The 57,671-nt window shown below is 41.7% G+C and carries 46 protein-coding genes and 1 riboswitch (1 of these 47 running past the window's edge); of the genes, 16 read left to right on the top strand and 30 right to left on the bottom strand.

All coding sequences use genetic code 11. From position 1 onward, the window contains the following. From AAC147_RS06245 to rluE, 8 genes are all read right to left on the bottom strand, one after another. Positions 1 to 209: the 5' end (the start) of a ribosomal protein uL16 3-hydroxylase gene (locus AAC147_RS06245; protein WP_047679604.1), read on the bottom strand. 913 nt of this gene lie to the left of the window's left edge; only the first 209 of its 1,122 coding nucleotides appear in the window; its start codon is at positions 207 to 209; its stop codon lies off the left edge, out of view. Between the two features lie 122 nt (positions 210 to 331). Further along, entirely contained in the window at positions 332 to 1,867 is a 1,536-nt protein-coding gene (gene phoQ / locus AAC147_RS06240) for a two-component system sensor histidine kinase PhoQ (protein WP_047679602.1), read from the bottom strand. Positions 1,868 to 1,871: 4 nt separating this feature from the next. Then, positions 1,872 to 2,543, bottom strand: coding sequence for a two-component system response regulator PhoP (gene phoP, locus AAC147_RS06235; protein ID WP_047679600.1), 672 nt, complete (start codon positions 2,541 to 2,543; stop codon positions 1,872 to 1,874). A gap of 291 nt (positions 2,544 to 2,834) precedes the next feature. Further along, a complete protein-coding gene (gene purB, locus AAC147_RS06230; protein WP_047679598.1) occupies positions 2,835 to 4,205 on the bottom strand; it encodes an adenylosuccinate lyase in 1,371 nt (456 codons plus the stop codon). A gap of 35 nt (positions 4,206 to 4,240) precedes the next feature. Next, positions 4,241 to 4,867 (bottom strand): high frequency lysogenization protein HflD, encoded by a 627-nt coding sequence (gene hflD / locus AAC147_RS06225; RefSeq protein ID WP_047679596.1) that lies wholly within the window; start codon positions 4,865 to 4,867, stop codon positions 4,241 to 4,243. Positions 4,868 to 4,869: 2 nt separating this feature from the next. Beyond that, a complete protein-coding gene (gene mnmA, locus AAC147_RS06220; RefSeq protein ID WP_047679594.1) occupies positions 4,870 to 5,973 on the bottom strand; it encodes a tRNA 2-thiouridine(34) synthase MnmA in 1,104 nt (367 codons plus the stop codon). Positions 5,974 to 6,083: 110 nt separating this feature from the next. Further along, positions 6,084 to 6,536 carry an NUDIX hydrolase gene (locus AAC147_RS06215; protein ID WP_047679736.1) on the bottom strand — a complete coding sequence of 151 codons (453 nt, stop codon included), beginning with the start codon at positions 6,534 to 6,536 and terminating at the stop codon, positions 6,084 to 6,086. Beyond that, on the bottom strand, positions 6,529 to 7,158 hold the full coding sequence (rluE, locus tag AAC147_RS06210) for a 23S rRNA pseudouridine(2457) synthase RluE (RefSeq protein WP_047679592.1): 630 nt from the start codon (positions 7,156 to 7,158) through the stop codon (positions 6,529 to 6,531). Before rluE ends, AAC147_RS06215 begins: the two co-directional genes overlap by 8 nt. A 139-nt stretch (positions 7,159 to 7,297) precedes the next feature. Here rluE and icd point away from each other — a divergent pair, with 139 nt between their 5' ends. Beyond that, a complete protein-coding gene (gene icd, locus AAC147_RS06205; RefSeq protein ID WP_047679590.1) occupies positions 7,298 to 8,551 on the top strand; it encodes an NADP-dependent isocitrate dehydrogenase in 1,254 nt (417 codons plus the stop codon). A 308-nt stretch (positions 8,552 to 8,859) separates the two neighbouring features. Continuing rightward, positions 8,860 to 9,258, top strand: coding sequence for a VOC family protein (locus AAC147_RS06200; protein WP_047679588.1), 399 nt, complete (start codon positions 8,860 to 8,862; stop codon positions 9,256 to 9,258). Between the two features lie 205 nt (positions 9,259 to 9,463). On the opposite strand, the gene AAC147_RS06195 is transcribed toward AAC147_RS06200, so the two are convergent. Together AAC147_RS06195 and AAC147_RS06190 are read right to left on the bottom strand one after the other, a co-directional pair. Then, positions 9,464 to 9,841, bottom strand: a complete 378-nt coding sequence (locus tag AAC147_RS06195) for a hypothetical protein (protein WP_047679586.1) — start codon at positions 9,839 to 9,841, stop codon at positions 9,464 to 9,466. A 113-nt stretch (positions 9,842 to 9,954) separates the two neighbouring features. Further along, entirely contained in the window at positions 9,955 to 10,434 is a 480-nt protein-coding gene (locus AAC147_RS06190; RefSeq protein WP_156115327.1) for a PliI family lysozyme inhibitor of I-type lysozyme, read from the bottom strand. A 51-nt stretch (positions 10,435 to 10,485) separates the two neighbouring features. Here AAC147_RS06190 and AAC147_RS06185 point away from each other — a divergent pair, with 51 nt between their 5' ends. Next, positions 10,486 to 10,674 carry a hypothetical protein gene (locus AAC147_RS06185; RefSeq protein WP_047679582.1) on the top strand — a complete coding sequence of 63 codons (189 nt, stop codon included), beginning with the start codon at positions 10,486 to 10,488 and terminating at the stop codon, positions 10,672 to 10,674. Between the two features lie 167 nt (positions 10,675 to 10,841). Here AAC147_RS06185 and AAC147_RS06180 read toward each other — a convergent pair whose 3' ends face one another. Further along, on the bottom strand, positions 10,842 to 11,033 hold the full coding sequence (locus AAC147_RS06180; protein WP_156115326.1) for a hypothetical protein: 192 nt from the start codon (positions 11,031 to 11,033) through the stop codon (positions 10,842 to 10,844). Between the two features lie 783 nt (positions 11,034 to 11,816). Here AAC147_RS06180 and AAC147_RS06175 point away from each other — a divergent pair. Both AAC147_RS06175 and AAC147_RS06170 read left to right on the top strand, forming a co-directional pair. Next, a complete protein-coding gene (locus AAC147_RS06175) occupies positions 11,817 to 13,289 on the top strand; it encodes an alanine/glycine:cation symporter family protein (protein WP_047679579.1) in 1,473 nt (490 codons plus the stop codon). Positions 13,290 to 13,476: 187 nt separating this feature from the next. Beyond that, positions 13,477 to 14,307, top strand: coding sequence for an N-acetylmuramoyl-L-alanine amidase (locus tag AAC147_RS06170; protein WP_197056358.1), 831 nt, complete (start codon positions 13,477 to 13,479; stop codon positions 14,305 to 14,307). Between the two features lie 107 nt (positions 14,308 to 14,414). Here the strand turns inward: AAC147_RS06170 and AAC147_RS06165 are convergent, their stop codons facing one another. Then, the gene (locus tag AAC147_RS06165; RefSeq protein WP_047679734.1) at positions 14,415 to 14,801 is read right to left on the bottom strand and encodes a helix-turn-helix domain-containing protein; all 387 of its coding nucleotides are present in this window, start codon (positions 14,799 to 14,801) and stop codon (positions 14,415 to 14,417) included. A 475-nt stretch (positions 14,802 to 15,276) separates the two neighbouring features. On the opposite strand from AAC147_RS06165, the gene AAC147_RS06160 reads away from it, so the two are divergent. From AAC147_RS06160 to thiD, 3 genes are all read left to right on the top strand, one after another. Continuing rightward, a complete protein-coding gene (locus AAC147_RS06160; protein ID WP_047679575.1) occupies positions 15,277 to 16,638 on the top strand; it encodes an amino acid permease in 1,362 nt (453 codons plus the stop codon). 780 nt (positions 16,639 to 17,418) lie between these two features. Beyond that, on the top strand, positions 17,419 to 17,628 hold the full coding sequence (cspE, locus tag AAC147_RS06155) for a transcription antiterminator/RNA stability regulator CspE (protein WP_038269841.1): 210 nt from the start codon (positions 17,419 to 17,421) through the stop codon (positions 17,626 to 17,628). Positions 17,629 to 17,762: 134 nt separating this feature from the next. After that, positions 17,763 to 17,855, top strand: a riboswitch (TPP riboswitch). A gap of 40 nt (positions 17,856 to 17,895) precedes the next feature. Beyond that, positions 17,896 to 18,696, top strand: a complete 801-nt coding sequence (gene thiD, locus AAC147_RS06150; RefSeq protein ID WP_197056357.1) for a bifunctional hydroxymethylpyrimidine kinase/phosphomethylpyrimidine kinase — start codon at positions 17,896 to 17,898, stop codon at positions 18,694 to 18,696. 132 nt (positions 18,697 to 18,828) lie between these two features. Here the strand turns inward: thiD and fbaB are convergent, their stop codons facing one another. From fbaB to AAC147_RS06110, 8 genes are all read right to left on the bottom strand, one after another. Beyond that, complete coding sequence (fbaB, locus tag AAC147_RS06145) at positions 18,829 to 19,878, bottom strand: class I fructose-bisphosphate aldolase (RefSeq protein ID WP_047679570.1); 1,050 nt, start codon at positions 19,876 to 19,878, stop codon at positions 18,829 to 18,831. A gap of 619 nt (positions 19,879 to 20,497) precedes the next feature. Further along, positions 20,498 to 21,889, bottom strand: coding sequence for a prephenate-dependent tRNA uridine(34) hydroxylase TrhP (trhP, locus tag AAC147_RS06140; protein WP_047679566.1), 1,392 nt, complete (start codon positions 21,887 to 21,889; stop codon positions 20,498 to 20,500). A 187-nt stretch (positions 21,890 to 22,076) separates the two neighbouring features. Beyond that, positions 22,077 to 22,421, bottom strand: a complete 345-nt coding sequence (locus AAC147_RS06135) for a YegP family protein (protein ID WP_047679564.1) — start codon at positions 22,419 to 22,421, stop codon at positions 22,077 to 22,079. 82 nt (positions 22,422 to 22,503) lie between these two features. Continuing rightward, positions 22,504 to 23,202 carry a two-component system response regulator BaeR gene (gene baeR / locus AAC147_RS06130; RefSeq protein ID WP_047679562.1) on the bottom strand — a complete coding sequence of 233 codons (699 nt, stop codon included), beginning with the start codon at positions 23,200 to 23,202 and terminating at the stop codon, positions 22,504 to 22,506. Between the two features lie 11 nt (positions 23,203 to 23,213). Beyond that, positions 23,214 to 24,620, bottom strand: coding sequence for a two-component system sensor histidine kinase BaeS (baeS, locus tag AAC147_RS06125; protein WP_047679560.1), 1,407 nt, complete (start codon positions 24,618 to 24,620; stop codon positions 23,214 to 23,216). Between the two features lie 8 nt (positions 24,621 to 24,628). After that, positions 24,629 to 27,724 (bottom strand): multidrug efflux RND transporter permease subunit MdtC, encoded by a 3,096-nt coding sequence (mdtC, locus tag AAC147_RS06120; RefSeq protein ID WP_047679558.1) that lies wholly within the window; start codon positions 27,722 to 27,724, stop codon positions 24,629 to 24,631. Then, positions 27,721 to 30,903 carry an MdtB/MuxB family multidrug efflux RND transporter permease subunit gene (locus tag AAC147_RS06115; protein ID WP_047679556.1) on the bottom strand — a complete coding sequence of 1,061 codons (3,183 nt, stop codon included), beginning with the start codon at positions 30,901 to 30,903 and terminating at the stop codon, positions 27,721 to 27,723. Before AAC147_RS06115 ends, mdtC begins: the two co-directional genes overlap by 4 nt. Next, complete coding sequence (locus AAC147_RS06110) at positions 30,903 to 32,132, bottom strand: MdtA/MuxA family multidrug efflux RND transporter periplasmic adaptor subunit (RefSeq protein ID WP_047679554.1); 1,230 nt, start codon at positions 32,130 to 32,132, stop codon at positions 30,903 to 30,905. Before AAC147_RS06110 ends, AAC147_RS06115 begins: the two co-directional genes overlap by 1 nt. A 739-nt stretch (positions 32,133 to 32,871) precedes the next feature. Between AAC147_RS06110 and AAC147_RS06105 the strand changes: the two genes are divergently transcribed. Then, on the top strand, positions 32,872 to 33,351 hold the full coding sequence (locus AAC147_RS06105; RefSeq protein WP_047679552.1) for an Hcp family type VI secretion system effector: 480 nt from the start codon (positions 32,872 to 32,874) through the stop codon (positions 33,349 to 33,351). Positions 33,352 to 33,424: 73 nt separating this feature from the next. On the opposite strand, the gene mgtE is transcribed toward AAC147_RS06105, so the two are convergent. The 6 genes from mgtE to purM all read right to left on the bottom strand — a co-directional run bounded on the left by mgtE (position 33,425) and on the right by purM (position 41,297). Next, entirely contained in the window at positions 33,425 to 34,888 is a 1,464-nt protein-coding gene (gene mgtE / locus AAC147_RS06100; RefSeq protein WP_047679551.1) for a magnesium transporter, read from the bottom strand. A gap of 73 nt (positions 34,889 to 34,961) precedes the next feature. After that, positions 34,962 to 36,557 carry an exopolyphosphatase gene (gene ppx, locus AAC147_RS06095; protein ID WP_081988961.1) on the bottom strand — a complete coding sequence of 532 codons (1,596 nt, stop codon included), beginning with the start codon at positions 36,555 to 36,557 and terminating at the stop codon, positions 34,962 to 34,964. A 3-nt stretch (positions 36,558 to 36,560) separates the two neighbouring features. Next, positions 36,561 to 38,630 carry a polyphosphate kinase 1 gene (gene ppk1 / locus AAC147_RS06090; protein WP_047679549.1) on the bottom strand — a complete coding sequence of 690 codons (2,070 nt, stop codon included), beginning with the start codon at positions 38,628 to 38,630 and terminating at the stop codon, positions 36,561 to 36,563. A 28-nt stretch (positions 38,631 to 38,658) separates the two neighbouring features. Beyond that, positions 38,659 to 39,222 carry a spermidine N1-acetyltransferase gene (speG, locus tag AAC147_RS06085; RefSeq protein ID WP_047679547.1) on the bottom strand — a complete coding sequence of 188 codons (564 nt, stop codon included), beginning with the start codon at positions 39,220 to 39,222 and terminating at the stop codon, positions 38,659 to 38,661. A gap of 351 nt (positions 39,223 to 39,573) precedes the next feature. Further along, entirely contained in the window at positions 39,574 to 40,212 is a 639-nt protein-coding gene (purN, locus tag AAC147_RS06080) for a phosphoribosylglycinamide formyltransferase (protein ID WP_047679545.1), read from the bottom strand. Positions 40,213 to 40,256: 44 nt separating this feature from the next. Then, entirely contained in the window at positions 40,257 to 41,297 is a 1,041-nt protein-coding gene (gene purM / locus AAC147_RS06075; RefSeq protein ID WP_047679544.1) for a phosphoribosylformylglycinamidine cyclo-ligase, read from the bottom strand. Between the two features lie 231 nt (positions 41,298 to 41,528). On the opposite strand from purM, the gene upp reads away from it, so the two are divergent. The 3 genes from upp to hda all read left to right on the top strand — a co-directional run bounded on the left by upp (position 41,529) and on the right by hda (position 43,922). Next, complete coding sequence (gene upp / locus AAC147_RS06070; RefSeq protein WP_047679542.1) at positions 41,529 to 42,155, top strand: uracil phosphoribosyltransferase; 627 nt, start codon at positions 41,529 to 41,531, stop codon at positions 42,153 to 42,155. Between the two features lie 193 nt (positions 42,156 to 42,348). Then, entirely contained in the window at positions 42,349 to 42,696 is a 348-nt protein-coding gene (locus AAC147_RS06065; protein ID WP_047679541.1) for a hypothetical protein, read from the top strand. Between the two features lie 518 nt (positions 42,697 to 43,214). Continuing rightward, a complete protein-coding gene (hda, locus tag AAC147_RS06060; RefSeq protein ID WP_047679540.1) occupies positions 43,215 to 43,922 on the top strand; it encodes a DnaA inactivator Hda in 708 nt (235 codons plus the stop codon). A 77-nt stretch (positions 43,923 to 43,999) separates the two neighbouring features. On the opposite strand, the gene arsC is transcribed toward hda, so the two are convergent. Both arsC and AAC147_RS06050 read right to left on the bottom strand, forming a co-directional pair. Continuing rightward, a complete protein-coding gene (gene arsC, locus AAC147_RS06055) occupies positions 44,000 to 44,359 on the bottom strand; it encodes an arsenate reductase (glutaredoxin) (RefSeq protein ID WP_047679539.1) in 360 nt (119 codons plus the stop codon). An 11-nt stretch (positions 44,360 to 44,370) separates the two neighbouring features. Next, a complete protein-coding gene (locus AAC147_RS06050) occupies positions 44,371 to 45,837 on the bottom strand; it encodes a beta-barrel assembly-enhancing protease (RefSeq protein WP_047679538.1) in 1,467 nt (488 codons plus the stop codon). Positions 45,838 to 45,995: 158 nt separating this feature from the next. On the opposite strand from AAC147_RS06050, the gene AAC147_RS06045 reads away from it, so the two are divergent. Next, complete coding sequence (locus AAC147_RS06045; protein WP_047679536.1) at positions 45,996 to 47,054, top strand: AI-2E family transporter; 1,059 nt, start codon at positions 45,996 to 45,998, stop codon at positions 47,052 to 47,054. Positions 47,055 to 47,146: 92 nt separating this feature from the next. On the opposite strand, the gene bcp is transcribed toward AAC147_RS06045, so the two are convergent. Both bcp and AAC147_RS06035 read right to left on the bottom strand, forming a co-directional pair. Further along, positions 47,147 to 47,623, bottom strand: a complete 477-nt coding sequence (gene bcp, locus AAC147_RS06040; RefSeq protein ID WP_047679534.1) for a thioredoxin-dependent thiol peroxidase — start codon at positions 47,621 to 47,623, stop codon at positions 47,147 to 47,149. A 390-nt stretch (positions 47,624 to 48,013) separates the two neighbouring features. After that, positions 48,014 to 48,343, bottom strand: coding sequence for a hypothetical protein (locus tag AAC147_RS06035; protein WP_231571337.1), 330 nt, complete (start codon positions 48,341 to 48,343; stop codon positions 48,014 to 48,016). A gap of 180 nt (positions 48,344 to 48,523) precedes the next feature. Between AAC147_RS06035 and AAC147_RS06030 the strand changes: the two genes are divergently transcribed. From AAC147_RS06030 to AAC147_RS06020, 3 genes are all read left to right on the top strand, one after another. Beyond that, on the top strand, positions 48,524 to 55,090 hold the full coding sequence (locus AAC147_RS06030; protein ID WP_231571335.1) for a TcdA/TcdB pore-forming domain-containing protein: 6,567 nt from the start codon (positions 48,524 to 48,526) through the stop codon (positions 55,088 to 55,090). A 91-nt stretch (positions 55,091 to 55,181) separates the two neighbouring features. Then, the gene (locus AAC147_RS06025) at positions 55,182 to 55,337 is read left to right on the top strand and encodes a hypothetical protein (RefSeq protein WP_156115324.1); all 156 of its coding nucleotides are present in this window, start codon (positions 55,182 to 55,184) and stop codon (positions 55,335 to 55,337) included. A 619-nt stretch (positions 55,338 to 55,956) separates the two neighbouring features. Further along, a partial coding sequence (locus tag AAC147_RS06020) for an AMP-binding protein (protein WP_047679530.1) occupies positions 55,957 to 57,671 on the top strand: 1,715 nt, incomplete at its 3' end.

The following is a 57,671-nucleotide window of genomic DNA, read 5'->3' as shown; positions in this document are numbered from 1 at the left end:
CTTTCAAATGGCCCATGAGAAACTTCCCAGTGACTGTTTTTCTGGCTGACTAAACGGCTATCGATTTCGTTTTCCATTGCCAATCCAGCCAGTTCATCGGGAGAAAGTGGGTCGATAAATTGCTGGAACCCCTGTTTGATCAGCAGTGGTCGTTTTTGCCAATGATTCTGCAAGAACGTCTGCCAGTCCAGATTCAGCTGATAATTCATGGTGATATCCTGAGTGACAATAAAATTTCTGGCTATTATAACGGATAGTTAATGGAGTTATCAGATTTGGATGAAATAATTCGAGCCTGCTCCCATTAAACATGAGTTGTTAATGAGAATTGTCAGGGAGCATTGTTCGTTATCCGCTGGTTTCGGAAGGTTACACTCACTCTGGCACCTCCCAAATGGCTATTGCCAATGCTAATATTACCCTCATATTGTTCCACAATTTCTGAGGCGATCGATAACCCCAATCCTTGTCCCGGACGTAATGTATCTGCTCTTAGCCCACGTTCGAAAACGATACTGCGTTTATCGGGAGGAATACCTGGCCCATCATCATCAATAATAATGGTAATGAAATTTTCACCTGTCAGAGCAGTGACTTCGACAAACTCCAGACAATATTTACAGGCATTCTCCAAAATATTCCCAATGATTTCCAAAAAATCATTTTTTTCACCTAACCAAGTCAGTTCAGGGGAAATATCTAAGGTGATGTTGACACCTTTGTGTTGATAAACTTTTGTCAATGCATTGATAAGGCTATCGAGTAAGGTTGGAACTGAAAAAACTTTTTTTAGAATGAGGTTGTGATCGTTGTATATATTGGCTCGATGTAAGTAATAACCAATTTGTTGGGAAATCCGGTCAATTTGTTCAAGCATGATTGGCTCTGCTTGTTCAATGGTCATCTGTTCACTTGAGCGAAGGGAACGGAGTGTGGATTGCAGCACAGCCAGGGGAGTTTTCAGGCTATGTGTCAAATCGGATAAGGTTGTTCGATACTTCGTATAACGCTGGCGTTCATTATCCAATAATGCATTCAAGTTTTTAATCAAACCTTTTAATTCGGATGGAGGGTTTTCATCTAATTCTTCACGTTCACCTTTTTCCAGAGAGCTTATTTGAAGGACTAACGACTTAATCGGACGTAAACTCCAGTCAGCCGCAAGCCAGATCAATGGAGCAACTAAAATCAGGTTGGCAATCAATACATATCCAAACCATTCCCAGATTTTTTCTGACGGCAGTATATTCTGTGGAAGGGTATTGATAACAGCAATGGTCATTGCAGGGAGAGTCTTAGTGGCTGGATAAATATTGATAGCAACAGAATAAGTTAATAGCTCTCTCTCATCTATGTTATCACTATTAGTAATAACCTTGTTGTTATTGTCACTCTTATTTTTTTTGCTGATATTGTTCTTCTTATTGGTGCCAGCATGGTTATTCGTTGTGTGTTTATTGTCTGATTCAGAATATAGTTTAGAATTTATATCTGCATAATAAGCCTCTAATTCATATAGGCCATTCTTTTTCAGCCAGCTAGAGGGGATTTTTTTTTCAAGTTCTGGTGCGTAATGCTGACGCCAGAGGATTTTATTTTTATCGTCATAAATCAGGGTTAATGAGCGATTATCTGTGTGGAAATTTACAGGGAAAAGAATATCCAGCTTATTTTCTTTCCATCTGGCAAGGGAATAAAATAAATTACTCTGGTTACTGAGTATAGCATAAGTATCATTATCTAAACGCATTAAATACCCGACAATGGCGACAATTCCATATGGCAAAGTCAATGCGAGAATAATAACTGTCGTCGCCATGAGAAATCGTGTTCTCAGAGAGACATGCTTTCCCGGTAATTTAAACATTACGCTATTTCACATCAAAACGATAACCTTGACCACGGACAGTAACAATAACCTCATCCGGCCACTCGTTCAGTATTTTTTTTCTTAAACGCCCCATTAATACATCAATTGTATGACTTTCACGTAATTCAGCGTCAGGATACAACTGCCTCATCAATAGTTCCTTACTGACAACTTTACCATTATTACGCATCAAGGTTTCAATAATCGTATATTCGAAGGCGGTCAATTTTATCTTTTTACCATTAACAGAAAACTCCTTACGTGAGAGATCGATTAAAAACGGCGGTAATTCGGCAACTTGAGATGCTAATCCGCTATTACGACGCATCAGGGCTTGTATACGCGCATTAATTTCCTCTAGTTGGAAAGGCTTGGTAACGTAATCATCTGCTCCGGCATTCAGCACAGTCACTTTTTCTTGCCAGCTTTCACGGGCAGTGAGAATGAGAATGGGGATATTAATATGATCGCTACGCCAGCGTTTAATTAAACTCAAACCATCTTCTCCTGGTAATCCCAGATCAATGATTGCGACATCAGGATGGTTTTCTTTCAGGTAATAATCTGCTTCTTTTGTATCTTCGGCAGCATCAACCTGATGGCCAATATCCCGGAGCTGTACTTTTAGGTGATGGCGAAGTAACGCATTATCTTCAACTATTAATATTCGCATAATGATTCCTTATGCTAACCAGTAAAATTTATCAAATAAATCTTAAATAGCCAGATAGTCAAATTAATCAGTGGATTTAAATAGATTATAGATATACTGTTATGATTAAACCAACTATAGTAACTATTCAGTCTATTGTTGGTATGTTAATGAATGAATTGTCAAAAACAATAAGTTGATTCAATAATAGCTTATAACTTTACAACTTATTTATATTTCATATAAGATTTGACTATTTTGCAATACGTGAACGGGAATTTCCCCGTTCACTATTATATAAATAAAAACGTTTTATTTTAATTTATTGACCAGTAATTCAGCATAGCCGATATAATTTGCAGGGGTCATAGATTTAAGACGTATTTTTTCTTTTTCAGGAAGTTCAAGGTTATCAATAAAACTTTTCATTCCCTCAGCATCAACACGTTTACCACGTGTTAATTCTTTTAATTTTTCATAAGGTTTCTCAATACCATAACGACGCATGACAGTCTGAATCGGCTCTGCCAGAACTTCCCAATTTTGATCCAGTTCATCCAACAGGTGTTGCTCGTTGACTTCCAACTTACTCAGACCTTTCATAGTAGATTGATACGCGATTAATGTATATCCCAGACCAACTCCCAGATTACGTAATACCGTAGAATCAGTCAGATCACGTTGCCAACGTGAAACCGGAAGCTTGCTGGCAAGATGACCAAATACTGCATTTGCCAACCCCAGATTTCCTTCAGAATTTTCAAAATCAATTGGATTGACTTTGTGTGGCATGGTGGAGGAGCCAATTTCGCCAGCGACTGTTTTTTGCTTGAAATGGTTAAGGGCAATATAACCCCAGATATCGCGATCGAAATCAATCAGGATGGTATTGAAACGCGCGATACAATCAAATAGTTCGGCAATGTAATCATGTGGTTCGATCTGAGTGGTATATGGATTCCATTGAATACCCAGAGAAGTCACGAATGATTCACTAAACTGGAGCCAATTAACCTCAGGATAGGCTGACAGATGGGCATTATAGTTGCCGACAGCGCCGTTGATTTTACCCAGAATTTCAATTTGACTGAGTTGACGGAACTGACGTTCCAGACGGTAAGCCACATTTGCAAATTCTTTACCAACAGTGGAAGGTGTCGCAGGTTGCCCGTGTGTACGTGACAACAAAGGTAATTCACTGTAATCATGAGCCATGTGCTTAATAGTATCGATCAACTGACGCCATTGTGGTAGCAGTACTTCCTCACGGGCAGTTTTAAGCATCAATGCATATGACAGATTATTGATATCTTCTGAGGTGCAGGCAAAGTGAATAAATTCAGCAACTTGATGTAAAGCAGGCCTGTGAGCTACTTTTTCTTTCAGAAAGTATTCAACGGCTTTAACATCATGGTTAGTGGTTCGTTCAATTTCCTTGATACGTAATGCGTCCTTTTCATTAAAATTTACAACGATTTCATCAAGGTAAGCGTTTGCGTTTGCATCAAAAGCAGGGACTTCTGCGATTTCTGTTGTGGCAGCCAGTTTTTGTAGCCAACGTACTTCAACCTGCACGCGGAATTTCAGTAAGCCGAACTCACTAAAAATAGCGCGCAGTGCGCTAACTTTATCGCCGTAACGGCCATCAATAGGAGAAACAGCGGTCAGTGAGGATAATTCCATTAGTAGAAACTCCCGGATCTTATTTAACGATTTATTTAACAACGAGCAAGAATGTCTTTTGCCTGTCGGATCAGGCGCTGACGTGAAAACATAAATTGCAGACGGCTACCGCCTACTTGTTGCCATAAGACGGCGCTACGAATACCTGCCAGTAATGCAGCACGGACTTTTGCCTGAACTAACGTATTGCGCAAGACATCAGGAGAACCCATAACCTGAATACGTGGCCCCAATGGGCTGATAACATCGACATAAATGCCAGCGAGAGCATTGAGCATTCCTTCGGACATAGGCTCAAAGTACGCCTGTTGGCGTTCTAGCTGAGAAATACGCTTAGTCAGTTCATTGGTTGCTGATGAATTTTTGCTTAGGCGACGTTCCAGTGCCATTATGCTTAAAACGTAGCGGGTAAGCTCAGCGGAAACTCCGCTGTTTGTGCCATTGAGCACTCCCATAACAGCATCAAGGCCAACGCGCAGATTGCAAGTTTCATTGCCAAAGACATCCAATGTGGAAGTCGGACTCATGTTCAGGATACTGTTGAGTGTTATTTCAAAAGCACTGGCATCACATTGCCCTTCGTGGGCCAGTTGCTGTACTAGACGAGTTGACTGGCAGATACCTGCCAGGGCTAATGTAATGTCGTAATAATTTTTAGCCACGATTACTCCTGTATACGTTGTTCGATCACACCACCACCGAGACAAATTTCTCCCTGATAAAACACGGCTGATTGGCCGGGGGTGACAGCCGCAACGGGGCTATCAAAATGAACCTCAATTTTATCTTCACTCAAAGGAATGACGGTACAAGGGATATCCTGCTGGCGATAGCGTGTTTTTACCACGCAGCGGATTTCTGTTTTCAATGGCTGGCGATCAACCCAATGAAGTTGTTGTGCAATTAAGCCGACAGACATCAGACGAGGATGCTCATGCCCCTGAGCAACAATCAGCGTATTATTTTCAACATCTTTATCAACAACATACCAGGGATCTTCATTGCCATTTTTCGTTCCTCCGATACCTAACCCTTTGCGCTGACCAAGTGTATGGTACATCAGGCCAGTATGTTGCCCGATAGTTTGTCCATCAACGGTAACAATCTGGCCAGGTTGGGCTGGCAGATAACGCCCCAGAAAGTCACGGAACTTACGCTCACCAATAAAACAGATACCTGTGGAATCTTTTTTCTTTGCTGTGACCAGCCCTATTTCTTCGGCAATGCGGCGAACTTCAGGTTTTTCAAGTTCCCCGACTGGAAATAAACTTTTTGCAACTTGCTGGTGACTCAGAGTATATAAGAAATAGCTTTGATCTTTATTGCCATCAAGGCCACGAAGTAATTGGCTGATGCCATCCACATCCCGACGCCGGACGTAATGACCCGTTGCAATGTAATCAGCACCTAAGTCTTCTGCGGCAAATTCTAAGAATGCCTTGAACTTAATTTCTTTGTTGCAGAGAATATCTGGGTTTGGAGTTCTGCCTGCTTTGTATTCAGCAAGAAAATGTTCAAATACATTATCCCAATACTCGGCTGCAAAATTGATGGTGTGTAGTTCAATGCCCAGTTTGTCACACACTGCCTGAGCATCGTTCAGGTCAGCGGCGGCTGAGCAATATTCTTCATCGTCATCTTCTTCCCAGTTTTTCATAAACAGGCCAGCTACCTGATAACCCTGCTTTTGCAGTAAGTAAGCGGAAACGGATGAATCAACACCACCGGACATCCCGACGATGACTTTTTTCTGGCTGTTATCTGACATGGATATATCTCACTGCGGAAAAACATAAACGTAATACTGTAGCACGTTGCCAGGCAAGGTGCACCAAACGTCTTTACGCTCTTGTGATTTACTTTCCATTTAATAAGAAACTATTTGGCAAAAGGTGGCCCATAGCTACCCAGTATTGTTAATGGATAAGCCTTATGTTTTAAATAACTCCGTACACTTTCAGCAACCAGTGGTGAACGTAGCTGTGAGCTATTGATGATTTCTTCTGCGCTGAGCCAATGACAGCAATGAATATCACTGTCCTGGGGAGTCGTATTCACGGTTTTTTCCAGTTCAATCAAAAACAAAAAACGAATAAAAGGTGTTCCATCAGGAGCGACCCATTGATGTAATTTCAGTAATGCCTGTGGCTTAGCACGAATACCGGTTTCTTCCCATAATTCACGTTCAGCAGCTTCCTGTAATGTTTCATCAGCTTCAAGATGACCGGCAGGCTGATTCCAGAGAGGTTTACCATTGATAAGCTCTTCAACAACTAAGAATTGATTTTTTGCATGTACTATGCAGGCAACAGTGATATGTGGACTAAACAAAATCAATTTCCCTCCATTCTCCAGGGGACAGCTCCCCCAACTGTAATGAGCCCATACTGAAACGGATAAGACGTAATGTTGGAAAACCAATATGAGCTGTCATTCTACGTACCTGGCGATTACGACCTTCAAAAAGCGTAATTTTCAGCCAGCTCACTGGGATGCTTTTTCTTTCCCGAATTGGTGGTGTGCGTTCCCAAAGCCAGATGGGTTCCTCTACTAATTCCGCTCCAGCAGGGAGTGTTGGACCATCTTTCAGAATAATACCGTTGCGCAGCTTGTTAAGTGCGGCTTCATCGGGTATTCCTTCTACTTGAACATAATAAACTTTGGCCGTTTTTTTTCTGGGCTGCGTTAATTTAGCCTGTAATTTTCCATCATTAGTTAAAATCAACAACCCTTCACTATCACGATCCAGACGACCTGCGGCATAAACGTCATTAGAAGTAATAAAATTTTTTAATGTTGTTCTTCCCGTCTCGTCTGTGAATTGGGGGAGAACATCATAAGGTTTATTAAATATCAACACCCGACGGGGACCAGTAATTCTTTTTGAGGGAGCGCTATTTTTTCTTTGACTGAATCGATTAAGTTTGCGTTTTTTAATAGAGAAATTTGTCATGATAAGTTATTGCTCAAAATGAAGGGGATATTATACCTGAAATCTGCGCCCATTGGCGTTTGCAGAATATTCAAGTAATATTGACACGTCCCTTACAAAAAATTAACAAGGCATTGCGCTTACTTGAAAGGAGAGGTTAATGGAAAGCAAAGTAGTTGTTCCGGCGGAAGGTGAAAAAATTACTTTTGATACCAAAGGTAAATTAAATGTTCCGAATAACCCGGTAATCCCTTATATCGAAGGGGATGGTATTGGTGTTGATGTAACGCCGGTCATGCTGAAAGTTGTTGATGCTGCGGTTCAGAAAGCGTATCGCGGTGAGCGCAAAATTTCCTGGATGGAAATCTATACAGGAGAAAAATCTACCCATGTTTACGGTAAAGATGTTTGGTTACCGGATGAAACTCTGGATCTAATCCGTGAATATCGTGTTGCAATCAAAGGTCCTCTGACAACCCCGGTTGGCGGCGGTATTCGTTCCCTGAATGTTGCATTGCGTCAACAGTTAGATTTGTACGTCTGTCTGCGCCCGGTTCGTTACTATCAGGGTACACCGAGCCCTGTTAAGCATCCTGAATTAACTGACATGGTTATTTTCCGTGAGAATGCGGAAGATATTTATGCTGGTATTGAATGGAAAGCAGGATCTGCGGAAGCTGATAAAGTCATCAAATTCTTGCAGAATGAAATGGGTGTTTCTAAAATCCGCTTCCCTCAGCAATGTGGTATTGGTGTAAAACCATGCTCAGAAGAAGGCACTAAACGTTTGGTGCGTTCTGCAATTGAATATGCAATTGATAATGATCGTGAATCAGTGACTTTGGTTCATAAAGGCAACATCATGAAATTTACCGAAGGTGCTTTTAAGGATTGGGGTTATGAATTAGCGCGTACTGAATTTGGTGGTGAGCTGTTGGATGGTGGCCCGTGGGTGAAGATTAAGAACCCTAAAACCGGTAAAGATATTATTATCAAGGACGTAATTGCAGACGCGTTCTTGCAACAGATCCTGCTGCGTCCTGCTGAATATGACGTTATCGCTTGTATGAACCTGAATGGTGACTATATTTCTGATGCGCTGGCGGCACAAGTAGGTGGTATCGGTATTGCTCCTGGTGCAAATATTGGTGATGAGTGTGCTCTGTTCGAAGCAACACATGGCACAGCACCTAAATATGCAGGCCAGGATAAAGTAAACCCAGGCTCAGTAATTCTCTCTGCTGAGATGATGCTGCGCCATATGGGATGGTTCGAGGCTGCTGACTTAATCATTAAAGGAATGGAAGGTGCGATTGCCGCCAAGACAGTGACTTATGACTTCGAACGCTTGATGGAAGGTTCTAAATTACTGAAATGTAGTGAGTTTGGTGATGCAATTATCTCTCATATGTAATTAATAACTTAGTGAAATAGATAGCGGGGGCTTAATAGTTCCCGTTTTTTATTACTCACTGAAAACTCCGTCCTGTGGGAGCGGCGTTCAGTGAGTAATAAATTGATTGTGAAATGTATGGAAATATGACTTGACCTCAAGTTAACTTAAGGTTCTAGAGTGTGTACATTCGTTAACGAAAATAAGCAGGAAATATATTTCCATTTATTGGTGAGCGGTTTAATTATATATAGTTTCAAAATAAAAATAATCATCAGGTTGAAAATAAAATATATAAATATTTTAAGTCAATTCATAAGGAGAATGTAATGATCCCGAAATCAGCGGTATTAAGAGTTGCCAGGCCTACTGATAACCTTAAAGTTATTACTGATATGTATGTTAATGGTTTAGGTTTTAAATTATTAGATGAATTTCAGGGGCATAATGATTTTGATGGTTCTATAATTGGGCACGAAAAACATAATTATCATTTAGAATTTACTCATCACCATGGAACTACAGTTGGGCGCGCACCAACAAAAGATAATCTGCTGGTTTTTTATTTCAGTGAAAAGAGTGTGTGGGAGCAATGTTGTCAACGTATGATAGAGGCAGGTTTTAAGGAAGTTCTATCGTATAATGATTATTGGGATGTAGTTGGAAAAACTTTTGAAGATATAGATGGTTATAGGATTGTTCTCCAAAACAGTGAATGGGCTGACTAAGAATTTTTTTTTCACTAATGTAATTATTATTGAATTCACCGTTTAATAAATCCATACAAGCTAGTAGCAATTTTCATAACACTTGAAATACGATTCGCAGGCCGTATTTGTAAATATCAATTAACTTCAATATAATTTTTCTCGCGATTGTTATTCCAAAAGTAAATACTCAGAGAGCGACGAATTTTCGTCGCTCCAGAGCTCATTACCGGGAATGCTGAGATAAGGCATGTTTTGTTTGGATCTTACAGCTTTCGACTGATTTAACGAGCGATTCGTCAAAGTGGCGATTAGTCGGGAACGTTTTCTTATTCTTTCTGACTTCAATAACTGTTTGTTTGATTGATGCAACGAATTCATTTTGATTGGAATGAATTTCTTTAAGATTTAATCCTTTTTTGTGTAGCAGATTGAGGCTTTTTTGGGCTATTACATCTGGTGAGTCCTTAGTTTTGAATGCCTCAACAGAAGCCTTACCAAACAAATCACAATAAGTTTCTGCGATCTTGTCTATATTTGCCTGTGCGGCATAAGAGAAGAATGAGAATGGGATCAAAAAAAGTGGTAATAAAAAACGTTTCATAAATTCCCCTTTATCAGCTATACCGTGATAGTAGCGATAACATTAACAATAGTACATTATCCATCGTTTGCCTTACATCTTTATGGTGACAGTGCGTATTGATTCGAGCATGATCAGCGTTTCTGCTCTGTACATCGTTCTTTCTTACAATGGCTGCGGAGTAATTTAATGAGATCATTTTTGCTATCAGTATTGATGCGGGTGAGTAATTTGACATTTTTATCAGTAAACTTGAGTGCATCAACTTCAAGATAGTTTCCTGAACCTGCGGTGAGTTTGGAGACGATTAGCTCTTTGGCTCCATCGCCATCAATGTCTGCAAACATGACTCTTGGTTTACCATTATCTTCGAACAGCGAACCATTACGGGAAAAAACTGCGCCAGTACTAAAATTTGTTAACTCCTGATCTTTGAAAACGGCAATGGAATAACTACCAATTGATGCACTTTCCAAGTCACCGGCTGAGATAACCGCAAATTTTTTATCAGGTAAATTAATCAATGCTCCATCTTTCGCAAAGGTTGTATGTGATAAAAATAGAGTGAGCAGAGTTGAGAGTACGGAAAACTTTATTTTCTTATCTATAAGCATAGTCAATACCTTATTGATTCGTATTTTGCTTAAATGTGCAGATGGCAGAAGTTGAGAGTAGAAATTTATATCGTAGCATGGATTTCAAAAGCTGATAGTGTTGATGAAGAAAGGATAAATCAGGAAGATTATGCTGAAGAAATAGAACCAGAAGGAATGGAATTTAATATTAATTATTATTTTTTCTTATGTTTTAAAAGATATGATTATTGGAATAAACTGGCGGGAAATATTTCATAATATAGGTGAGCTTTACTGTAATTAATAAAATTTATTCTAGTGAAAATAGGTTGTTATTTTATAAATGATTGCCTGAATATAATACTTTTATTATTTTTAATTTGAAAATAGACAAAGTTAACGGGAGTAGAAACTCCCGTCTTATTAATTTTGACATATATCAAGCTCTATGTACTATTTTTTTCAATTTTTTCTACAATTTTGTTGTATTCTTTCCAGATAACAGATAATGGTGAGTTTAAGCAGCAAATAGAGATAGAACCGCCTGTTGCTGGATGATACTCATATTTCGACTTTCCTCTATATACCCGTTTTGGCAGAATATTGTCCGCTGGATTTTTTCTTTTTCTTTCTAACATCAATCATAACCTCACTAGCAGATTATCTGATGGCCAGATAGTGGAATATTAATATCTTACTAACTTGTTGTTTTTGTTTCCAATGTAAAAATAACAATTGAAAATCTTAATATGTAATGGTGGCTTTTTCCAATTATCACAGCATTAAAATTTAATAATCTCATTTGAAGAAAAATATTGCTATATGTTTTCGCAAATTCAGGAGATTTCAATATTAAATTTTGTAATTATTTTAGTGTTTTTAATGAATGTTTTATAGCTACACGGGTAGAATGCAAAGTATGAAGTGAGTTAAGAATAAACAATGAATTGTGCGGCTGAGGGGAGTAAGAAGCATCAATGAAAGCATATTATTATGGGAGTTTTGTATTGTATTACGTTTTAAAAATTTTGTTCTTTTGTTCTTTTGTTTGTTGCTTGTTGTGATTGTGTATACAAATTGTTGATTAATATATGCACATTAAACATCTTTGAGAGTACCGAAATGGGTAGTTTATCAATTGGAAATTGTGCTTAAGGGGCTTAAAATTGGGCTGCGGGAACTCATGTAACTTAATGTAAATATTCATAAATGCTAAAGTAAATGTAAAAAATTCATTAAAAGTTACCCATTGAAATAGATATTGTGTTACATTCTTTCCGTTTTACTGGCTAGTATCTCTGTGTTTCATGCACAGAATTGTGTTACTTGTTAATTATAAAGAATATTAAGCACAATAAATTCTCTATGGATACTACATTTATGGTCAGCTAATGTTTGCTAACTACTAAGGGGAAAATATCTTGATGGATCTGATTAACAGCATTAACAGCATTCTTTGGGACTACGTATTAATATACTTGCTTTTGGGGGTTGGCCTTTACTTCACACTACGCTCTGGCTTCATACAGCTTCGTCATTTTGGTCACATGTTTTCAGTTCTGAAACATAGTAATAAATCAGATAGTTCAGGTATCTCATCTTTTCAGGCTTTATGTACCAGCCTTGCGGCACGTGTAGGAACAGGTAATCTTGCAGGGGTTGCAATTGCAATAACTGCTGGTGGTCCGGGGGCTATTTTTTGGATGTGGGTTGTTGCATTTATTGGTATGGCAACTTCTTTTGTGGAAAGCACGCTTGCCCAGTTGTACAAGACGAAAGACGATCAAGGAAATTATCGTGGTGGCCCGGCCTATTATATGGAGAAAGGGTTGAAGCAGCGATGGATGGGAATATTGTTTTCTGTTTTCCTTATTATCGCGTTTGGTCTTGTATTCAATGCCGTTCAGGCAAATTCAATTGCGGAAGCAGCTTCCTTTGCCTTCGATATTAAACCCTTGTATGTCGGTATTGTATTAGTCATCATTAGTGGCATGATTATTTTCGGCGGATTGCGTTCAATTGCACGAGTTGCTGAATTCGTTGTGCCATTTATGGCGGGGGCTTATTTAATATTGGCATTTTGGGTTGTTGGTCACAATATTGAACGTATTCCTGATGTATTTGCATTAATTATTAAGAGTGCCTTTGGTCTTCAGGAAGCGGTAGCAGGAACGTTGGGATATGGTGTTTCCCAAGCTATGCTGCAAGGGGTTCAAAGGGGATTGTTCTCGAATGAAGCGGGAATGGGTTCTGCACCAAATGCAGCGGCTTCTGCGTCTCCATATCCTCCACATCCTGCTTCTCAGGGATATGTGCAGATGTTGGGGGTATTTATGGATACGATCGCCATCTGTAGTGCTACAGCAATCATTATCCTTTCTTCAGGTATCCTTAATGAAAATGTCACGGCTATTAGTGGGATTGAATTGACTCAACGCGCACTATCATCTGCAGTTGGGCATTGGGGAACAACTTTCGTTGCCATTGCTATTTTCTTTTTTGCCTTTACATCAATTATTGCTAACTACGCTTATGCTGAAAGTAACATGATATTCCTGGAGCGTAACCACACCGCAGGTCTGTTCATTTTACGTCTGGCTGCGTTAGGTATGGTGATGTTTGGTACAATGGCAGATGTGCCATTAGTCTGGAATATGGCGAATATATCCATGGCTTGTATGGCTATTGTGAACTTGGTTGCTATTCTTTTGTTATCAGGCGTTGCGATGAAATTGGCGAAGGATTATAACCAGCAAAGGAGAGCAGGTCGGTTGCCAACCTTCGATATCAATATGTATCCAGAAATTCAAAAGCAAGTTGAAGAAGGTATCTGGGATAACAACTCAGTTCAGAATAACCAGAAGCGAGTTGAGGTTAAGGCAGATATTCATTAATCAGTGTCGTTTACAATAACGAAGATAGTGGATATCGTTAGAAGCAGTAATTTATAAAACTAAGAAAATAAATGTATTAGCCGGATATTCTGTATTCAATTGATATCCGGCTTTTGTTTTTATTGTAATTTCATCTACGCTATGTAGCACATCATTCAATTTTTTCGGTTATTATTGTTTTAATATGATGAGAGAAATTTTAATAGGTGTATTCCTTACACTATTGATTGGTTGCGGTCATCAAATTCCATTAGAAGAAAGAAACAATTATCTTATTGACCATTCTTATTCATATTCGACCAGGCAGGACCTTGAATCGGTCAAATTTCTTGTGTTGCACTATACGGCACTGAATGATCGGAACTCTCTACAAGTTTTGACGAATGGTAATGTCGGTGTTCAATATCTGATCCCATCTCAGCCTAATTATAAGAATAATGAGCCGATTATCTTTCAATTATCCTCTGAGAAAGAAAAAGCCTGGCATGCAGGTAGAAGTGAGTGGAGAGGGTATAAGAATTTAAACAGTTATTCTATTGGCATAGAAATTGTCAATTGTGGTTTTAAGCAACATTTTTTAAAAAAAGAGTGGTGCATATATCACTCATCACAAATTGATGCCTTGATTAGATTGGCAAAAGATATCATTCGCAGACATAAAATCGAGGCAGTGAATGTGGTTGGCCATTCTGATATCGCACCACTTCGGAAAGAAGATCCAGGTCCTGTTTTTCCGTGGCGGGAGCTCTATGAGCAAGGCATTGGTGCTTGGCCTGATCTTGCTACAGTAAATAGATACTTAGCCAGCAGATTGCCAGATACTTTGGTTCCTGTTATTGGAATACAAAAAGCCTTATCTGCTTACGGCTATTCCATTCCCCAGACAGGTTTTCTGGATGAAGATACTCGGAAGATAATTCAGGTGTTTCAGATGCATTTTCGTCCGTCAGATATTCAGGGTAATCCCGATGCAGAAACTGAAGCGATAGCTTTGGCATTAGTCGAAAAGTACAAATAAAATGATCATGAATGTAGTAGCTGTATCATGCTGTCTTATGATTGAGAGAGATTAGGGTTGGTGAGATTGCGGCCTGATATCAATATCTGGCCGCAAAATAGCGTGTTTCATGATTGGCAATTGTAAGTCAGATGCAGAGGAAGTTTAACTTCGAGTTCTATATCGGTACTTTGACGAAAGTCGTAAGGTGTAATGCCATATTCTTTACGGAACATATAAGTAAAGTGAGATTGAGAGCCGAAGCCAAAATCCAGGGCGATATCAAAAATGGGTAGGGCGCTGTTCTTCAGAAGGTGCACAGCACCCGCTAATCGACGTTGGCGTATATATTTACCAAGTGAGATCCCGGTAACTTCCTTGAATATTTTCTGCATGTGCCAAAGTGAATAGCCAGAGTAAGCGGCAAGTTCTTCAAGATGGATGACTCGCCCAAGGTGATTTTCTATCCATTTACTTAGTGCACATACAAGTGCTAAGTGATTATCCTGTGGCATTACAATTATAAATTGGTTAAAGGTGAGAGGAAGTATACACAACTTTTTTTCAAGATTTTAGTTTTATGCTTAATAGATAATAGTACGCCTAATTTTATGCTTATTGGATCTGGATATGTATTACAAGCACTGTGATTGAAGATTTGAATTGGGAAGCTGCACTATTATCCAATATTTGTTTTTTTGATATACATCCCAATAATTCTCTTGCAAGTATGTATGTTAACATTCATTTTCGGTATTCATTCTTCGTGAATGATGCTTTAATATTCACTTGATTTGAATTAGTAAACTAAGTATTGGATTAAAATCAGAATCTGTCTTGGTAGCAACCACACCAGGGTAGTTTGACTACGACAGATCACACACAGAATACACAATGATAGAGGAAATATAAGATTTCTTCGGCCTGTTCAGGTCCACAACGACAAATAAAATAGTTTAAACCAGTTCCAAGCATCATAAAGAGGACTAGATGACAGGACAAATAGAACAATCTACGCTTAAGCGTGGTTTAAAGAACAGGCATATCCAGCTTATTGCTCTCGGTGGCTCAGTAGGAACAGGGTTATTTTTGGGCATTGCTCAAACGATAAAAATGGCCGGGCCTTCGGTTCTTCTTGGGTATGCCATTAGTGGGTTTATTGCATTTTTGATAATGCGTCAATTGGGTGAAATGGTTGTTGAAGAGCCAGTCGCGGGTTCGTTTAGCCACTTTGCATATAAATATTGGGGTAATTTTGCGGGGTTTCTATCCGGTTGGAATTACTGGGCAATGTTTATACTTGTCGGGATGGCGGAACTCACCGCTGTTGGTATGTATATCCAATATTGGTGGCCTGAAACTCCAACATGGATTTCTGCTGCGATATTCTTTGTGCTGATTAATGCTGTAAACTTGATTAATGTCAGGTTATATGGGGAAGCTGAGTTTTGGTTCTCTATTATCAAAGTTGCAGCTATCATCGGAATGATCCTTTTTGGTTCTTATCTGCTCATTTCTGGCACGGGAGGGCCACAGGCCAGTGTAACTAACTTATGGCAGCAGGGCGGTTTTATGCCTAATGGCGTTGTCGGCCTGATTATGGCAATGGCTGTTATCATGTTTTCATTTGGTGGCTTGGAAACTGTCGGGGTCACTGCCGCGGAGGCTGAAAACCCCGAAGTTAATATACCAAAGGCAACCAATCAGGTTGTTTATCGTATTTTGCTGTTTTATATCGGTTCGTTGTTTATTTTACTTTCTCTCTATCCGTGGAAGGATGTTGTGGAGGGAGGCAGTCCATTTGTTTTGATTTTCCATAACCTGAATAGTTTTTGGGTCGCAAATGTCCTGAATATTGTTGTATTGACTGCGGCGTTGTCTGTTTATAACAGTGGTGTTTATTGTAATAGCCGAATGTTATATGGCCTGGCGAAACAAGGTAATGCACCGAGTATTTTGACGAAAGTGAACAAACGTAGTGTTCCCGTTTTGTCAATTGGATTATCGGCGTTGGCTACATCAATAGGCGTATTGATTAATTATATTATGCCTGGTAAAGCATTTGAGCTTTTGATGGCATTGGTAGTTACAACGCTGGTGATTAACTGGATTATGATCTGTATATCACACTTGAAATTTCGCGCTGCAAAAAATGCAGAAGGTGTTAAGACAAAATTCCAGGCATTTTGGTATCCGTTTGGTAATTTTCTCTGTTTGATTTTCTTGGCTTTTATTCTTGTTATTATTCTGATGATGCCTGATATACGTATATCAGTTATTCTGATGCCGTTTTGGATTGGAATATTATGGGTAGGTTATTTATCTTCCAAATCAAATAAGGTTAAGACATAAATTGTCTTGCTGAAAATACGAACACTTTTCCAGCCGGGTATAATGCCCGGCTGAATTTTATAATGAAACTAATTTTATTAGAGCGTTATGGTAAAGTGTTATTTCAGCAAAAGAAAATTGGTTAAAAAACCTCCCTGAAAAATTGCATATAAAATGAATGTTATCTTATAATGATATTTACTGTAGGTTGATATATGAACAATTTTTTATTTAAAGTCCAATCACTCCGGTGTTATAAACATTATGTAATCATCTGACAAGTTGCGAGAATAGCAGGAGTTTAAAAGTTACAGTATGAGTATTTTAATTGAACAATATTTAATAAAGGCTAAACAAAACGTAAACTAGCCGAATTTGGAGTAATCATATTTTACTTTCAAACATTAACATAAAATTAGCTATCGTTTTATTGCTTCTTCAATTTATTTTGAAAGTTATAACTCACTAGAGTACCTCTTAATAGGTGTAGAAAACAGAATTATATATTAAATAAGTAAAAATGATTTCATCAAGTTAATGTTTTATTTTTCTGTTAATTCATATGGTTATGTAATATAAATGCTTCCGAACAATATTAAACCAGAATAGATATTAAGAATTTAAAATATGTGCGTTAGCTCGTGCACCTGAAAAAAATGGCTTGCGATTATATAAAGAGTATGTGATAAAACATCTGGGTAAACGAAGTACTGTTTCTGTTAATGAATAGCAGCAACGAATACTGGTTTGTTTCTTTTTATGCCAATCGGCGAATAAAGTGATTCAAAGGAAATTTTTGAAATGGCAAAAATCACTGGTACTGTGAAGTGGTTCAACGAGTCTAAAGGTTTTGGTTTTATTACTCCAGCTGATGGCAGCAAAGATGTATTTGTACATTTTTCTGCAATTATGAAAGATGGATTTAAAACATTGTCCGAAGGCCAACAAGTTGAGTTTGAAATTCAGGATGGTCCTAAAGGCCCAGCCGCTGCAAATGTCACGACTTTATAGTAAGAAGTAGTAAAAAATTTATTTTAGTTGGTATGCTGGTGGCTGGCTGAATATATCTATCGTTAATCTTTTCCATTAATTAACGATAACATATTGCAAATATCACTCTATTGGGATACTAATAGAGTGATTTTTATTTTGGCTCGGGGCGTTCTTAAATGAACTGAGAAGTACCCGTATTACCTGATCTGGATAATGCCAGCGTAGGGAAGTCTTGGTATCTCTGGTTTGATACCCGTTTTTCTTGGGCTGGTAGTAGGAACTACCATCATGAGAATTAATTCGTTAACCATTGCAGGAACTGATCCTAGCGGTGGTGCCGGCATTCAAGCTGATCTAAAAACATTTTCTGCACTTGGCGTATATGGAACAACTGTAATAACAGCTCTCGTTGCGCAAAATACAACAGGAGTGCAGACAGTTTATGATATTGAATCTGGCTTTATTTCTGCCCAACTTGAATCTGTACTTTCAGATGTCAGAATAGATAGTGTTAAGATCGGTATGTTGTCTAATTCTGCCAATGTTCATGTTGTTTCAGAAGCTTTCCACCGTTATCCGGTTCCTTATATCGTGTTAGATACCGTTATGCTGGCTAAAAGCGGTGATCCTTTATTATCGCAGGAAGCGGTAAAAGCTATGACGGAATTATTATTGCCCATTGTCTCTTTGATTACACCAAATTTGCCCGAAGCCGCAACGTTGTTGAAATGCTCTCTTGCTGAAACAGAAGATGAAATGTTGCACCAAGGGCGCGAATTGTTGTCGATGGGATGCCAGGCTGTTTTATTGAAAGGAGGGCATTTGGACAATAGAGAAAGCCCGGATTGGCTGTTTACGTCTGAAGGAGAGTGGCGTTTTACGGCTCCCAGAGTGAATACACGCCATACACATGGAACGGGTTGTACGTTGTCGGCTGCTCTTACAGCGCTGCGGCCACGTTATGCCGATTGGCAGAGTACAATACCCGTGGCAAAGGCCTATTTGCAGAATGCTTTAATGCAGGCTGATACGCTAGATGTCGGGAAAGGAATAGGGCCTGTACATCATTTTCATCAATGGTGGTAGGAAATGTGGTAATAAATAGTAGTGGTAATAAACAGTAGTAGGAATTATCACAACAATATCGTGGTATTGTGATTAAAAATGGGGATTTCATATCCCCATTTTTAATCAATACAGTAAATTAAACAAATTCTATCAGGCGATGGTGACGCTCTTGTCGAGATACACATCCTGAACAGAATGGATCAGTGAAACGCCTTCTTTCATTGATTTCTTAAATGCTTTGCGTCCCAGGATCAGTCCCATACCTCCGGCACGTTTGTTGATGACTGCGGTACGGACAGAATCACTTAGATCATTCACCCCGGAAGCTCCGCCAGAATTGATCAGACCTGCACGTCCCATATAGCAGTTGGCGAGTTGATAGCGAACTAAGTCGATAGGGTGATCTGTTGTTAGATCAGTGTAGACACGTTTATCTGTGTGCCCGAAACTGATTGCGGTATATCCGCCATTGGTTTCTGCCATTTTTTGCTTAACGATATCTGCGCCGATAGTTGCTGCCAGGTGGTTTGCCTGACCAGTTAAGTCGGCACTTGTATGGTAATCAACGCCATCTTTTTTGAAAGCTGAATTGCGTAAATAGGCCCACAACACAGTTACCATACCTAATTCATGCGCTCGTTCGAAAGCGGCAGAAATTTCCTCTATCTGGCGGCGTGATTCGGGAGAGCCGTAATAAATCGTAGCACCAACTGCAACTGCCCCTATATTAAAGGCTTGCTCAACGCTGGCATACAAGGTTTGGTCATATTGAGCTGGATAGCTCAACGTTTCGTTGTGATTCAGTTTCACTAGAAACGGGATCTTATGGGCATAGCGGCGAGAGACGGATGCCAGAACACCATAAGTTGAGGCAACGCAGTTACATCCTGCTTCGATTGCTAATTCAACAATATTTTTAGGATCAAAATAGAGTGGGTTGGTTGCAAAAGAAGCACTTGCCGAGTGTTCAACACCTTGATCAACCGGTAAAATTGAAAGATAGCCAGTTCCAGCCAGACGCCCGTGATTAAACAAAGTTTGCATTGAACGCAATACAGAGTTTGGCCGATTATTTTCAATCATTACACGATCGACAAAATCTGTGCCTGGGAGGTAAAGATTTTCACGTGAAATGGTATTGCATTGATGTTGCAATAAACTTTCTGCGTCTTTTCCTAACAACTTCACTATATCAGTCATGTTTAACTCCAGTTTGCAAAAGGCGCTACTGATTGTTGTTTATATTTGTACTGAGTACAAGATAAGCAGAGAGGGAAACGGTAGTGGATCGCTTCAGTCGAAGCTATTTTTTATAGTTAATGCTATGTTTATTAAAATTTCACTATTCCATACCCGTTATGCAGATGTGTGCAATGAAATAATGTTGGCGCAATCTGTAATGAATAAGTATTTCAAAGCGTTTTTTGATCGGCTAATCGAAAATATATTTCTCTAAAATTTTCTTCAGAAATTTGAATAAATATGAATAATATTTATCTGAGATGGTTTTTTTATTTACAATTAATTTTGTTATTAAATGTACGTCAATTTTTGGCAAAAGAAATCTAATAATTATTAATTTAATCAATGATTACCTGAAGTTTGATATTATGGTTAATTGTTTGAATTTAACTCATTTCCTATAAAAGAAAAAGGCTAGCCCAAGGGAGATTGAGCTAGCCAAGGAGGTGGTTCCTAGTCTTACAGTGAAACTTTTTTAGTTCTTCATTTTTCAGAACTGATAATACGAGAAATAAAATAGTATTGATGTGATCTGTTTCTAAAAAAATGGAACTATTTCTTTAAAATCCATGCCAGATTATTTTAAAGGATCCATTTTAATATGCGGTGCTCTGGTATTACTTCCTTTGAGATTGCGGATCAACAGAGCAAAATTCAGTTCAATTTCTACCGGAACAGACAGATAAACGATGTGACCATCTCCCGGCGCGACTTCGATGGACTGGCCTTTTTTATTTGTCATTGATGTCAATATAAAGTTGATATTGCCCGCAGGGGTCATAACTTCAAGGCTGTCACCAACGAGGAATTTGTTTTTTACTGCCACCTCTGCCAGGCCATTGACCCGGTTGCCGGTAAATTCTCCGACAAATTGCTGTGTGTCCGATACTGAATAACCATATTCATAAGTCTGGTAAGCATCGTGAGTATGACGGCGCAGAAAGCCTTCTGTATAACCTCGATGCGCCAAACCTTCCAATGTACTCATTAATGTAGGATCGAAAGGTTTGTTAGCCACTGCATCATCAATGGCACGGCGATATACCTGAGCAGTACGGGCACAATAGTAGAAAGATTTTGTGCGGCCTTCTATTTTCAATGAATGAACGCCCATTTTGGTCAGTCGTTCTACATGCTCAATTGCGCGTAAATCCTTAGAGTTCATAATATAGGTGCCATGTTCATCTTCAAATGCACTCATATACTCACCGGGACGCTTGGCTTCTTCGATCATAAATACTTTGTCTGTCGGGGCACCTTCTCCCAGAGTTGGCTCCACATTTTTAACCGCAATATTTTTGACTGGGATGGGATCGTGAATATGGACGATATTTCCGACTTCATCTTCTTTTCCTTCCTGCACATTATATTCCCAGCGGCAGGCGTTGGTGCAGGTGCCTTGATTGGGGTCACGTTTGTTGATATAGCCTGATAACAGGCAGCGTCCAGAATAGGCCATACAGAGTGCGCCATGAACAAAAACTTCAAGCTCCATTTCAGGGACCTGCTGACGGACTTCGGCAATTTCTTCCAGTGAAAGCTCACGGGAGAGAATGACTCGTGTTAATCCCATTTGTTTCCAGAACTTAACTGTCGCCCAGTTAACGGTATTCGCTTGTACAGAAAGGTGAATATCCATCTCAGGAAAGGCTTCACGTACCATCATAATTAAGCCCGGATCGGACATAATCAATGCATCAGGCCCCATCTCAATCACAGGTTTTAAGTCGTGAATAAAGGTTTTTAGTTTTGCATTATGCGGTGCGATATTCACTACGACATAAAAACGCTTGCCCAATGCATGCGCTTCTTTAATTCCTTGAGCCAGTGTTTCATGATTAAATTCGTTGTTACGAACACGAAGGCTGTACCGGGGCTGGCCGGCATAAATGGCGTCCGCGCCATAGGCAAAGGCATAGCGCATGTTTTTCAAGGAGCCGGCGGGAGAAAGTAGTTCTGGAATAAACATATTATTAACGTTCTCAGTCTGAGTTCAAATCAGACCTTACCCTATCTGTTTATCATTACTAAGGGTAAGGTTAAAGGAGAAGGATTTTAGCGCTTATTCCGCTGATGACACAAATTTATTGTGGAAAATAGGGGGAAATAGAAATGGGAAAAGAGTCATAAACGCGCCGTTAATACGGCACAGTTAATTAATTACGTTTAGTCAAATCCCGTACTTTATCTGTTGTTCCGATCTTCATGACAGACTGTATACCTTTCTTCATCGCGGTTTCATTCCCATAATATTCACTGATACCAATAACCTGGTGATTTCTTGCCTTTAAGACAAAATAGCTTTTGCCAGACTTATTCTTTCTTACTTCATGACGAGTTTTGTCCGGAGAGTTGACCTGTACCGAGTAGATTCCTTTATTAGCAGCCGCTTTGGTGGTGTACATTTCACTGCTGAGAATAATGTCACCGTTTGCTGCTACCAGATTGAAATAAAATTGCCCGTTCTTTGCTTTCTTAAGATCATAATGCCCGGTAGCCATAAGAAATTCTCCTGATTGGGTAATTATCAGCTTAAGTTTAGCTTGAAATTTATTCAGGTGAATTTTTTAACAAAAATTAGGGTCACATCAGACGGCAAATTTCGGCTTCCCATCGGTATCCCAAGCCATAAATCGAGCGAATAAAAGATTTATCTTCATCTAATTGTTCTAATTTTCTACGTAAGTTTTTGATATGGCTATCGATAGTGCGATCATTAACGATACGATGATCGTTATAGAGATTATTCAGTAGTTGATCACGGGAAAAGACCCGCCCAGGCTGGCTGGATATTATCTTAAGTAACCGGAATTCAACTGGTGTCAGATCCAGAACCCGTTCAAGATAGCGAGCTTGAAAATGATTTTCATCAATTGTCAGAGCCCCTTGTTCGCTAATGATATCTTGTGGGCGATAACAGCGACGTAAAATCGTTTTCACTCTGGCAACTATTTCTCGTGGGCTATAAGGCTTACAAACATAATCATCCGCACCGATTTCCAGCCCTAACAAGCGGTCAATCTCCTCTGTTTTGGCTGTCATCATAATAATGGGAATATCAGAAAATTTGCGGATTTCCCTACAGATTGACAAACCATCAAGCCCAGGCAGCATAAGATCGAGCAGGATAATATCGGGTTGGTGTTGCTGGACATGAGCAATCACTTCATCACCACGTACCAACCATTGTGTTTGATAATTTGCAGTTTGTAGATAATCGACAAGTAATTGTCCCAGTTTGGGTTCATCTTCCACGATCAGAACGGTATATTGTGGACTCATTATTCTTATATTCAGTGTCTTATATTCAGCGTCTTATGTTCAGAAAATTTGGCCAGAGGTAATTCTACGTGAATTCTAAGACCACCTAAAGGTGATATTTCTGCCTGGATAAGACCATTGTGTGCTTCAATGATATTATAACAGATCGCCAGACCTAAACCCGAACCACCGCTGGCACGGTTGCGGGAAGATTCGCAGCGATAGAAGCGTTCAAAAATACGTTGGCATTGCTCAGCAGTCAAGCCGGGAGCGCTATCCTGCCAGTTCAGCCCCCATTTTTGCTGATCTATATATCCGCAAATAACGACTTTTCCGTAATCAGCGGTATAACGTAAGCTATTTTCCAGTAAATTCTGAAATAACTGTGTTAATCGCTTGGGATCGGCAAATAATAGGGTGTCTTCTGGTAAATGTAGTTCCAGAGTAATCTGTTTATCAGCAAAACGCCCCTGATAAGCAGCCACAGCTATTTTCAGTAGTTCATCGACATTTATTAGTTCTTTCCGGTAAGCCAGAGAGCCCCGATCTGATAGGGATAACAAATGCAAATCATCCACTAGTTTTGTCAGGATAGTAACTTCGGTCAGTAAAGAATGGATAGTTGCTTGTGTCGGTTGTCGAACACCATCTTGCAAAGCTTCCAGCTCACCGCGCAAAATAGAGAGTGGAGTACGTAATTCGTGGGAGATATCTGCCATGTGATCCTGACGCATCTGTTCATTTTTTTCTAATGTACAAGCCAGAAGATTAAAATCTGATGCCAGTTGACCAATCTCATCTTTGCTGGATACTGCTACACGGATACTAAAATCACCGGAAGCCAGTTTATGTGTTCCTTCTACCAGTCGTTTAACCGGTTTCAGAAATCCACGGGATAAGAAAAAAGTTGCTATCAAGGCCAACAGAGTGGAAAAGCCGGCGATAATCCAACTGGTCACTTGTTGTTGGCTGGCGAAACTGATATCAGCTTGACGGGTAATTTTGTCAGAAGCACTGACAATTACCCAACCAACAACGTCATTTTGATAAATCACAGGCTTGCGATAGGTTTCTTCAGACATATTATCCGCATGGCCCACTAAACGATTCATATGGCGATCAACAACCCAGAACTGAGTACGCCAATTGTGGGGGGATAACTTCTGGTGGTTGTTACTGCTCTGTTCAATATCACGGATAATCTGAAAAATAACGCGATCATTTTTGGTCAGGAAATCCCAATTACCGTATTGCTGGTACTGTTCTGTCAATGCTTCTGCCAGCATGTTGGCCCGCATTTGGCTATTTTGTTTGATATAACCAATGAATCCATGTTGGAAACTGAGGCGAATCCCCCAGTGCATTGTTACTAGTACCAGCATACAGGTAGCAAAAATTGCCAGAAATAATTTTCCGCTGATCCCTATCCCTGTTTTCATCCTGAATTTCACGATGGCTTTATTCTCTGAAATTTTGCTGCTCTGTGTTGGCGCCATTTTTCACGTAGTTGGTCAAAAAACAGATAGACCACAGGTGTGGTATATAACGTAAGAAGCTGGCTCATTACCAGACCACCAACAATGGTAATTCCCAGAGGATGGCGTAATTCAGCACCATCACCGTTACTCAGTACCAAAGGCAGAGCCCCGAATAAGGCTGAAAGTGTAGTCATCATGATCGGCCGGAACCTTAACAAACTGGCCTGAAATATTGCTTCTTGGGCACTTAACCGACCATTTCGCTGAGCTTCAAGAGCAAAATCCACCATAATAATGGCATTTTTCTTCACAATGCCAATCAGCAGCATAATCCCAATCATGGCGATCAGACTAAAAGGAGTATTGAAGAGCACCAATGCCAGCAAGGCTCCGACTCCCGCAGAAGGCAGCGTGGAAAGAATGGTCAGAGGATGAATATAGCTTTCATAAAGTACGCCTAGCACCAGATAAACAGTAATAATCGCCGCAAGGATCACCAATAACTGAGAACGCTGACTTTCTTCAAATTTTTGCACTGTACCAGTAAAAGAAAGACGTACTGTCGATGGAACACCGAGTTCTGTCATTGTGCGTTCTATTACTCTGGTTGCATCAGACATCGTATAACCTTCCGCGATGTCGAAGGAGATCATAGAAGCGGCTGAAAGCCCTTGGTGATAAACATCTAATGGGGCATTGGTTGGTCGCCAGCTTGCAAAATAAGAGAGTGGGATACGTTTTCCTTCTTTATTGATAACAAAAATTTTCTCTAAAGAGCTGGCATCCTGATTATATTCAGGTGCGACTTCCATCACTACTTTGTATTGGTTCATTGGTTGATAAATGGTTGAAATCGGTTGTTGTCCAAAAGCGTTGCCGAGCAAACTATTAGCTTGAGCGACACTAATGCCGAGGCGAGCCATCAGATCACGATCATAGGTGATGGTGAGTTCGGAACCTTTACTGTCATCGTCCGAATTTATTCCTGTCAATTGCGGTACTTTCTTCAGGGCCTTTTGGATAATAGGTGTCCATTTGCGAAGTTCAGAAAAATCATCTGACAGCAAAGTAAATTGATAAATAGATCTGGCGTTACCTCCGCCTCCGCCAGAGCTGAGATCCTGAATAGGTATCAAATAAAGTTCTGCACCCGGCTCGCGGGATAATTTTTTCCTTAAACGGGTTATGACTTGTTCGATATTCTCTGTTCGTTCACTCAATGGTTTTAAGCCCATAAATATAAAACCAACATTGATGCTGCTTCCACCTGTAAATCCTGTAATATTTTCAACAGTTGGGTCTGCATTGATAACCCCTATGAAATATTCCATTTTTTTACGCATGGCCTGAAATGAAATGCTTTGATCAGCAACAACAAAGCCTATTAATTGGCCTGTATCTTGTCTGGGGAAAAAGGTTTTTGGAATACTGATATAAAGCCAGACATTCAACGCAATAATCCCAACCAGTGTTAATAAAACCCAACGAGTATGGTTAAGTATCCATTTTAATGAGCGTCCATAGTATTGCTGAAGTCTCAGTAAAACTTTGCCGAAACCGCGGGTTTTTTTTAGTGATTTTTCCGGTGAAGATTTCAATAAATGAGCGCACATCATCGGCGTTAAAGTCAGGGAAACCAGCAGTGAAATACCTATCGCGGTTGCGAGCGTAACAGCAAAATCAAGGAATAGTCTGCCAAGTAACTCATCTATCAGTATAAGGGGTATAAAGACAGCAACGAGTGAAAGGCTCATAGCAAGAACAGTAAAACCGACTTCTCTTACTCCCTTAAGAGCGGCTTGTGCTGGTTTCAACCCGGCTTCCAGATGACGGGAAATATTTTCCAGTACCACAATGGCATCATCGACGACGAAACCCGTAGCAATGGTCAGTGCCATCAATGAGAGGTTATTCAGGCTGAAACCACATAAGTACATAGCCGTAAACGTACCAATCAATGATACCGGAACTGCAATTGCCGGGATAAGAGTGGCACGTCCTGAACGTAGGAATAGAAAAACAACCAGGATCACCAGAGCGACGGCAACGGCAAGTGCCCGTTCCACTTCATGCAGGGATGCCCGAATAGGGGGAGAGCGATCCTGTACAACATTTAGCTGAATATTAGCGGGTATTGATGCTCGCAGGGCCGGGAGTTCAGCACGAATTTTCTTGATGGTTTCAATGATATTTGCACTTGATTCCCGCCGGATAATCAGCGCAATAGCGGGGCCATTGCCGGACATTCCCGCTGCACGGGTATCTTCGACTGAATCTTTGACCGTTGCGACATCTTTTAAACGAACGGGTGAGCCATTACGGTAGTGCACAATAATGGAAGCATAATTGTCCGCTTGCTTGATTTCATCGTTGGTTTGTATTTGCCAGCTTTGTTTATCTGTATCAACGTGCCCTGTTGGGCGTCTGACATTCGCCTTGTTGATAGTTTCGCGAATATTATCAAGAGACACACCCTGATTAAATAAGGCATTGGGATTCAGTTCGACCCGTATTGCGGGTAGTGAACTACCTGCAACTCTAACTTGGCTGACACCTTCTATTTGTGAAATCTTTTGGGCAAGATGTGTTGAGGCGATATCATACAATTGCCCTTCACCATAACTATCTGATGTCAAAGTCAGAATCATGATTGGGGCAGAAGCAAGATTTGCCTTATGGTAGGTTGGGCGGCTTGGCATCCCCGAAGGTAACAGGCTTTCCGCTGCATTGATAGCTGCCTGTACATCCCGTGCTGCCCCATTAATATCCCGGCTCAGTTCAAATTCCAGAGAAATATCACTGGAACCTAATGAACTGCTGGAATTCATCTCTTTAATACCCGCAATTCTGCCGAGTGAACGTTCTAATGGGGTGGTGACGGAAGAAGCCATCGTTTCCGGTGATGCTCCGGGCATTGAAGCAGAAACTGTAATCACTGGAAAATCAACTTGCGGTAATGGTGATACTGGCAACAGGGTGAAGCTAACAGCACCAAATAGCGTAATGGCTACGCTTAATAGTGTGGTTGCGACAGGCCGCTGGATAAATAAGGCGAAAAATTTCACAGCGGCTCCTGATGGTCAGTAGAAGAATGCGCTAATTTTGTTTGATCATCATTCTGTTGCTTAGGATTACTCTTATACTTGTATTTATTCTTGTAATAGTGCCCTAGCCGATCAAATAGCAGATAAATAACAGGTGTTGTAAACAAGGTCAGGATCTGGCTCATAATCAATCCGCCTACCATACTAACCCCCAAAGGACGGCGCAGTTCAGCTCCAATTCCGTTGCTGAGCATTAATGGTAATGCCCCCAATAGTGCAGCCATCGTTGTCATTAATATTGGCCTGAAACGGAAGAGGCAGGCTTGAAAAATGGCATCATAGGGTGACATTCCGTTTTCCCGTTCTGCTACTAAGGCAAAATCAATCATCATGATGGCGTTCTTCTTCACAATACCAATCAGCAAAATAATCCCAATGATGGCAATAACATCCAGTTCATAGCCACCTAGTATTAAAGCCAATAATGCTCCGACGCCAGCAGTGGGGAGTGTTGACAGGATAGTTACCGGATGAATAAAGCTTTCATACAGTATGCCAAGCACAATGTACATCGCAACGACAGCAGCCAATATCAGCAATAAGGTACTACTCAGTGCATTCTGGAATGCCAATGTTGCTCCCTGAAACTGTGTGTTGATATCGTTTGGTATATTAATTGCGCGTTCTGTTTCCTTTACTGCATTAACTGCTGCTTCCAGAGAAGTATTTGGTGCAACATTGAATGAAAAAGTGGTAGCAGGAAATTGTTGCAGATGATTGATGGATAAATAACCTAATTGTTGTTTCACTGTAGCGATAGCGGTTAGGGGTACTATCTTGCCATCAGCGCTAATAAGACGGACATCATTGAGTGCATCAAGACCGGGTGAATGCGTTGTATCCTGCTCCAGCACGACGCGGTATTGATTCGCCTGTGTGTAAATGGTCGAAATTAACCTTTGGCCAAAAGCGCTATACAGTGTGTTATCAATATCAGCCATAGAAATACCTAGCCGACTGGCCATATCGCGATTCACATCAATATAAGCGACTAACCCCCTGTTTTGCCAATCATTACTGATATCAACCAATTCAGGACGCTTTTTTAGTGCTTCCTGTAATTTTGGAACCCAGACACTGAGTTCATCAAGAGAAGTAGCCTGTAAAGTAAATTGATATTGGGTACGGGAAACCTGAGTATCAATTGTCAGATCTTGAGTCGGTTGTAGATACAAGGTTACATCGGGGACTTTGGCCACTTGAGCTTGCAGGCGGGGAATAATTTCTTCAATTCTATCGTCACGCTGATCGAAAGATTTAAGCGTGATTTGCAAACGACCATTATTCAATGTTGAGTTACTACCATCAACACCAATAAACGTAGTTACATTCTTCACAGCCGGATCCTTTAGTAACAATGAAGTTACCTGACGCTGTTTGTCTGCCATGGCGCTGAAAGAGATGGATTGTGGTGCTTCCAGTGTTCCCTGAATTAATCCATTATCCTGCAATGGGAAAAATCCTTTTGGGATCACGATATAGAGCAGAGCAGTTAAAGCCAGAGTACTGAGTGTAACACCGAGTGTTATCCAAGGATGGTTCAGGACACGTTTTAGCCATGTGCCATATATCGCAATTATCCACTCAAAGAAACGTTCACAGGCTTGCTCAAAGCGATTATGTTTAACATCCGTTTCTGCTTTCAGCATTTTTGCGCACATCATTGGTGTCAGTGTCAGTGAAACTACGGCTGAAATTAAAATCGCCACCGCTAGTGTAATTGCAAACTCCCGGAATAAACGACCGACAATATCTCCCATAAATAGCAGAGGGATCAGAACGGCAATCAAAGAAAAAGTCAGTGAAATAATGGTAAAACCGATTTCACCGGCTCCCTTCAATGCGGCAGCCAGCGGCTTTTCTCCCCGCTCAATATGGCGGGAAATATTTTCGATAACCACAATGGCATCATCAACGACAAAACCTGTTGCGATGGTTAATGCCATCAAGGTGAGGTTATTGACGGAAAAACCACAAAAGTACATCACCGCAAATGTGCCGATCAGGGAAAGTGGCACTGAAATGCTTGGGATCAGGGTGGCAATTGTATTGCGTAAAAACAGGTAAATCACCATCACAACCAATGCAATTGCCAGCAACAACTCAAATTGCACATCCTTAACTGAAGAGCGGATTGTGACAGTTCGGTCAGTCAGAACATCTACATTCACTGACTTAGGCAGGTTGCTGATCAACTCTGGCAGCATGGAACGAATATTATCAGTCGTTTCAATGACATTAGCACCCGGCTGACGTTGGACATTAATAACAATAGCGGGTTTTTCATTTGCCCAAGCGCCCAGTTTGGTATTCTCTGCACCTTGTTCAATGGTTGCAACATCCCGCAGGCGGATCGGAGCCCCATTTTTATAGGCCACAATTAAATTGCGGTATTCGTCAATGGACTTCATTTGATCATTGGCAGACAAAGTGATCGAACGGGTCGGGCCATCAAAACTGCCTTTTGGTGAATTTACATTCGCACTTACAATTGCATTGCTGATGGTACGACTATCTAACCCTTGTGCAGCGATAGCCTGTGCATTTAACTTCACACGCACAGCAGGGCGCTGTCCTCCAGCCAGAGTGACTAAACCTACACCACCGATTTGAGAAATGCGTTGAGCAACGCGAGTTTCCACCATATCCTGAACCTCTGTCATCGGCAGGGAATCAGACGTTACGGCCAGTGTTAAGATAGGCGGATCAGCCGGATTGACCTTACTGTAAATTGGCGGATAGGGCAGGTCATCGGGTAATAAATTAATGGTTGAATTAATGGCGGCCTGTACATCCTGCTCCGCTACATCCAATGGCAAGGAGAGCTGGAATACCAGTGTAATAACAGAAGCGCCCCCGGAACTTTGCGATGCCATCTGCTTCAAACCGGATATTTGCCCGAATCTGCGTTCTAATGGTGCTGTTATAGCAGAAGTCATTACGTCAGGGTTAGCACCGGGATAGAGCGTAATAACCTGAATAGTAGGATAATCTACTTGTGGCAATGCAGAAACTGGTAGCATCCGGTAGCCGATAATACCAGAAAGCAATATTGCAATCATAAACAGTGTGGTTGCTACCGGACGCAAGATAAACAAGCGGGACGGGCCGCCCCCTGCTATTGGAGAACCAGAAAGCATTAAGTATTCTCCACTTTACTGTTTGACTGATCAGAGTTATTGCTGTTATCTGACTCTGGTTTTAGGGGCTTAACAATCTCGATAATAGCACCTTCTGTCAACTGATCAGTACCATCTGTAACAACCCGGTCACCGACGGACAAACTGTTGTTAATAACAACTAATTCGGTGTTTTGCAATCCGATAGTCACCTTATGTTTACTGACTTTATTATCTTTATCCACCATCCAGACAAAATAACCTTCACTACTCATCTGTAATGCAGCACTTGGGATCACAATGGCATTGTTGAGTGTATTCACTTTGATCTGAATATTGACAAACTGATTTGGAAACAACGCATTATCCTGATTATTGAATTGTGCTTTCATTTTGATGGTGCCGGTAGCAACATCAATTTGGTTGTCAATACTGAGTAATTTGCCTTGTGCCAGTTGTAACTGGTTATTGCGATCCCAGGCGATAACAGCGAGTTCTTTATTGCTCTTTTGTGCCTTCAGTATAGTGCTGAGATCATTTTCAGGCAGGGAAAACACCACATCGATAGGGTTGATACGTGTGATGACCACAATCGGATTTTCTCCTCCGGAAGAGACATAATTACCAACATCTATCCGTTTCAGACCGACACGACCTGAAATAGGGGCAATAATGCGGCTATAGGTTAATTGCAGTTTCTGTTCATCAATATCTGCCTGATCAGTTTTTAGGGCGGCCTGATACTGGCGTACTAAGGAAAACTGCTTATCCAAATCTTGTTGAGTAATTAATTTGTTTTTTGCCAATTGCTGATAACGAGCTAAATTCTGTTTAGCATCAGCCAGTATCGCTTGATCTTTGACATATTGCCCTTGTGCTTTTGCTAGCCTGACCTGAAAAGGACGGGGATCAATTTCCGCCAGTAAATCGCCTTTTTTGACAAGTTGGCCTTCATTAAAATGCAGAGCAATTAATTGCCCATTCACAAGGCTGGTAACATTTACGGTATCAGCAGCCTGAACTGTTCCTAACCCTCCCAGATAATGGGGGACAGACTCTATTTTAACAGTAGCCACTTGAACGGGTTGAGGAGGAATAAGGTGCGAATTTTTCTGCAATGCTGACACTTGTGCTGATTTTTCTCCCGATGTGGCTGATTTTTTAAAATAGTTCCATGTAAAAAAAGCAGCCGCGGCAATAACGGCTAACACAGCAAACCCAAAAAAGTAGGTACGACATTTATTGCTCATATATTCGATATTCTCTTCATATTGTGCCGATAATCAGTCACACGCATCTTATGCTAAATCAGTGTAAATATATATTTAATTAGTGTACTTGGAGAGAAATAGCCAATCATGGAGAAAATGTGGAAATTATGTCAATGAAATAAATACTATTGTTAGCTGAGCGTAAAAGCTGAATTTTTAAGTTTCCGTGAGAAGTGCTAAAGGGTCTAACGTAACCTGCTTTCATAAGGGAGACTTGTTAGCATTTAGCTGGTGAATGGGACAGGGATTAACCCGACGACCTAAAAAAGGAAATAGAGGATGGCATTGAAAAATATTGTATAAAAGCAAAAATGTCACAGAAAAAACTAAAAGATAAATACAAATGTGGCATGCAGAAAATAATCAATAAATACGATATATTATCAGAGGTGATAAAGGGGGATAATGAAAATAAAAACTGAACCAAATGTATTTAAAATATTGTTCAATGAAATAGTACTATAAATTATGGATGTTAAAGAAATCCTTAGTCAATTATTGAGTAAAGTGCGTATCTTGTCTTGTTTTTCGTTGATATAATATTCCATAATCGCTGGTAAAATGAATGGTTAAAGTTAACAGCAATAAATATGGTTTGTCTGTAAACGTTATTGTTTAGTGACTTTAATCACATTTTTTCTTGGAAAACAATAGCTTTTCAAAACAGGCTAGACGCGATTAATAGTACTTTCAAACTTAATCAAAACAGGAAGTTATTATGGCTAATATGATCTATTTAACCTTGCAAGGAGACAAACAAGGGTTGATTTCACAAGGTTGTTCTTCGGTTGAGTCCATCGGAAATAAATATCAGACTGGTCATGAAGATGAAATCTTTGTATTGAATCTGCATCATTCTATTCATAGAGAACAAAATGTTAACCATAGTCCAATTGTGTTTGTAAAGCCACAAGATAAATCATCACCGTTATTAATGATGGCAATTTCAAATAATGAAAATTTGAATCTGAAATTTGATTTTTATCGCACTTCACAATTAGGATCTCAGGAGCTCTATTATTCAATTGAATGTCGTGATGCGACAATCATTGAATTGTCACCAAACTATCCGCATAGTATTAACCATGCGGAATCACAACCGGAAGAAATTGTCTCTATTAAATATAAAGATATTATCTGTCGTCATCATATGGCAGGAACATCTGGATATAGTGTCTGGGACGAAAGAGTGTATTGATAATTTGCAAAAACGCCGATTATTTAATCGGCGTTTTCCTGAATACAGAGTTTCTTAAATGTCGGTGAACTCATTAAACCAAAAATAGCGTTGCCAATCCCAAAAAAATAAAGAAACCGCCGGTATCAGTAATTGCAGTAATCATAACACTGGAACCAATCGCAGGATCTCTGCCTAACTTCATCATAATAAAAGGTATCAAGACCCCCATCAAGGCAGCCATCAGCAAGTTTAGTATCATTGCCATTGTCATTACGCCACCCATTGCAAGGTCATCATAGAGCACATAAGTGACAATACCCATAATGCCTCCCCAAATAACACCGTTTATCAGAGCAACACCAAGTTCCCTCAATAAAAGATAAGGGAAACTCCCTGTTTGGATTTGGTGGAGAGCCAATGCCCGTACGATCATGGTGATAGTCTGATTACCGGTATTGCCCCCGATGCCTGCTACAATAGGCATTAAAGTGGCAAGAGCCACGAGTTGGGAAATAGTATGTTCAAACAGGCCGATAACACGTGAAGCGACAAACGCTGTGCACAAATTAATAGCAAGCCAAGTCCAGCGGGTTTTTACTGCCTGCCCAACCGGTGCGAAGACATCTTCTTCGCGGCTCAAACCACCCATACGTCGGATATTGGTATCCGTTTCTTCGCTTAAAGTATCAACAATATCTTCGACAGTCAGACGACCCATCAAACGCCCGTTACTGTCCACTACCGCAGCAGAAATCAGGTCATAACGTTCGAACGCACTGGCAGCATCTTCGCCTTTTTGTTCAGGCAGAAAAGTGACGGTATCTATATTCATCACCTCAGCTACAAGTTTATCCGGTGCATTGATTAGCAAAGTCGTAAGCAGAAGTTCTCCCTGAAGGCGATTTTTACGATCAATGACAAAGATTTTATCCGTTGTTTCCGGAATAGAGCCGCGGGAACGCAGGAAACGCTGAACAGTACCGAGTGTGACATTACCTCGTACTGTCACAAATTCAAAATCCATCATCTGGCCGATACTGTCCTTATGGTACTGCAATACTTCCCGGATACGGTTACGTTGGCTAGGTTCCAGATAGGTCAGTAAACGGCGTGTTGTATCCCTGGGAAGGTGTTCAGCAATATAAGCCTGTTCATCTACGTGCAGTGTGCCAATTGCTCTGAGCAGTTCCAGATCAGACATGTCTTTGATTAGGTTATCCCAGACTGGGATAGAGGCTTCCACCAATACCTCACCACGCTGGTTATTATCAATGAGCCGCCATAAAGCAAGGCGTTCATCATAAGGTAATGCTTCCAGAATATCGGCAATATCTGCTGCATGCAGATTGGTCAGAAGGGATTTGACTTCTTCAATCTTCTCTAATAATTGGTCATCGCTGATTTTTGCGTGTGCATCAGCTTGCCCCAATAACGAATCAACGAATAGTTTATCGTCAATGAGCAGCGAAAACAGGTTCTGGCGAATGAGAGCCAGCTTTTGGGAATGTTGACTGGTGACATTCCTATTATCAGGTTTAAAGGTTGGTTGTAACATAGTCTACCTTTAATTTGTGCAAATAGTTTTGCACAAATTTGAACAAAGCTACCCAGTTTAGGGGGATATGGTGCTATTTTGTCTTAGGATTGCCATTTTGTCCCATCATATTTTGCTGATAATGTTCCAACGCCGCAGTTGATGATTCCTCTTGAATATGTAAGTGCCAACCCGCTACATCACCCCAGTAAATCTGTTCTTTCTCTAAGTCTAACTGCACCAGTACATTCTGAATTAGATAGTTTTTGGGAAGATAAAGTGTCCAGTGACCATGATCCGTTTCCAGCCTTAAAGATTCAGGAGTCGTCGTGGATTGGCGTTGATTATTCAGCAAGGTTGCTAATCTCAATATCTGGAGTATCGGAAGATATTGCTTTTTCTTGAACAGATAGAAACGGGGATGTTCATGAATTTTAACTGCTTTGCGGTGGTAACGAACCAATGTTGCCAACAATAATTGCTGTTCTTGATTAAAACCGGGTAAGTCCGTGTGTTGCAGGATATAGGCAGAATGCCGCTGTAAGCCACTCAGGTTGATGCTTAAGCCAACTTCATGGAGCATCGCTGCCCAGAGCAGAATGGCTTCCAATTGTGGTTGTACTCGTTTCGGATTTTGTGCCGCCCATTGGTCATAAAGTGTTTTGGCTGTGTTCCAGACACGGCTGGCTTGTTCCCTGTCAATATTATAGTGATCAGCAAGACTTTTGGCTGTTCTTTGACGAATATCCTGATGGCGGAAGCGATCTTCCATTTCGTAAAGAACACCTTCACGTAATGCTCCGTCAGACAAACGTAATTCTTGAATATGCAAGGCATCAAATATACCGCATAGAATAGCCAGACCCGGAACAAAAGTTTGTTTGCGATCTTCGGGTAAACCGGGTAAATCCAGAGAGTTGAAGTTTTTGTATTTTAATACCCGTTTCACCAGCATATGGAGGCGATCAGGTGTAATCAAACCATCTTTTTCACCAAATTCAATCAGTGATTCATGGACTGCTTTGATAGTCCCTGATGCTCCTAAAGCAAAATCCCAACCTTTTGTGCGGAATTGCCAGATGAGATTTTCTAGTTTTTGTTCTGCCTGAAGCCTTGCTTTGTGGAAATTATGCTCATTTACTACGCCACCAGGAAAAAACTGTCGGGAAAAACTCACACACCCCATACGGCGGCTTTCAATTAATAGAGGTTCGAAATCCTCACCAATGACCAACTCGGTGGAGCCACCACCAATATCAATCACCAGTTTACGGCCCTTTTCCGGTTGAGTATGTTCTACCCCCATGAAGATCAAACGGGCTTCTTCGTGACCGGAAATAATTTCAATGGGATAAGGAATAACCTCTTTGGCTCGTTTCAGAAATTCTTCCGCATTGGTTGCTTCCCGTAGACTATGAGTACCTACAAGACAGACATTTTCCGCAGAGAAACCCTGCAACCGCTCAGCGAATAGCGACAGGCAGTCAAGACCGCGACTGATAGATTCTTCACTTAACTCATTTTTATCATTAAGTCCATCAGCAAGGTAAACCCGTTTTTTTAGGCGCCCAATAACTTGTAATGCACCATTTACAATACGGGCGATAACCATATGAAAACTGTTAGAGCCAAGGTCAATGGTTGCAATTTCCAGCGGCTTAGGCGTTGGTTTATCGTGTTTCAACGGCATAAATTAGGCTCTTGGTTCCGGTTGTTCCAGGTTTTTCAGATAATCATAAATGGCAGTTTGTGCGCGGATTTTACGCTTATTTCCCCGTGGTACATAGCGATTGCTCAATTCTTTATCAATATAGCGCGCCTTGACTGTATCGTTAAACTGGAGTTCTAAGATATCCAATACTCGTTGTTTTAACAGGGGATCTAACAAACAAACGGCGACTTCAATACGATAATCAATATTCCGGGTCATCCAGTCTGCGGAAGAGAGGAAAATTTTTTCATTCCCTTTATTGGTGAAAACATAAACCCGATCATGTTCAAGGAAGCGATCTACAATACTGGTGACTTGAATGTTCTCACTAAAACCGGATTGATTGGGAACCAGAGAACACATACCCCGGATCAGAAGACGCACTTTGACACCCGCTTCTGAGGCATCATACAGGCGATCCACTAATTCTCTATCTACCAGGTTATTTATTTTTAAGGTAATGCCTGCCAGTTCTCCTGCTTTGGCATTTTCGATTTCTTGAGTAATTAACTTATTGAGCATCGCACGTGAATTTTGGGGCGATACCATTAAATTCTCAAATGTTACGGGACGATAAGGGTTTTCAATAAAGTTAAATACACGACGTACTTCATTGGTGACTTCTGGCTTGGCTGTTAGCAGGGAATAATCGGTATATAAGCGAGCTGTTTTTTCATTGAAATTTCCTGTACCAATATGGGCATAGCGGATAATTTCACTGCCTTCAAGGCGCGAGATGATAAACAACTTCGCGTGAATTTTCAGGCCCGGAGCAGAGAAAATCACGTGCACGCCTGCTTCAGTCAGGCGTTTTGCCCAGTGGATATTGGCCTCTTCATCAAATCGTGCCTGTAACTCCACGACTACCGTTACTTTTTTACCGTTGTGAGCCGCATGGATCATAGAATCAATAATGCGTGAGTCTTTAGCTACACGATAGATGTTAATTTTTATCGATAATACACTCGGATCGAATGATGCCTGCCGCAGTAATTCCAGCACATGCTCGAAAGTGTGATAAGGGTAATAGAGCAAAACATCTTGTTCACGGATAGCATCAAAACCATTGCGGAAATGATCAAACCAGGTATGGCGTAAGCGTGGCATTGGTTTATTCAGAAGGGTTCGATTTCCTTCATTGGGAAACTTAATAAAATCTTTGAAGTTGTGATAACGGCCACCAGCAATAACAGAGTCATCATTAGACAACCCTAACTTACTGCGTAGTAGTTCTACCATTTCATCCGGCATATCTCGTTGATAAACAAAGCGGACAGGTTCGGCCGTTAACCGTTGCTTCAGGGTTGAAGACATCAATTCCAACAAACTGGATTCCATTTCCGTTGCTAAATCGTATTCAGCATCACGGGTCATTTTCATGGAGTAAACGTTCAGTGTATCGTAATCAAAAAAACCTTTGAAAATTTCATCCAGTGTATAACGCAAAATATTATCAAGTAAAATCATTGACTTGCGTTTTTTTGGCATTTCTGGCGGCAGATTAACGAAACGGGGAACTTTGTCTGCTGGAATTTCCAGCAGGGCATATTTTGTCTCTTGTCCCCGAATAATTTCCACAGCCAGATAGGTGTAATCATCTTTCAAAAATTCAACCAGATTAGTCTCTGGATTGATAACGATAGGTGTAATATGCGGACGTAAATGTTGCCGGAAATATTGTCGCAACCAGATTTGTTGATTGGGAGATATCTGCCGTTCATTGATTAAGAAAATCTGGTTGCGCGCCATTTCTAAGAGTAAATCGTTATAGAGTTCATCAAACTCCTGATCGATTTTGGCTACTTTAGACTGGATCTTTTTGAATAATTGCCGAGCGCTGGTTGCAGAACCCCGTTCTTCGCTAATAAGAATACGACGTTTTACATCAGCAAAACGAACTTTATAAAACTCATCCAGATTATTGGAGTAGATCCCTAGAAACCTCATTCTTTCAATAAGTGGATTGCTTTTGTCAGCCGCTTCCTGAAGTACGCGTTCATTGAAAGAGAGCCAACTGAGTTCTTTTTCTGTATAGAGGCGGTCGTGGGACATTACTACTCCGTTTGGTCCATTTATTGGGTTAACGATCTTGCTTTTTACTCTGAGAATGACGAATTTTGTTAGCAAAATAGTGATGCTGGAAAGTACACATCCGAATAGCAGTATGATAAGAGCCGTTTACGAAAAATTCATCGATTAATTCACCTTCTGTATAAAATCCTAATTTATTGTATATATGAATTGCTTTTTCGTTCTCTTTATCAACGATTAAATAGAGTTTGTAGAGATTGAGTACAGAAAATGCGTACTCCATCGCAAGTTTAACTGCCTCAGTTGCATAGCCTTGCCCTTGATAAGCCGGTGCAATAATGATTTGAAATTCGGAACGGCGGTGAACATAATCAATTTCCACTAACTCAACCAAGCCGACTTTAGCGTTCATGCTTTCTATAATAAAACGGCGTTCACTTTGGTCGTGGATATGTTTGTCATAGAGATCGCATAATTCAACAAAAGCCTCATAAGGCTCTTCAAACCAATAGCGCATGACACTGGCATTGTTATCGAGCTGGTGGACGAAAGGGAGATCTTCCCGTTCGAGGGGACGTAAGTTTACGGGTGGATTTTCAGAGCCACTGGACATTAGATACCTCAGTGTTTTTACGATAAGGGCCGATTTAGTTTTGGTCTATACGAAATGATATACGGATAGTTAATTATTACTAGATATCCCCGTTGCCTTTCAAGTTACAGCTTTGGGTTAGCACTATAATTTATAGAAAAATATAACTTATAGAAAAAGAACGAAATATAGAAAAAGAGCTTTCCGAAAGAATAACTTACAGCAAAGTGTCTGGTTAATTTTCATTATATTAACATGATTCACTTTAATACATTAACCTTAAAACGTATTAATCTCAATGTATTAACTTTACACGCTAACCTGAACACATTAATTCTGGACACAATGCTGTAATCGGTCTAATGATATTGGTTATTCTGAAGCATAACCTTGTGGTGGCAATATCTTGCCATCCATAATGGCGGTATTGTTATCCATTCTCAGACGCTGATCCAGGAACCAGCCGATGACCAGTGGGTAAATATCATGCTCCTGAGTTTGAATACGTCTGATAACATCTTCTTCCTGATCGCCTGTAAAGATTGGTACTTTAGCCTGCAAGATAATGGGACCACCATCAAGCTCTTCAGTCACAAAATGGACAGAAGTACCATGCTCCTGATCTCCATTTTCTATTGCTTTACGGTGGGTATGCAGACCGGGATATTTCGGTAGCAGGGAAGGGTGAATATTAATCAGTCGTCCGCGGTAATGCTGGACAAAACCGGGTGACAATATTCTCATATAACCCGCTAAAACGACCAAATCGGGTTGGTATCGATCAAGAGCGGTGAGTAGGGCAAAATCATAATCTGCACGATTTGAATACTCTTTCGGATTGAGAAAATGCGTGGGAATACCCGCACATTCTGCCCGTTGCAGGCCATAAGCATTAGCATTGTTGCTGAATACTGCACAGACCTGCCCATTAATCCGGTTTTGTTGGCAGGCATCAATAATGGATTGTAGGTTACTGCCATTACCAGAAATTAATACCACAATTTTTTTCATAGGATGACTTTCTATTAACGGGCTTTTTATTTACGAGCTTTTTATTAACTGATAGTAACTTGCTGTTCGTTGTGACCAAGTTCAGTAATGCTGCCGATTTGCCACGCTTTTTCACCCGCAATGTTTAGGCATTCAATTGCCTGTTTTGCTTGAGATTGTGGTAGAGCAATTATCATTCCGACTCCACAGTTGAATGTGCGGTACATTTCGTGATCGCTGACATTACCTGCCTGTTGTAACCATTTGAAAATCGCAGGCCACTGCCAGCTAGTCCCCTCGATTCTTGCCTGCATATTTTCTGGCAGAACACGGGGAATATTTTCCCAGAAGCCGCCACCCGTCAGATGAGAAATCGCGTGGATCTCAACATTCTCAATTAATTCAAGTAGTGGTTTGACATAAATACGGGTTGGGGCAAGTAAATGATCCGCTAATGGCTTATCATCCAGTTTGGTTGTTTCAGGATTGGTCTGGCTGACTTCAAGGATTTTGCGAATTAATGAATAGCCATTAGAATGTGGCCCGCTGGAAGCTAATGCAATCAGTGCATCGCCGATCTGAACCTGACTGCCATCAATGATTTCTGATTTTTCAACCACGCCGACACAGAAACCAGCGACGTCGTAATCTTCTCCATGATACATGCCGGGCATTTCGGCTGTTTCTCCACCGACCAGTGCACAACCGGCTTGTTTACAGCCTGCTGCAATGCCAGTGATGACACTGGAGGCTGTATCAACATCCAATTTACCTGTTGCATAATAATCAAGGAAGAACAGTGGTTCAGCACCTTGAACAACCAGATCATTAACACACATGGCGACCAAATCAATTCCGATAGTATCGTGACGTTTCAGATCCATCGCCAGACGCAGTTTAGTACCAACGCCATCTGTGCCGGAAACTAAAATAGGTTCACGATATTTTTGTGGCAGGGCACATAAAGCGCCGAATCCTCCCAATCCCCCCATCACTTCAGGGCGTCGGGTCTGTTTCACTACGCCTTTGATACGATTGACTAAGGCATTACCCGCGTCAATATCGACACCGGCATCTTTATAGCTAAGAGAGGTTTTGTTGGTCACTGCGTAGCTCCCAGGCGATTGCATTTGAATGAATAAAACAGAACGGAGATAATTCTAGCAGTCTGGGCAAACGTTTGCGATAGCTTTCTGTAGGTTATTACGGATAAAAAAATAGAAGAAAAATACTTGTGGTTGCTAAAAATCAATAGATGGATAGTGGCGCGATATCAAAAAGGAGGTATAATCCCGCGATTTTTTTTATCCGCCGGCTATATACAGTAGGAGAAACCCATGAAGATCGTTGAGGTTAAACATCCACTCGTTAAACATAAACTGGGCCTGATGCGCGACCATGACATAAGCACTAAGCGTTTTCGTGAACTGGCCTCAGAAGTGGGAAGCCTTCTGACATACGAAGCAACTGCTGATTTAGAAACTGAGAAAGTGACCATTGATGGATGGTGTGGTCCGGTAGAAGTCGATCAGATCAAAGGAAAAAAAATCACAGTAGTGCCCATTTTGCGTGCAGGTTTGGGAATGATGGATGGTGTTTTGGAAAATATTCCAAGTGCCCGTATCAGTGTTGTCGGTGTTTATCGTGATGGGAAAACACTTGAGCCTGTGCCTTATTTCCAAAAACTGGTTTCTGACATTAATGAGCGTATGGCGCTGGTTGTTGATCCAATGTTGGCAACAGGCGGTTCTATGATTGCTACGATTGATCTACTGAAAAGAGCAGGTTGCCCTGTCATTAAGGTATTGGTTTTGGTTGCTGCACCAGAAGGCGTTGCAGCACTGGAGAAAGCTCATCCTGATGTTGAGTTATTTACCGCGTCTATCGATGAACGTCTTAATGAACATGGATATATTGTTCCTGGCCTGGGGGATGCAGGCGATAAGATATTTGGTACAAAATAATATTTATAGAATAATAAAGTTGTAAGCTAATTTATATCTGCTTCTTATGAGAAAGAATTTTTTACAAAATCCTTTCTCATATTTTAGGCGTTGTGCTATAAAACTGACCATGCTAAAAGTATCAGATGCTTTTTCTATATAATTCAGTTTCACTTATTTATTTAGTATCACTAAAGATAAAGTAGAGAATAAAATGAAAGATACCAATATTATTACTTTATATATAGATGAGTCGTTGATCGAAGAGTTTTATACTGAACTTGCTAAATTTCATATAGAAGTTGATCCAGTAGCATCTCGTTCAGAGACATTCAACATTATTAAACCTACTCTCACTTTTTTTAAAGATAATTTAAGCTATCTTGATAGTATAAGAAGAGCACTCATAGCACTTTTGGGTGGTCGTAACTTAAAAATATCTATAGTTAACAGTAATGGCAGCTCTATATCTATTGAGGGTGATTTAGATAAAAACGAAGTCACTGAACTTTTGAAAGAGACTCATGCCTTGATAATTTCTACATCCGATAAAGAAAAGTAAATCATTAGAGAAAACTATTCAATGTAACTCATATTCATTCAGGATGTGTCATAATAAGAGTATAATCATAGGGAGAAATTACGCGACTTAAAATAATAGTAAGTTGGGTTCTTATCCATTAATATTTCTTCTACACTTATTAATAATGTAATACTCATGACAAGAGGGAATATTCTTTCTTCGAAGTTAATTGCGTATTCTTGTAAGATTATCATCGAGTATGTCAATAATCTTATCTAACTCTACCATGTGAGGATTCTGTTTATCTTCTCTTTCATCAAAATCCTTCGTGTCGAAAGGAATATGGCTCAATGAGTTTTGTGCAAATGTAGTCTGTGTTCGTCTGGCTACTTGTCTTAAGATGTTTTCAATTGGTTATTTTTTATAATATTAGAAATAATTGGCCGAAAAATAAAACATTATCAGAATGTATTGTCAACTATGTTTGTTATCGCTTTTTGTAGTAGACTTGGTTTTTATGGTAAACTCAGTACTGTTCGTTATCCATTCGGTTTGAGGTGCTTCTGAATACACCGGCGCAGCTTTCATTGCCTTTATATTTGCCTGATGATGAAACATTTGCCAGTTTTTTTGCAGGTGAGAATACATCTTTATTAGCAGCAATAAAATTGGCTATTAGTCAGTCACATGGTAGTTATATCTATTTTTGGTCCCGCGATGGGGGGGGCAAGAGCCATTTACTCCACGCAGCCTGTGCCGAATTGTCCCAACAAGGGAAGGCTGTAGGGTATGTACCATTAGATAAACGTGCTTATTTTGTTCCAGAAGTTCTTGATGGTATGGAACATTTATCATTGGTGTGTATTGACAATGTGGAATGTATTGCAGGTGATCAGGTATGGGAAATGGCTATTTTTAATCTTTATAACCGAATTGTAGAGATCGGCCGAACCTGTCTTTTGATTACCGGAGATCGTCCTCCCCGGCAAATTAACTTAACATTGCCAGATTTGGCATCTCGCTTGGATTGGGGGCAGATCTACAAATTGCAGCCCTTGTCTGATGATGAAAAAATTCAGGCATTGCAACTGCGGGCGAAGTTACGAGGGTTTGAATTACCTGAAGATGTGGGTCGTTTTGTGTTAAAACGACTTGATAGGGAAATGCAAACACTATTTAGAACGTTGGATGAGCTTGACCGTGCTTCTATTGTGGCTCAACGTAAACTGACAATCCCATTTGTAAAAGATATTCTTGATCTTTAATAAGTTGGGTCAGGAAGCAAAGGGTGAAAAAGTGATAGAGGTATTTCCCTATCACTTTTTTGTATATGCCAAAATAATTAATTGCCTAAAATTTCTTTAACCTGCTCTGGCGGACGTCCTAAGCGTGCTTTATCTCCTGCCACAACAATTGGACGCTCTATGAGTTTAGGGTTCTCGGACATTGCCTGGAGTAAGGTTTCCTGTGATAGTTCATTATTATCAAGTCCCAGTTCTTTATAGAGTGTTTCTTTCTTTCGTATTAACTGGCGGGCATCGTTGAAACCTAGCTTTTTTAATAAAACAGCAAGTTGTTTTGCTGTTGGAGGCGTATCGAGATAATGAATAATTTCTGGTGTAATCCCAAGATCTTCAACTAACTTAAGCGTTTCCCGACTTTTTGAACAACGGGGATTATGGTAAAAAATAATATCTTGCATGTAAAAAAACCTCATTTCTCATATTGGCTATAACGTTGTTGCAGTTGGCGTAACTGATCAATGCGGGCATCGTAGCGGGCTTGATCATAACTATTTAATTTTACCAATGCACTGGCCTGGCTGAGATAATTTATAGCCATATCGAACTGTCCTTTTAATGCCATAGTTTCTGCATAAGCTGCCAGTTCAGTATTGCGTTTTCCTTGTTTACCCGCCGCTTCTGCCATTAATGACCAACCCGTTAAATCATCAGGATAGTTGAAGGTATATTGGAATAGCTGCTGTGAAGCCTTTGGATATTGTTTAGCCTGAATATAGACGTTAGCGAGATTGATTTGTAGCACCGGATCATTTTTATGTTTTTGAAGGGCTTGTTGTAAGCGGGTAATAGCTTGCGCATACTGTGACTGCTCAATATCAATATCTGTCATAGCATCGATAAACCATATATTATCTGGTTGCTCAGCCAGTAATGGAGTCAATATTGTTCTGGCTTCAGTATATTTTTTATTTTGGGTTAGGAAGAGAACCCGTCCGTAAGAGGCGGCAATTTTTTCTTTTACAGTTCCTTGGCTGTATTTGTTCAGAAGCTCCTCTGTATAGGGAGATTGTGCAGTAGAATTTATTGTCAGAATACGCACGCGGGCAAGCAGATAATCCTGTGATTCTGGGATAGATTTTTTTGGGTATTGATTGGCCCTGTTGCGGGCATCAGCTAAGCGGCTGTCAGGCAATGGATGAGTATATAACATTTCTGGCAGTTTAGAACTGTACCGGGATTGATCCCCCAGAGTTTGCATGAAATTGGACATCCCATAAGGATCAAACCCGGCTTGGTTCAATATCCGCATACCTATACGGTCTGCTTCTTGTTCGTTTTCACGAGTAAAGCTGATTATGCCTTGTGTAAAACCAGCCAGAGTACCGCTTAATGCTGCCATTCCTGCTTGTGGATTAGCCATTAGCAATAAGATAGAACCTAATGTGCCAGCCCATGCCAGCGGTGATTTTCGTTGGATATCTTCCATCCGGCGGGCTAAATGACGCTGAGTGACATGAGCGATTTCATGGGCCATGACAGAGGCTAATTCGTTTTCATTTCGGCTATAACGGAACAGCGCTGAGTGTAGTACAACATTGCCACCGAAAATAGCATACGCATTAATGTTAGGATTATTGACGATATAAAAACGAAAAGGCGTTTTGACCGCATCTGCGTGATTTACTAACCGCTGGCCTAGCTTATTGATATATTTTGTTAATAGTGGATCGTAAATCAGCGGGGTTCCAGCACGTATTTGGCGAATATAAAAATCACCTAGTTCTATTTCTTGATTGATACTGAGTGTAGATCCTGCTGTTGTGCCAATATCTGGTAATGAATCTGCAACAGGTGCGGAAAGGGCCGGAAGATTGCCAAATAGTGTCAGACTAACCAATATCGCTATCAGGGGTTTCTTGGTAGATGTTTTTTTCATAAAGCGACTCTCATAAAACAGTGCTTATAAAAACACTATGTCCAGTTAGCTATCATTTTCAGGATACGTGTATGATAGCAAAGGGTAACTTAAAATCGGTCAGTCGTAAGCAATTTCAGTAAAATAATTGTTAAGTATTGTTATCAGGGAGTTTTTTTATGTTGGATATGATCATGCAATGGTATCGTCGCCATTTTGCTGATCCACAAATTGCTGCATTATCGTTCATTTTGTTAGCAGGGTTTGGCATCATTTATTTTTTTAATGGTATTTTGGCACCGGTTCTTGCCGCAATTGTACTGGCGTATTTACTGGAATGGCCAACAGTAAAACTGGAGAAATTAGGCTGTAGCCGCTCACTTTCTGTGACAATTGTATTAACTATTTTTATGGGGATTAGCGCCTTAATTATCCTAATTGTTGCCCCAACAGTATGGCAACAGGGTGTAAATCTATTTTCTGACCTGCCAAATATGATTAACCATTTTAATGAGTATGCTCATACTTTGCCTTCTCGTTATCCCGCTCTGGTTGATGCTGGTATTATTGAAATGTTTGCAGAAAATCTGCGTGGCAAGCTTTCCTTAGCGGGAGAATCTGTGGTTAAGTTTTCCGTGGCATCCTTGATTGGGCTGTTAACTTTTTCTATTTACTTGATTATTGTTCCTTTTATGGTGTTTTTCTTGTTGAAAGATAAAAATAAGATGGTTGCAGCATTACAAAGTATATTGCCACGTAACCACGGTTTAGCCGGGAAAGTATGGCATGAAATGAATCAACAAATTACCAATTATATCCGTGGAAAAGTGATGGAAATGGTTATCCTGACCATTTGTACTTACGCGGTATTTGCTTTCTTTGAATTGCATTATTCGATGCTACTTGCTGTACTTGTTGGCTTGTCCGTGTTAATTCCCTATGTAGGTACGGTGATTGTCACTCTTCCTGTCATTATAGTTGCATTATTCCAATGGGGTTTCGGAACAGATTTTTGGACACTATTTATCGCTTACTTGGTTGTACAAGGATTAGACGGAAACCTGCTTGTACCTATTCTGTTTTCAGAAGCAGTAAATCTCCATCCACTGGTTATTATTCTTTCTGTTATTATTTTTGGTGGATTATGGGGATTCTGGGGCGTTTTTTTTGCTATCCCATTGGCGACTTTGATCAAAGCAGTCATTAATGTCTGGCCAGAAGAAAAAGCAGAAGAGTAGTCATAGCGAACTGCGATAGTGCTGATAATGCAGAAGTCAGCGAAAAAATCCCCCATCAACCAGATGGGGGATTGTGTTATTAGCCCGTGAATTTACCAAGATGAATGCTGTTTTAGATAATCCAGAACAATTTGGTGGTGGTCACTGGTTTTGAATTTATCAAAAACGTGTTCAATATTACCTTCTGGATCAATTAAAAAACTGATGCGATGAATACCATCATAGGTTTTTCCCATAAACTGCTTTTTACCCCAAACACCAAATTGCCCGGCAACCTGATGATTAACATCAGAAAGCAGAGTGAAATTCAGCATCTCTTTCTCGACAAAGCGGGATAATTTTTCGGGAGTATCTGTACTGATGCCTAATACTGTGACATTAATTTTTTCCAGCTCACCCATCGTGTCACGTAAACCACACGCCTGAACAGTACAGCCTGGGGTCATTGCTTTGGGATAGAAATAAACTAAAACACGCTGACCGTTGAAGTCAGATAAGTTAATGTTTTCACCATCTTGGTCAGGAAGGCTGAATTGTGGGGCCTTATCTCCGGCTTTCAATGGACTCATCACGCATTCTCCGTTTAATCGTTTTTATTCAAATGGATTTTATACACTAATACGACTATATGTTCACTCATTAATACGTATTCTGCATCTTTCGAATAGCTGGCAACTGGCCGAATGGCTGGTACTGTGCATGGACCCATGCGAAATCGTTTTCTGCATCATGCCAAGGACGAACAAAACATGCCCGTTTTGACCCCAACACAAAGTGGATTTAGCGGATTAAAATTCATGGCAGAACATGGACCGTATGAACCCTGCCAACTCTAATGTTAATAATGCTATTTTATTTTCAAGATATACCTTTCGTCTTTCAAGTTGCTTCATTACAAATAGTCCAATTAATTTATAGATGTAATTATTTGCTTAAATCGCAATTGATAATGGTTATTATTATTGATAATAATTATCAACACAGTTAGATATCTTTAGATATTCTGACTCACTTCCGCGATGCAAAGAGCTTCGCTCAAAAACAGACAAAGGATTACTGGAATGGTTTATATGTCCAAAGACTTCGAAGAATTGCTCAATACTCTGATCGATCAACAGATCAAGGCGGCGGGTCGTCAGACCGAATGGTTCGACATGGATACCAACGCGCGTGCCGACTATATCAAGCAGGTAAACGAACGGTTGCAAGAAATGCAGCAGAGTACCCTGAGTGTATTGGCTGCACAACATTTTCAGATGCAGGAAAATCCTGTTTCTATTGAGGATCATTTGCAGACACTAGAGAGAAGCCGGCAGGAGCTGGACAAACGACCTAACACGCCGGCGAGAGAGGCCTACAAGCTGCAACTGGAGCGCGATATCCAGATATACAGAAAGCAGCAGTCGGCCATAACGCACTTTGACAACTCTAGGAAAAAGGCCTTGAATATTCTCAGTGATGGCCTCACCTTGGATGCGGAGACTCTGAGGAAGAACGCAGCAGACAAGCAGACTCAGTTAGATACCGAGATCACGTCTCAGGAACAGTTTCTGAAACAGCTTCTGGAACAGCAACTCACTATACAGGAGAAGGCTGACCCCAAGTTAAACTCAAAAGACGTGAAGCACATTTTAGAAAAGTTAAGCTCAAAATACGTGAAGCACTTTTCCAATCTGCAGGCCTACAAGTATGTCAAAACTCGCTACAACGACTTTCTCAAGGCAACCCCTACGGAAGAAGTTGAGGCCCTCAACAAGCTGACCAAAGTACCCCAAACCTCCGATAATCTGCCGGTAAATATTTCACTGTTAATGATGGAGGAACGTCCTGGATACATCCGCATGAGTGTCGCTCTGGTTGATACCAGCCCCGATGGACGCTTCAAGGACTTCTTCATGAGGGACGGCAGGCTGGTCGTGCCGGAGGGCAGGGTATTCAACTTTTCCTTTGGTACTCCAGCACGCTCCTTGGCCTGGCAACAACAATACCGGCTCAAGTATGAGCCATCCTTGCGCTCCCCGACCTATGCACCAATTCGCTCAGTACTGGTCAAAATCAAATTCGTCGAGAAGTTTTTCGCTAACTATCTGGTTTCGGAAAACTCCGAGCGCGAAGGCCTAAAGGAGCATTTTCTGGATAACGATCGCAAAATACTATTGAGCAACGTTGACCGCAAGGTACCGAACCAAATTGGAATTAAGGTGTCCAGCAGATCCGATAAGGTTCCATTGGCCAGCACCTTGAGTGACTTAATCAACCAGAATGCTGATATCACCAGCTTCCGGACTACCAGCTTGGAGGATTTTCGCAATAACAGTTATAACCCGGATCGTGATGGGCTTTTCACCAATATCCATGAGCTGGAACGCTCGGTTGGTTTTGCCGATCGCCAGTACTTGCTGGAAATGCCACAGGGCGAAACCTACCTGTCCGCAACGCCCTTTTTGAAGATAAGCGTTGAAGGCGACAAGATCGACAGTAAGCACTTGACTCAGACGCAGACCGCCGAATTGTATCAATACAACGCCGCATTTTTCGAGAAGCTGGATCTATTGCGAGACAATGGTGCGGAAGCCAGCCATTTGTTTGAAGACAGCGCAGAACGCAACGTGTTCGAGCAGCAACTGGTGCGTTTGCTCGAACGCAACCACATCACCCCCGCAGCGGTGTTGGAGTCGAAGAACTTCAATGCCAAAACGCGCGATATCAAGGGCAATAACCTGAACAAAGTGTTGTGGGAAAAGGAATTTGCCACTTCGGTCTGGGAAAACATCGAAAATGACCCGCTATTGTTCAAATTGGCGAAGAAACTGAATAGTCTCGTGTTCTCCTCCAAGATCGTGGACAAGATCCTAGAAAATAACTATGTGCAAAGTGACATCGCCCAATCTAAGGAGTTACTGGCACAGCAGTACGAACAATGGCGCATTCAGGCCATTGAAGAAGAAACCCAACGGATCAACCAACAGCATCCAAACAACCTGAAAAAACAGGATTTCAATCATACCGAAGTTGAACGTTCGGTGAACAAAAAGCTACTCGCCTTGTTGTTGGTTGGTCCCGAGAGCTTTGATAGCAACGAGGTACAACAGGATCTGACGGCTGAAAAGTCGCGAGAGGCGCTGTTGAGCAATAAGGGCAGAAGCTTGCGCAAACAGGCCTTGTTCCATGTCTTGCGCCCGGTAGCCGATAGCTATTCCAAGCGTGCAGTCCCGATAAATCCCCATGCTGAGCTGATGCCGGAAAACGGTGAAAACAAGGTCATAATCAATAATCGGCTGAATCAGCCAGACCCGTATCTGCTCCTCAATACCCGCCCTGAAGAGCGGGTATATCATGATGGTTCGTACCTAATCAAGGACGATAAGTACCGCAGTTACAACCAATTCCGTCCTGACCCTGAAAATAAAGCCACGCGCTACATGAATGACCTGGACACCCCGTTTGTAGGCGGAATTTCAGGAACCACCCAGACTGTCAGCAATGTCTTACCGGAATTGTTCGGTGGCGCATTGACCACCAAGGAGTATTGGCAGTTCCAGATGGTTAACGCGGCCTTCATGATCCGTAACGGCTATCACTCGTTTTTCGAAACCTTCTATGTCGCTGCGCGTTACGAGCCGAAGAGTGCGGACAGTATCGGCCAGGGCATGTTACAGATGTTCGACAAGTACCGCGCTGAAGGCAAAGAAAAGGCGTTGCAGGGTGAATTGTATGACGGAGTGATAGATCTCATCAATAAGGGCTTGCCAGAGTCTAAGAAGTTCCATTTACCACATTTTGGCCGCTATTTTAATCCGGAGAATAGTGTATGGGAGAAGGAGAGAACAGTAACACCAGGTAAATCAGTCCCTGTAAGGGATATGGTTAACCCGCCACTGGAAAATAATCCAGACAATGTGCAGATTGACATCCGGCTGCTGGAGATGCTTAACCGTGCAGAGGATTTTCAGCAGGCCACGCAGCATCTGTACAGCAAAAATGCACTGTCCGCAGAAGAGTGGTTGCCAATACTGGGTAGTCTCAGGGAGAGTGAATCCCTGTCGGGAAGTTATTCTTTACAGTTTATTAATAGAGCACGGCCTGAGCTTCCTCCCCAGACATTCACGACGGATGACCGACGTATTATTGATTTTATTCATTCTTATGATAAAGATCTCGATACAGTCAGCAAAACTCACGCGTATACCAAAGGGAAACTAACCCTGCGCCCAGGTATCCCCGAAGCAGACGCTGTTCACGGACTGAATTCCGCCTTTATGATTAAGACCCTGATCCCTTGGTTTGCCGATAGAAACCGCACCACTGTAGCCAGTGATAAGGTGCCTAATGCGATGCCCAATACGTTAGAGAGCGCACTGCGGGTGCATACTTATGTAAACCTGACGCAGATGGCTCATGGTCTACTGGAGGACGGCGCTAAACTCGCCAATTTGTACAGGGCGGTGTTCAGTGAAGGCCGGGGTGTGACCAGCAGCCTGTTTTCATCGCTCTCCCATGTCAGCACGGGTGTCGGTGTGGGGTTAAATATCTTCAGTGTGGTACTGGATGGCATAGAACTGGCGCATGCGGAGAATGAATCCCAGAAGGCCGTTTATGGTACACAACTGGCGTTTGACAGTGCTGGCCTGGTGACAACCGGCGTAGGTATTGGTGCCGGGATCTTCGGTGCCCCCATTGTTGCAGGTTTTGCCTCCTCGCTGGCAGTACCACTGGCTGGTTTAGGTATTGGTTTTACGGCTCTGGCCGAGGCGTTCGGCAAGGTAGCCAGTGATGCACAGGCGGTAGGCACTTATTTTGCCGATCTGGACGCAGCTTATCAGCAGGGTGGATACCGACAGGCGGAAAAAGTGGCAAAAGATGGCAGCCGTTATAAGGTAATGGAGCCGATCCCCGGAGCCGTGATCCGTCAGCTCGATTTACGTCACGGTCACCTGACTTTTGACAGTCAGTATCTCTATCGCAACGACCCGACTTACTCATGGGGTTCAGGCCGGAGTAATTACTTTGGCTGGTGGCCCGGCAGGCCAGCTAATACTGATAAAAAACAGGCAATTAATATCCGTGAAGGCATCGGTCATAAACAGGCGCAAGTCGGCTTCCATCCTGGAAGCAGCGATATCCTGATCCTGCCAGTTACCATGAAGTCCTACATTAATTACGAATATATGATCCTGCCCTTCGTCACTGCCCGCAACGACCGCGGATTTGATGTTCTGCGACGACTGGAAGAAGATGGACGATTCGACTTTGATTTTTATGCTTTTCCCGGAGAGCGTGTGGTGCGCCGTATAAAGCCGGAATTTGTCGCGACGCCGGTTGACATCATTCTGGACGATGAAGACCGGGATATTGTCATCCAGCAGTTGCCGGAGGATGTTCACGGGTACTTGTCCTACCATCTGACCGGCGGGAAAGGCAAATACCGTATCAGCTTGCAGGAGGGGGTTTCTCTGTCCTTACAGGGAAACACTGATACCCACTGGATACTGGATGCCCGTCATATCGGCTCTAATGTTAGCCCCGGTCTCAGCAAAGAAGATAACAGACAACGACTGCATATCGGTAATATAAAGATAACCCTGTCTGAAGAGTCGGATAATATTTTCCTGATAAATAATAAAGGGATATCTTCTGTCAAGCAGGACGAAAAGAATCAGCAGTGGCAGATAAAAGAGATTGAAACGAATGCTGAGCGGTTTAACAGCCTGCAGGCGTTGCATGATCATCTCAGGCAGTTAAGCAATTATGAACATCACAACAGACCATATTTAGTGGTGGAACACTACCGGCACTCACCGCAAAGCCGTCCTGTTGGCCGCGCATTCTATGAGACCGGTCGTGATCGTATGATTTACACCAACGTCCCTGACGCCGCCGATTTTCTCAGCGATGCCGAGCTGGCGAAAGTTGAGGGTAATAAGGCGTGGTTTTACCGGGATACCACGCTCTGGCAAGTGGATATTGCCAGTGGCGAAGTTCTGCGGCAGTATCTGCCGATAAAATTTCCGGGGAATGATCAGGAGAAAATCAGCAGTCATGTGATGCAGGGCAATGACCAGCTCTGGTTTGTGGTGGAACGGCAGCTAGATGAAGGCCGTATCTCGTATACTTATCAGGTGACAGAGGAAACGTTGAAACTGGTAGCTGTTGACGGAAATACAGCCATGCTGGCTGGCCTGGATAAAATCAGTGAAAAAAACCTCGTCTCGCTGCCTGTTCTTCTCGATTCCAGTGACGGTGAGTTTAATGGCCTTCTGTCACCACTGGCGGTGAATCAGTGGTTCAGCGGCGATCTCTGTGTGCCGGAACGTCAGGTTAAAGGCAGCCCGGCGGAGGTGATCAGCCTTTCTGGGCGAGTAGCGGGTGTGGATAAACATTATTGGTTACAGACTGATGGAAAACAGCCGCAAAATGTAGTCAGGATGAATCGGGTGGATCCGGATCAGGAGGATGCCGGCATTCTGGCTGAGCTGAAAAAGAAAAATTCGGATTTGCAGGCCCTGACGGCTGATTTCACCCTCGTTTTCACCACGACTGGTGCTAAGCCGGGTTATTATTTTTACAGCCATCAGAGACATAGTCTTTATTTTCAGCAGGATAATGGACTGTCCGGCTCTCCGGCCAGCAAGGTGGCTGTTGACGATATCAGATCCGTATCCATAGCGAACAAGCAGTTGGTTGTACTTTCCAGTGGAGGGATGCTGTGGTTGGCAGATGATCAGGGCAGTATCCGTCTGATTGGGGTGACGGTAGATTGGTTGCTGCAACCTCACCAGCAGGGTCTGACGGCCGCACTGAGACAGCTGGCGCGGGATACTCCAGATCAGTTCAGTACCCTGCTGCTACTGGGGTTGCAGGACAGAGACGGAAAACCCGTCAGTGCCTGGTATGACAGTAAGGCAGATTTGGTGGTGCAGGGCAGAGTTGGGCTCAATACAGAACACACTCTGGTCTATCTTGGTTTAGCGGAAGCGGAAGATGGCAGGCAGGCATGGATTTTTGACACCGACAACCATCAGTTATATCGTCAGCCTCTGTCGACGGAGACTGACCTTAAGTTGAGTGAAAAGCGGGTGCTCTCTGGGGAACCTGCCGCAGCGGAACCCTGGCTCTTGGCCAGCCATCAATACCGCAGTGCGGTTCGTCAGGGCAATACACTCCGGCTGGAAACCCCGGACGGCGCGGTCTTACTGCTGTCAGCGGATGCCAAGATGACAGACCGTCCGGTGCTGATTGCCTGGCATGTACAGGGTCGCCCGGACAGTCAAATTGCTTCAGCCATTATGGCGCTCAGTAATGAGGTTGAATTACCGCAGGCCGTTAGACTGTTTTCTGAGCATGGTTATCCTGCGTGGTATCTGCCAGAGGAAGGAAAAACGCTTCGTTCCAGCATACTTAACTCGAATCATGTTCTGCATTACTTGGGGCAAGTCGCCGGGCAGGAGGCCAGTTATGTCCATGACCAGACTACCGGAGAATTGTGGCAAGTTAGCCAAGTCAGCGAAGGAAAGTCCACTCTGGTAGGAAATTACCGTTTTGTTAACCGAACACCGGAGAGTCTGGTGTTGCAGGTGGGGCAGGTTCCTTTGGGGGGGAAAATCCGTCTGCCGCAACTGGCAGGCACCGATCGGCTGGCTATCACCGGACGTTCAAAAGAATCGTATTACTGGCTGTCCCCCTCCGAGGCGCTGACTCATTACCGGCATATCACGATAGATGATCGGGGTCAGAGTTCAGCCATCCGGTTTTCTGATACCTGCATAGCCAACCTGTCAATCTGGCGCAGTAACGAAAATCTAGTGCTGCTTCATCAGGCATCAGAAGATACCAGTATATGCATTGTCAGTATTGAACAGGCGGCGCAGCGCGATATGAGGCTTGAAATGACGCTGAAGAAGATGAAAATAATTAACTTACTGAGAAGAATGGCCAAACTGACGGTATTAAACCCCGATGTTAGCTGTTTCGGATTGGTATCAGAGGAAGGTGAGCTCAGGATAAAACCCGCTGAGTGTACAGAGATGCTAGAGTAGCTTTCACCTCTATTCCGGCGCATTCAATACTTATGCCCCGGATGTAGCACTCTACCGCAGTGGCGATAGAACTGGAATAGAACTGGAGTTGGTGAAAAAGGCTCTGGGACGCTGTGTTAAGCAACTGGTCGATCTAATCGGCCAGTTGCCTAAATTGTTTTTGGGAGCAATCTATTTGTCAGTGATTGTTTTATTCATCTATCATATGGTGCAGGTAGATATTGGCAAGCACTGGCGACAGGATTGAATTTTGCGGACACCTTCGCACATTGCTGGATATCTTTTTACCCATTATGGGCTTTGTCTCAGGCTATAAGATATTTCTGAACGTTTGAAATATTGCATCAAAGAATAAACTAACTGTAATACATCTTATTGTATTGATTGTTACTTTTTTCATGTTCTTATAATTAAATAACAAGAGGTGAAATTAATTTTTATTGATGGTTTTTAATCATCACTATAAATGTAATTGTATTTATAAAATAATTTCAAATGGAATTATTCTTAAGATAAGATATTTTTTATTTATTAGGTTATTAATTGTAGTCAATAAAAAATGAATCAGCTCATCTAAAAAATAAAAGTGCAGACAGAATATTTTATTCTGATTTACCAAACTAATTATTTATTCCGTTGTTAGAAAAATTGTTGTGGCATTGATACTTATTAATCAGAAATTAAATTATGGAATTTAAAAACCTGATAGAAAATACCCACTAAATATCCTGAACAACGTTTTATGCATGAGTTATATTTCTCTCCAGTCAAATGAACAAAACAAAAAGCAAGAAAAAATATTTTTGATGATCCTACAGATTGATCATTTTCAAACAACTAACAGATTCGTTGAAATGAGGTAATAAATGAAAGATAACATGGCTACAACGGGAAATAGTCTTAATGGTGAAATTCTTTCTGGAATAAATACCCTGCAATCACTCACACCCAGTGAATTATTTTGGTATCAGCGTCTTGTTGCTTTGCACCCCTTCCGGTTACCTTTCGACATTCCCCATCAGATTGCAGAACCCCGTTGGGCAATCAGCCGTTGGCAGTCACTGTCTCCCCAAAAGAGTCAAGAGGCACCATGGCGAATAGTGTTGCAGGCATTTGTTATCTATCTTACGCGCCTGTCTCAGCAGTCTGCATACCAAATTGGCTGGAGTGTGGCATTAAACAATAACCGGGCAAATCTGGCCTCAGTGGTGCCTATGGACATTGAAGTAGCATGGGATAAGCCGTGGCGAGAGGTGGCTGACGCGGTTGATGATGAACTTACCCGACTGGCGCAACACCAGACCTTCAGTCGTGACCACCTTTCTCATTTACTTTCACTGCACGCCATTCCTGAATTAAGCACTCACCATCCGTGGCCTGTCGCTGTTTCGGTAATACAGGATGGCAGACTGCGTGATCAACAGGCGTCGGGTGAATTACTGACATTTCAGATAAATGAGCAAGGTGGTTTCCGCTGGATTTATGATGAAAATCGCCTGAACAGGGAAGTGATTGCGCGCATGGATGACCATTTACAGATGTTGCTGTTATCAAAAGGAAGAAGTGATGATATCCCCATCGGACAGCTTAATTTGTTGCCGGAGGCGGAGAGGACATTGTTATTAGAAACCTGGAACGCCACGAAAACTACCTATCCAGACCAGTCATGTCTTCATCAGATATTTGAGCAACAAGCGGAGAAAACCCCACAGGCGACAGCTCTGATAGCGGGAGATAAGCGCCTGAGCTATAACGCGTTGAATACACGGGCTAATCAACTGGCTCACCAGCTTATCAAGCAAGGCGTTTGTCCCGGTGATCATATTGTACTGCTGTTCGAACGCTCTATCATGCTGGTGGTGGCTCAACTGGCGGTGCTTAAAGCTGGTGCGGTTTACGTTCCCCTTGATCCTACTGTACCGGATAAACGGAAAAATTGGCTGATCAATGACTGTGCCGCCAAATTGTTACTCACTGATACACAGACAGCGATCCCGGCTGACTTGGTTGTACCGCTGCTTCGTCTTGCCGATGAGAGCAATACAAGCAGCGAGCAACAGAGCGTTAATCCTGATTTGCCGCGTGCCAGCACCGAATTAGCCTATATCATGTACACTTCCGGCTCTACGGGCACCCCGAAAGGGGTACTGGTGCCACACCGTGCTGTGGTCCGGTTGGTTATCAATAATGGTTATGCGGCCATCGAACCGGATGATCGGGTGGCTTTCACCGCGAACCCGGCTTTTGATGCCAGCACCTTTGAAGTCTGGGCACCGTTGCTTAACGGGGGGGCGTTGGTCGTGATTGATCACACCACCTTATTGACGCCGGTAGAGTTAATCCGGGTTTTACAGACCCACCGTATTACGGTGCTGTGGTTGACCATCGGGCTGTTTAACCGGCTGGCGGTAGAGTTGTCCGTGGTGCTGCCGCAGATAAAAATGCTGATTTTTGGCGGCGATATCCCCGATTTATCGGTGATTGCTCAGGTTCTGAAACATCGTCCGCCGCAACAACTTTTGCAGGCTTATGGCCCGACGGAAGGCACTACCTTTACAACAATATATCCTGTTGAGGTGCT

The sequence above is a fragment of the Xenorhabdus sp. NBAII XenSa04 genome (assembly GCF_963866145.1).
GTDB classification, from domain to species: domain Bacteria; phylum Pseudomonadota; class Gammaproteobacteria; order Enterobacterales; family Enterobacteriaceae; genus Xenorhabdus; species Xenorhabdus indica.
Note: the sequence above shows the minus strand (reverse complement) of the source record. Positions and strands in the feature narration are given on the sequence as shown.

What these genes read in the sequence shown, in the direction of transcription:
- AAC147_RS06180 (WP_156115326.1), bottom strand. Translation starts at nt 11,033, where the DNA reads ATGTTAGAAAGAAAAAGAAAAAATCCAGCGGACAATATTCTGCCAAAA.
- AAC147_RS06045 (WP_047679536.1), top strand. Translation starts at nt 45,996, where the DNA reads ATGTTGGATATGATCATGCAATGGTATCGTCGCCATTTTGCTGATCCA.
- AAC147_RS06190 (WP_156115327.1), bottom strand. Translation starts at nt 10,434, where the DNA reads ATGCTTATAGATAAGAAAATAAAGTTTTCCGTACTCTCAACTCTGCTC.
- AAC147_RS06165 (WP_047679734.1), bottom strand. Translation starts at nt 14,801, where the DNA reads ATGCCACAGGATAATCACTTAGCACTTGTATGTGCACTAAGTAAATGG.
- AAC147_RS06035 (WP_231571337.1), bottom strand. Translation starts at nt 48,343, where the DNA reads ATGATCCTCAATAGAAACAGGATTTTCCTGCATCTGAAAATGTTGTGC.
- purB (WP_047679598.1), bottom strand. Translation starts at nt 4,205, where the DNA reads ATGGAATTATCCTCACTGACCGCTGTTTCTCCTATTGATGGCCGTTAC.
- AAC147_RS06160 (WP_047679575.1), top strand. Translation starts at nt 15,277, where the DNA reads ATGACAGGACAAATAGAACAATCTACGCTTAAGCGTGGTTTAAAGAAC.
- ppx (WP_081988961.1), bottom strand. Translation starts at nt 36,557, where the DNA reads ATGCCGTTGAAACACGATAAACCAACGCCTAAGCCGCTGGAAATTGCA.
- mgtE (WP_047679551.1), bottom strand. Translation starts at nt 34,888, where the DNA reads ATGTTACAACCAACCTTTAAACCTGATAATAGGAATGTCACCAGTCAA.
- ppk1 (WP_047679549.1), bottom strand. Translation starts at nt 38,630, where the DNA reads ATGTCCCACGACCGCCTCTATACAGAAAAAGAACTCAGTTGGCTCTCT.
- trhP (WP_047679566.1), bottom strand. Translation starts at nt 21,889, where the DNA reads ATGTTTATTCCAGAACTACTTTCTCCCGCCGGCTCCTTGAAAAACATG.
- icd (WP_047679590.1), top strand. Translation starts at nt 7,298, where the DNA reads ATGGAAAGCAAAGTAGTTGTTCCGGCGGAAGGTGAAAAAATTACTTTT.
- AAC147_RS06135 (WP_047679564.1), bottom strand. Translation starts at nt 22,421, where the DNA reads ATGGCTACCGGGCATTATGATCTTAAGAAAGCAAAGAACGGGCAATTT.
- mnmA (WP_047679594.1), bottom strand. Translation starts at nt 5,973, where the DNA reads ATGTCAGATAACAGCCAGAAAAAAGTCATCGTCGGGATGTCCGGTGGT.
- arsC (WP_047679539.1), bottom strand. Translation starts at nt 44,359, where the DNA reads ATGCAAGATATTATTTTTTACCATAATCCCCGTTGTTCAAAAAGTCGG.
- AAC147_RS06200 (WP_047679588.1), top strand. Translation starts at nt 8,860, where the DNA reads ATGATCCCGAAATCAGCGGTATTAAGAGTTGCCAGGCCTACTGATAAC.
- phoP (WP_047679600.1), bottom strand. Translation starts at nt 2,543, where the DNA reads ATGCGAATATTAATAGTTGAAGATAATGCGTTACTTCGCCATCACCTA.
- AAC147_RS06195 (WP_047679586.1), bottom strand. Translation starts at nt 9,841, where the DNA reads ATGAAACGTTTTTTATTACCACTTTTTTTGATCCCATTCTCATTCTTC.
- bcp (WP_047679534.1), bottom strand. Translation starts at nt 47,623, where the DNA reads ATGAGTCCATTGAAAGCCGGAGATAAGGCCCCACAATTCAGCCTTCCT.
- AAC147_RS06115 (WP_047679556.1), bottom strand. Translation starts at nt 30,903, where the DNA reads ATGCTTTCTGGTTCTCCAATAGCAGGGGGCGGCCCGTCCCGCTTGTTT.
- baeR (WP_047679562.1), bottom strand. Translation starts at nt 23,202, where the DNA reads ATGAGTCCACAATATACCGTTCTGATCGTGGAAGATGAACCCAAACTG.
- rluE (WP_047679592.1), bottom strand. Translation starts at nt 7,158, where the DNA reads ATGACAAATTTCTCTATTAAAAAACGCAAACTTAATCGATTCAGTCAA.
- phoQ (WP_047679602.1), bottom strand. Translation starts at nt 1,867, where the DNA reads ATGTTTAAATTACCGGGAAAGCATGTCTCTCTGAGAACACGATTTCTC.
- purN (WP_047679545.1), bottom strand. Translation starts at nt 40,212, where the DNA reads ATGAAAAAAATTGTGGTATTAATTTCTGGTAATGGCAGTAACCTACAA.
- fbaB (WP_047679570.1), bottom strand. Translation starts at nt 19,878, where the DNA reads ATGACTGATATAGTGAAGTTGTTAGGAAAAGACGCAGAAAGTTTATTG.
- baeS (WP_047679560.1), bottom strand. Translation starts at nt 24,620, where the DNA reads ATGAAAACAGGGATAGGGATCAGCGGAAAATTATTTCTGGCAATTTTT.
- cspE (WP_038269841.1), top strand. Translation starts at nt 17,419, where the DNA reads ATGGCAAAAATCACTGGTACTGTGAAGTGGTTCAACGAGTCTAAAGGT.
- AAC147_RS06065 (WP_047679541.1), top strand. Translation starts at nt 42,349, where the DNA reads ATGAAAGATACCAATATTATTACTTTATATATAGATGAGTCGTTGATC.
- upp (WP_047679542.1), top strand. Translation starts at nt 41,529, where the DNA reads ATGAAGATCGTTGAGGTTAAACATCCACTCGTTAAACATAAACTGGGC.
- speG (WP_047679547.1), bottom strand. Translation starts at nt 39,222, where the DNA reads ATGTCCAGTGGCTCTGAAAATCCACCCGTAAACTTACGTCCCCTCGAA.
- AAC147_RS06170 (WP_197056358.1), top strand. Translation starts at nt 13,477, where the DNA reads ATGAGAGAAATTTTAATAGGTGTATTCCTTACACTATTGATTGGTTGC.
- AAC147_RS06105 (WP_047679552.1), top strand. Translation starts at nt 32,872, where the DNA reads ATGGCTAATATGATCTATTTAACCTTGCAAGGAGACAAACAAGGGTTG.
- AAC147_RS06110 (WP_047679554.1), bottom strand. Translation starts at nt 32,132, where the DNA reads ATGAGCAATAAATGTCGTACCTACTTTTTTGGGTTTGCTGTGTTAGCC.
- AAC147_RS06050 (WP_047679538.1), bottom strand. Translation starts at nt 45,837, where the DNA reads ATGAAAAAAACATCTACCAAGAAACCCCTGATAGCGATATTGGTTAGT.